This is a genomic window from Marinobacter salicampi (genome assembly GCF_011074795.1).
Lineage (GTDB): Bacteria > Pseudomonadota > Gammaproteobacteria > Pseudomonadales > Oleiphilaceae > Marinobacter > Marinobacter salicampi.
Genome location: NZ_JAAMPF010000018.1, coordinates 399,717 through 456,296, shown reverse-complemented (window position 1 = coordinate 456,296; position 56,580 = coordinate 399,717). Strand labels below are relative to the sequence as shown.

General features: G+C 59.1%; 53 protein-coding genes and 1 other RNA gene (2 of these 54 running past the window's edge). 30 read left to right on the top strand and 24 right to left on the bottom strand.

Going from position 1 to position 56,580, the window contains the following annotated elements:
* The 3 genes in view from tatB to G7W63_RS11130 are tightly spaced (each overlapping or abutting the next) and all read left to right on the top strand, a layout consistent with a single transcriptional unit that may run on beyond the window.
* A protein-coding gene (tatB, locus tag G7W63_RS11140; RefSeq protein WP_166257509.1) for a Sec-independent protein translocase protein TatB crosses the window boundary here: on the top strand, positions 1-154 show its 3' end. The gene continues 305 nt to the left of window position 1, outside the view; 154 of the gene's 459 nt are visible here — the last part of the coding sequence; the start codon falls outside the window, past its left edge; it ends in the stop codon at positions 152-154.
* Complete coding sequence (gene tatC, locus G7W63_RS11135) at positions 151-954, top strand: twin-arginine translocase subunit TatC (protein ID WP_166257507.1); 804 nt, start codon at positions 151-153, stop codon at positions 952-954. Before tatB ends, tatC begins: the two co-directional genes overlap by 4 nt.
* Positions 951-1,673 (top strand): 16S rRNA (uracil(1498)-N(3))-methyltransferase, encoded by a 723-nt coding sequence (locus G7W63_RS11130; RefSeq protein ID WP_166257505.1) that lies wholly within the window; start codon positions 951-953, stop codon positions 1,671-1,673. The genes tatC and G7W63_RS11130 overlap by 4 nt, the downstream gene beginning before the upstream one ends.
* Before the next feature lie 33 nt (positions 1,674-1,706).
* Here the strand turns inward: G7W63_RS11130 and G7W63_RS11125 are convergent, their stop codons facing one another.
* From G7W63_RS11125 to G7W63_RS11110, 4 genes are all read right to left on the bottom strand, one after another.
* Positions 1,707-2,933: a UbiH/UbiF/VisC/COQ6 family ubiquinone biosynthesis hydroxylase gene (locus G7W63_RS11125; RefSeq protein WP_166257503.1), complete on the bottom strand. Its 1,227-nt coding sequence runs from the start codon at positions 2,931-2,933 to the stop codon at positions 1,707-1,709.
* Complete coding sequence (gene ubiH / locus G7W63_RS11120; RefSeq protein ID WP_166257501.1) at positions 2,930-4,207, bottom strand: 2-octaprenyl-6-methoxyphenyl hydroxylase; 1,278 nt, start codon at positions 4,205-4,207, stop codon at positions 2,930-2,932. Before ubiH ends, G7W63_RS11125 begins: the two co-directional genes overlap by 4 nt.
* Before the next feature lie 2 nt (positions 4,208-4,209).
* Positions 4,210-5,529 carry a Xaa-Pro aminopeptidase gene (gene pepP, locus G7W63_RS11115; protein WP_166257499.1) on the bottom strand — a complete coding sequence of 440 codons (1,320 nt, stop codon included), beginning with the start codon at positions 5,527-5,529 and terminating at the stop codon, positions 4,210-4,212.
* Positions 5,530-5,602: 73 nt separating this feature from the next.
* Positions 5,603-6,211, bottom strand: a complete 609-nt coding sequence (locus tag G7W63_RS11110; protein WP_166257497.1) for a UPF0149 family protein — start codon at positions 6,209-6,211, stop codon at positions 5,603-5,605.
* Positions 6,212-6,375: 164 nt separating this feature from the next.
* Between G7W63_RS11110 and G7W63_RS11105 the strand changes: the two genes are divergently transcribed.
* The gene (locus G7W63_RS11105; protein ID WP_166257494.1) at positions 6,376-7,086 is read left to right on the top strand and encodes a ZrgA family zinc uptake protein; all 711 of its coding nucleotides are present in this window, start codon (positions 6,376-6,378) and stop codon (positions 7,084-7,086) included.
* A 30-nt stretch (positions 7,087-7,116) separates the two neighbouring features.
* Here G7W63_RS11105 and G7W63_RS11100 read toward each other — a convergent pair whose 3' ends face one another.
* Positions 7,117-7,638, bottom strand: coding sequence for a DUF3299 domain-containing protein (locus tag G7W63_RS11100; RefSeq protein ID WP_166257491.1), 522 nt, complete (start codon positions 7,636-7,638; stop codon positions 7,117-7,119).
* A 56-nt stretch (positions 7,639-7,694) separates the two neighbouring features.
* Between G7W63_RS11100 and G7W63_RS11095 the strand changes: the two genes are divergently transcribed.
* The 6 genes from G7W63_RS11095 (at position 7,695) to G7W63_RS11070 (ending at position 11,156) form a co-directional block, all read left to right on the top strand.
* Positions 7,695-8,390: an ABC transporter ATP-binding protein gene (locus G7W63_RS11095; RefSeq protein WP_242634390.1), complete on the top strand. Its 696-nt coding sequence runs from the start codon at positions 7,695-7,697 to the stop codon at positions 8,388-8,390.
* Complete coding sequence (locus G7W63_RS11090; protein ID WP_166257485.1) at positions 8,387-9,646, top strand: ABC transporter permease; 1,260 nt, start codon at positions 8,387-8,389, stop codon at positions 9,644-9,646. The genes G7W63_RS11095 and G7W63_RS11090 overlap by 4 nt, the downstream gene beginning before the upstream one ends.
* A gap of 127 nt (positions 9,647-9,773) precedes the next feature.
* Positions 9,774-9,980, top strand: coding sequence for a TIGR02449 family protein (locus tag G7W63_RS11085; RefSeq protein WP_166257482.1), 207 nt, complete (start codon positions 9,774-9,776; stop codon positions 9,978-9,980).
* A complete protein-coding gene (locus G7W63_RS11080) occupies positions 9,980-10,273 on the top strand; it encodes a cell division protein ZapA (RefSeq protein ID WP_166257480.1) in 294 nt (97 codons plus the stop codon). The genes G7W63_RS11085 and G7W63_RS11080 overlap by 1 nt, the downstream gene beginning before the upstream one ends.
* Before the next feature lie 61 nt (positions 10,274-10,334).
* Positions 10,335-10,513, top strand: a non-coding RNA gene (gene ssrS / locus G7W63_RS11075) — 6S RNA.
* Positions 10,514-10,523: 10 nt separating this feature from the next.
* On the top strand, positions 10,524-11,156 hold the full coding sequence (locus tag G7W63_RS11070; RefSeq protein ID WP_166257477.1) for a 5-formyltetrahydrofolate cyclo-ligase: 633 nt from the start codon (positions 10,524-10,526) through the stop codon (positions 11,154-11,156).
* Positions 11,157-11,161: 5 nt separating this feature from the next.
* Here G7W63_RS11070 and G7W63_RS11065 read toward each other — a convergent pair whose 3' ends face one another.
* Both G7W63_RS11065 and ilvA read right to left on the bottom strand, forming a co-directional pair.
* Complete coding sequence (locus G7W63_RS11065; protein WP_166257474.1) at positions 11,162-11,317, bottom strand: hypothetical protein; 156 nt, start codon at positions 11,315-11,317, stop codon at positions 11,162-11,164.
* Positions 11,318-11,461: 144 nt separating this feature from the next.
* Positions 11,462-13,003 carry a threonine ammonia-lyase, biosynthetic gene (ilvA, locus tag G7W63_RS11060; protein ID WP_166257471.1) on the bottom strand — a complete coding sequence of 514 codons (1,542 nt, stop codon included), beginning with the start codon at positions 13,001-13,003 and terminating at the stop codon, positions 11,462-11,464.
* A gap of 212 nt (positions 13,004-13,215) precedes the next feature.
* Here ilvA and rpiA point away from each other — a divergent pair, with 212 nt between their 5' ends.
* From rpiA to ppa, 3 genes are all read left to right on the top strand, one after another.
* Complete coding sequence (gene rpiA, locus G7W63_RS11055) at positions 13,216-13,896, top strand: ribose-5-phosphate isomerase RpiA (RefSeq protein WP_166257468.1); 681 nt, start codon at positions 13,216-13,218, stop codon at positions 13,894-13,896.
* A 95-nt stretch (positions 13,897-13,991) separates the two neighbouring features.
* Positions 13,992-15,131, top strand: a complete 1,140-nt coding sequence (locus G7W63_RS11050) for an acyl-CoA dehydrogenase family protein (RefSeq protein ID WP_166257465.1) — start codon at positions 13,992-13,994, stop codon at positions 15,129-15,131.
* A gap of 154 nt (positions 15,132-15,285) precedes the next feature.
* Positions 15,286-15,813 carry an inorganic diphosphatase gene (ppa, locus tag G7W63_RS11045; RefSeq protein WP_166257462.1) on the top strand — a complete coding sequence of 176 codons (528 nt, stop codon included), beginning with the start codon at positions 15,286-15,288 and terminating at the stop codon, positions 15,811-15,813.
* Positions 15,814-15,883: 70 nt separating this feature from the next.
* Here ppa and G7W63_RS11040 read toward each other — a convergent pair whose 3' ends face one another.
* Together G7W63_RS11040 and G7W63_RS11035 are read right to left on the bottom strand one after the other, a co-directional pair.
* Positions 15,884-16,933 carry a DUF2333 family protein gene (locus tag G7W63_RS11040; RefSeq protein ID WP_166257459.1) on the bottom strand — a complete coding sequence of 350 codons (1,050 nt, stop codon included), beginning with the start codon at positions 16,931-16,933 and terminating at the stop codon, positions 15,884-15,886.
* A 149-nt stretch (positions 16,934-17,082) separates the two neighbouring features.
* Entirely contained in the window at positions 17,083-19,071 is a 1,989-nt protein-coding gene (locus G7W63_RS11035) for a bifunctional diguanylate cyclase/phosphodiesterase (RefSeq protein WP_166257456.1), read from the bottom strand.
* Positions 19,072-19,274: 203 nt separating this feature from the next.
* On the opposite strand from G7W63_RS11035, the gene G7W63_RS11030 reads away from it, so the two are divergent.
* The 10 genes from G7W63_RS11030 to purD all read left to right on the top strand — a co-directional run bounded on the left by G7W63_RS11030 (position 19,275) and on the right by purD (position 30,043).
* Positions 19,275-20,888 (top strand): diguanylate cyclase, encoded by a 1,614-nt coding sequence (locus tag G7W63_RS11030; RefSeq protein ID WP_166257453.1) that lies wholly within the window; start codon positions 19,275-19,277, stop codon positions 20,886-20,888.
* Between the two features lie 231 nt (positions 20,889-21,119).
* Positions 21,120-21,560: a type II 3-dehydroquinate dehydratase gene (aroQ, locus tag G7W63_RS11025; protein ID WP_166257450.1), complete on the top strand. Its 441-nt coding sequence runs from the start codon at positions 21,120-21,122 to the stop codon at positions 21,558-21,560.
* A 20-nt stretch (positions 21,561-21,580) separates the two neighbouring features.
* Entirely contained in the window at positions 21,581-22,036 is a 456-nt protein-coding gene (gene accB / locus G7W63_RS11020) for an acetyl-CoA carboxylase biotin carboxyl carrier protein (RefSeq protein WP_166257448.1), read from the top strand.
* A gap of 13 nt (positions 22,037-22,049) precedes the next feature.
* Positions 22,050-23,399: an acetyl-CoA carboxylase biotin carboxylase subunit gene (gene accC / locus G7W63_RS11015; RefSeq protein ID WP_166257446.1), complete on the top strand. Its 1,350-nt coding sequence runs from the start codon at positions 22,050-22,052 to the stop codon at positions 23,397-23,399.
* Entirely contained in the window at positions 23,400-24,296 is an 897-nt protein-coding gene (gene prmA, locus G7W63_RS11010) for a 50S ribosomal protein L11 methyltransferase (protein ID WP_166257443.1), read from the top strand.
* 63 nt (positions 24,297-24,359) lie between these two features.
* Complete coding sequence (locus tag G7W63_RS11005) at positions 24,360-25,577, top strand: DUF3426 domain-containing protein (RefSeq protein WP_166257440.1); 1,218 nt, start codon at positions 24,360-24,362, stop codon at positions 25,575-25,577.
* A 171-nt stretch (positions 25,578-25,748) separates the two neighbouring features.
* Positions 25,749-26,747: a tRNA dihydrouridine synthase DusB gene (gene dusB / locus G7W63_RS11000; RefSeq protein WP_166257437.1), complete on the top strand. Its 999-nt coding sequence runs from the start codon at positions 25,749-25,751 to the stop codon at positions 26,745-26,747.
* 26 nt (positions 26,748-26,773) lie between these two features.
* Positions 26,774-27,061, top strand: a complete 288-nt coding sequence (gene fis / locus G7W63_RS10995) for a DNA-binding transcriptional regulator Fis (RefSeq protein WP_423202289.1) — start codon at positions 26,774-26,776, stop codon at positions 27,059-27,061.
* Between the two features lie 85 nt (positions 27,062-27,146).
* Positions 27,147-28,727: a bifunctional phosphoribosylaminoimidazolecarboxamide formyltransferase/IMP cyclohydrolase gene (gene purH, locus G7W63_RS10990; protein ID WP_166257431.1), complete on the top strand. Its 1,581-nt coding sequence runs from the start codon at positions 27,147-27,149 to the stop codon at positions 28,725-28,727.
* Between the two features lie 20 nt (positions 28,728-28,747).
* Positions 28,748-30,043: a phosphoribosylamine--glycine ligase gene (purD, locus tag G7W63_RS10985; protein WP_166257429.1), complete on the top strand. Its 1,296-nt coding sequence runs from the start codon at positions 28,748-28,750 to the stop codon at positions 30,041-30,043.
* 81 nt (positions 30,044-30,124) lie between these two features.
* Here the strand turns inward: purD and G7W63_RS10980 are convergent, their stop codons facing one another.
* The 11 genes from G7W63_RS10980 to G7W63_RS10930 all read right to left on the bottom strand — a co-directional run bounded on the left by G7W63_RS10980 (position 30,125) and on the right by G7W63_RS10930 (position 42,762).
* Positions 30,125-30,544, bottom strand: a complete 420-nt coding sequence (locus tag G7W63_RS10980; RefSeq protein WP_341273681.1) for an acyl-CoA thioesterase — start codon at positions 30,542-30,544, stop codon at positions 30,125-30,127.
* 59 nt (positions 30,545-30,603) lie between these two features.
* Complete coding sequence (locus tag G7W63_RS10975; protein ID WP_278185422.1) at positions 30,604-32,067, bottom strand: NAD-dependent succinate-semialdehyde dehydrogenase; 1,464 nt, start codon at positions 32,065-32,067, stop codon at positions 30,604-30,606.
* A gap of 53 nt (positions 32,068-32,120) precedes the next feature.
* Entirely contained in the window at positions 32,121-33,251 is a 1,131-nt protein-coding gene (locus tag G7W63_RS10970; RefSeq protein WP_166257423.1) for a zinc-dependent alcohol dehydrogenase family protein, read from the bottom strand.
* 59 nt (positions 33,252-33,310) lie between these two features.
* Positions 33,311-33,985, bottom strand: coding sequence for an ABC transporter ATP-binding protein (locus G7W63_RS10965; protein ID WP_166257420.1), 675 nt, complete (start codon positions 33,983-33,985; stop codon positions 33,311-33,313).
* A complete protein-coding gene (locus G7W63_RS10960) occupies positions 33,975-34,760 on the bottom strand; it encodes an ABC transporter ATP-binding protein (protein WP_166257417.1) in 786 nt (261 codons plus the stop codon). The genes G7W63_RS10965 and G7W63_RS10960 overlap by 11 nt, the downstream gene beginning before the upstream one ends.
* Positions 34,757-35,701: a branched-chain amino acid ABC transporter permease gene (locus tag G7W63_RS10955; protein WP_166257414.1), complete on the bottom strand. Its 945-nt coding sequence runs from the start codon at positions 35,699-35,701 to the stop codon at positions 34,757-34,759. Before G7W63_RS10955 ends, G7W63_RS10960 begins: the two co-directional genes overlap by 4 nt.
* Positions 35,701-36,600, bottom strand: a complete 900-nt coding sequence (locus G7W63_RS10950; RefSeq protein WP_166257411.1) for a branched-chain amino acid ABC transporter permease — start codon at positions 36,598-36,600, stop codon at positions 35,701-35,703. The genes G7W63_RS10955 and G7W63_RS10950 overlap by 1 nt, the downstream gene beginning before the upstream one ends.
* Before the next feature lie 63 nt (positions 36,601-36,663).
* Positions 36,664-37,983 (bottom strand): ABC transporter substrate-binding protein, encoded by a 1,320-nt coding sequence (locus G7W63_RS10945; protein WP_166257408.1) that lies wholly within the window; start codon positions 37,981-37,983, stop codon positions 36,664-36,666.
* Positions 37,984-38,071: 88 nt separating this feature from the next.
* On the bottom strand, positions 38,072-39,337 hold the full coding sequence (locus G7W63_RS10940) for an ABC transporter substrate-binding protein (RefSeq protein WP_207308934.1): 1,266 nt from the start codon (positions 39,335-39,337) through the stop codon (positions 38,072-38,074).
* Positions 39,338-39,679: 342 nt separating this feature from the next.
* Positions 39,680-41,035, bottom strand: coding sequence for a sigma-54-dependent transcriptional regulator (locus tag G7W63_RS10935; protein WP_166257405.1), 1,356 nt, complete (start codon positions 41,033-41,035; stop codon positions 39,680-39,682).
* Positions 41,036-41,058: 23 nt separating this feature from the next.
* Positions 41,059-42,762, bottom strand: a complete 1,704-nt coding sequence (locus G7W63_RS10930) for a sensor histidine kinase (RefSeq protein ID WP_166257402.1) — start codon at positions 42,760-42,762, stop codon at positions 41,059-41,061.
* A gap of 248 nt (positions 42,763-43,010) precedes the next feature.
* On the opposite strand from G7W63_RS10930, the gene G7W63_RS10925 reads away from it, so the two are divergent.
* The 5 genes from G7W63_RS10925 to G7W63_RS10905 all read left to right on the top strand — a co-directional run bounded on the left by G7W63_RS10925 (position 43,011) and on the right by G7W63_RS10905 (position 49,412).
* A complete protein-coding gene (locus G7W63_RS10925) occupies positions 43,011-45,200 on the top strand; it encodes a TonB-dependent receptor family protein (RefSeq protein WP_166257399.1) in 2,190 nt (729 codons plus the stop codon).
* Between the two features lie 142 nt (positions 45,201-45,342).
* Positions 45,343-46,299: an alpha/beta fold hydrolase gene (locus G7W63_RS10920; RefSeq protein ID WP_166257396.1), complete on the top strand. Its 957-nt coding sequence runs from the start codon at positions 45,343-45,345 to the stop codon at positions 46,297-46,299.
* 16 nt (positions 46,300-46,315) lie between these two features.
* Positions 46,316-47,107, top strand: coding sequence for a crotonase/enoyl-CoA hydratase family protein (locus G7W63_RS10915; protein ID WP_166257393.1), 792 nt, complete (start codon positions 46,316-46,318; stop codon positions 47,105-47,107).
* Between the two features lie 35 nt (positions 47,108-47,142).
* Positions 47,143-47,829 carry a methyltransferase domain-containing protein gene (locus tag G7W63_RS10910; RefSeq protein WP_242634389.1) on the top strand — a complete coding sequence of 229 codons (687 nt, stop codon included), beginning with the start codon at positions 47,143-47,145 and terminating at the stop codon, positions 47,827-47,829.
* Between the two features lie 32 nt (positions 47,830-47,861).
* Positions 47,862-49,412, top strand: a complete 1,551-nt coding sequence (locus G7W63_RS10905; protein ID WP_166257390.1) for a cation:proton antiporter family protein — start codon at positions 47,862-47,864, stop codon at positions 49,410-49,412.
* Here G7W63_RS10905 and G7W63_RS10900 read toward each other — a convergent pair.
* The 3 genes from G7W63_RS10900 to G7W63_RS10890 form a co-directional block, all read right to left on the bottom strand.
* The gene (locus G7W63_RS10900; RefSeq protein ID WP_166257387.1) at positions 49,409-50,152 is read right to left on the bottom strand and encodes a putative 4-mercaptohistidine N1-methyltransferase; all 744 of its coding nucleotides are present in this window, start codon (positions 50,150-50,152) and stop codon (positions 49,409-49,411) included. The two genes, G7W63_RS10905 and G7W63_RS10900, sit on opposite strands and share 4 nt — an antisense overlap.
* 12 nt (positions 50,153-50,164) lie before the next feature.
* Positions 50,165-51,526, bottom strand: coding sequence for a selenoneine synthase SenA (senA, locus tag G7W63_RS10895; RefSeq protein WP_166257384.1), 1,362 nt, complete (start codon positions 51,524-51,526; stop codon positions 50,165-50,167).
* 150 nt (positions 51,527-51,676) lie between these two features.
* Positions 51,677-53,548: an SLC13 family permease gene (locus G7W63_RS10890; RefSeq protein WP_166257382.1), complete on the bottom strand. Its 1,872-nt coding sequence runs from the start codon at positions 53,546-53,548 to the stop codon at positions 51,677-51,679.
* Positions 53,549-53,672: 124 nt separating this feature from the next.
* Here G7W63_RS10890 and G7W63_RS10885 point away from each other — a divergent pair, with 124 nt between their 5' ends.
* Together G7W63_RS10885 and G7W63_RS10880 are read left to right on the top strand one after the other, a co-directional pair.
* Complete coding sequence (locus G7W63_RS10885; protein ID WP_166257379.1) at positions 53,673-54,182, top strand: acyl-CoA thioesterase; 510 nt, start codon at positions 53,673-53,675, stop codon at positions 54,180-54,182.
* 8 nt (positions 54,183-54,190) lie between these two features.
* Entirely contained in the window at positions 54,191-55,987 is a 1,797-nt protein-coding gene (locus tag G7W63_RS10880) for an ABCB family ABC transporter ATP-binding protein/permease (protein ID WP_166257376.1), read from the top strand.
* Between the two features lie 97 nt (positions 55,988-56,084).
* Here G7W63_RS10880 and G7W63_RS10875 read toward each other — a convergent pair whose 3' ends face one another.
* A protein-coding gene (locus tag G7W63_RS10875; RefSeq protein WP_166257372.1) for an isocitrate lyase crosses the window boundary here: on the bottom strand, positions 56,085-56,580 show its final stretch. 1,094 nt of this gene lie beyond the right edge of the window; the window shows 496 of its 1,590 coding nt (coding positions 1,095-1,590); its start codon lies beyond the right edge, outside the window; its stop codon occupies positions 56,085-56,087.

Below are 56,580 nucleotides of genomic sequence, written 5' to 3'. Positions count from 1 at the left end.
TGCACCGACTGACCCGAACCTTGAGCAACCGAGGTCACCAGAGCAGTCAAACCCAGATCTGCCAGTGCCTGACTCCGGTAGTCAGCAGTCAGGCACATCGGGCGATTCTGCCTCCAGCGCAACCGCTGATCGCGCCCCGGAAAATCGTTCATGAGCACCAGCCCCAACGAGCCTGATAACACTACTGAAAACCAGTCGGAAATGCCCCTGGTAGAACACCTGCTGGAACTGCGTAACCGCCTGCTCAAGATGGTGCTGGCCACCCTTGTCTGCTTCGCCGCCATCTACCCTTTCGCCAACGAGCTCTACCTGTGGCTTTCGGAGCCCCTTCGGGATTTGCTACCCGAGGGTCAGATGATGATCGCCACCGATATCACCGCGCCCTTCTTTGCGCCCCTGAAACTGGCCCTGGTGGTGGCTGTGTTCGCGGCTATACCGGTGATTCTCTACCAGCTCTGGAGCTTTATTGCGCCGGGGCTGTACAAGCACGAGAAACGACTGGCTTTTCCGCTTCTGGCCACCTCGGTTGTTCTATTTTACTTGGGTGCAGCCTTTGCTTACTTCGTGGTGTTTCCGCTGGTGTTCGGCTTTTTCACCGCCATTGGCCCCGAGGGCATTGTGGAACTGCCTGACATCAGCAGTTACCTCAACTTCGTGCTCAAGATGTTCTTCGCCTTCGGGGTAGCGTTTGAAATTCCTATCGCCACCATTCTTCTGATTCTGTCAGGGGCCACCACGGCCTCTTCCCTGGCTGCAAAAAGGCCCTATGTGGTTGTCGGCTGCTTCCTGATCGGCATGCTGCTGACACCGCCGGACATCATTTCCCAGACCCTGCTGGCGGTGCCCATGTGGATCCTATTCGAACTTGGCGTTCTGTTCGGCCGCATGGTTGAGCGCCGACCGGACGCCGAGGCCGTAGCTGCTGATAGCCCCGGTAGCAGCAACGGCAAATGAATCTGGCACTGCTGTTCCCTGAGGACTTTATAACCCCTGACCGGGTCCGTCTTACTGGGCGTCGGCGCACTCATCTGGCTGAAGTTCGCAAAGCCTGCGCCGGGGACAGGGTACCTGTGGGCATGGCTGATGGTGACCTCGGTTGGGGTAGCATCGTCGCTCAGGACGAGGATACCGTCGAGCTGGCAGTGGACTTCTCGGAGCCGGCACCTGCGCCGCTGCCCCTTACCTTGGTGCTCGCCATGCCCCGGCCCAAGATGTTCCGGCGGGTGCTTCAGACCGCAGCCTCGCTGGGCGTGAAGGACATCTGGCTGATCAACAGCTACAAGGTCGAGAAGAGTTTCTGGCAAACGCCGCTTCTGGCCGGGCCCCAGCTAAGGGAGAACCTGATTCTGGGACTGGAACAGGCACGGGACACCGCCATGCCCCGGGTTCATATCCGCAAACTCTTCAAACCCTTCGTGGAAGACGAATTGCCGTCGCTGACAGAGCAACGTCCGGGGCTGGTGGCCCACCCCGGCTCTGACGAGCCCTGCCCCGTTCATCTGAGCCGCCCGGCCACTCTCTGCATAGGACCTGAAGGCGGGTTTATCCCTTACGAGGTTGAAAAACTGATCGAAGCGGGCTGCCGGGGGGTTCATCTGGGTAAGCGAATTCTTCGGGTTGAGACGGCGGTCCCTGTGTTGGTCAGCCGTTTATTCGACGGTTGCATTCGGTAGCGGTGCCGGCCCAAACCACGCTCAGTTTATAAGCTATTTATGCATCCCCATGGCCTCGGCAGCAATGCGATTGCGCAATGCCGGCATACTATTGAGCCAGCGCATGCCGGTATTTCTCACCCAGCGTACTGCCAGCTCATCACTGCCAAACAGGGACCTGAATCCGTCCATTGCGGCCATCATTGCCAGATTCTCGCCTTTGCGACGGCGCTGGTAACGGGCCAGCACAAGCTCATGGGCTGGCGACAGCCGGTCGTTCCTGGCCCGAGCCAGCTCTTCCAGCAATACCCTTACATCGCTGTAGCCGAGATTTGCCCCCTGGCCTGCCAGAGGGTGGATGCTATGGGCCGCATCACCCACCAGCGCCAGCCCCGGCCGCACGTAATCCTTGGCGTGACGCTGCCGGAGGGGAAAGGAAACCCGTCTGGAAACGGCCACTATCCGGCCGAGCCGGGCTTCAAAGGCCCGCTCCAGCTCTGCCATGAAGTTCTCATCATCAAGGGCGGCCAGTCGTTGGGCCTCACTAGTATCCTGGGACCAGACAATGGAACAGAAGTGTTGGCTGTCGTCGCTGCCTGTACTTAAAGGCAAGAACGCCAAGGGGCCGGTGGCAGAAAACCGTTGCCAGGCTGTGTTCTGATGCCCCTGCTCGGTCTGCACCGTGCAGACCAGGGCCTGCTGCTGATAATCCCATTCGCGGGTGGGCAGACCCACCCATTGTCTCAAGCGGGAATTGGCACCATCAGCGGCCACTGTCAGCCGCGCCTCCACCCGTCGGCCATCGGCCAGGCTGATGCCCCGTCGCGGGCCATCTTCCCACCAGCCATCGACCTGGACACCGGCCATAACCTCGATGTTGCTCGCCAGCGCTGCCTGCAACAGGGACCGGACCACAAGACTGTTTTCAACGATGGCCCCGAGGGCGGGCGCATGCAATTCGCCGGCATTGAACTCAATATGGCCAGTACCTTCCCCGTCCCAGACCACCATGCGTTGGTAAGGGCAGTGACGGCTATCGGCCTGGGCCGGGGGCCAGGCCCCGAGCCCCGACAGTAGGCGCTGGCTGGCAATCGACAGGGCACTGACCCGGGGCTCGAAGGTTTCGACCCCGGTTGCCGGTTGCGGCAACGCCAACAAACTGTCTGCGGGCGCAGCCTCTACCAGAGTGACCTGCCAGCCCTGCTGCTCCAGCCCCAGTGCCAGAGCGGTGCCGATCAGGCCGGCGCCCACCACCAGGATATCGCAACTGCGGGTGGTCATGATTTGGCTCCAGTCGCCGGATGATTCAGCCCCATGGCTTGCCTGGCAAACCAGCGCCGCGCCGGAGGTATCAGGTCCAGCCCGACCAGGCCCGCATCCCTTAAGGCCGCCAGGGCAGGACTCTGGCTGCCAAACACCTGTATCAGCGAATCAGAGAATTGCACGGTACGCTGCCAGTCCTGGCAATGGCGGTCCTGGTAGCCTTTGAGAATGGCAAGTTCTCCCAAAGGCCGCTGATCATTCACTGCAAGGCTGAACTGATCAACCAGCGTCATCAGGCCCCGCAAGGCCAGGTTGAAGCCCTGGCCGGCCACCGGATGAAGCGTATGGGCGGCGTTTCCCACCAGTACAATCCCGGGCCGGACGTTTTCTTTGACCGTATTGAGAACCAGGGGGTAATGATGGCAGGTGCCCACCCGGGTAAAGCGTCCCAATCGCCAGCCAAAGCGGCTCTGCAGGCGACGGCATTTCTCCTCATCACTACAGGCCAGCAATTCGTCCAGTTGGTGCTTGGCCAGGGTCCAGACCAGTGCCGAGGTTGATGCTGACCGGCCCGGCCCTCCGCCAGGCAGCAAGGCCATTGGGCCCGCATCGGTAAAGCGCTCAAAAGCGACAAATTCATGGCAGTTGGCGGTAGACACGTTGGCAATCAAGGCGTGCTGCTGGTAGTCGCTGTGATCAACCTGAAAGCCCAAACGCTCCCGCAAGCCTGAGCGACCACCATCCGCCACCACCAGGCACTGGGCCGTCACACTGCGCTTCTCACCCTCAGCGCTCACCTTGACGCTGACCCCGGAAGCCAGGGGTTCTACGTCCGTGACCTGGGCCGGGGCCTGCCAGGAGAGATTGGGTAGATCCTGCAGCGCCGCCATCAGCGAGAGCCCCAGCCAGCGGTTATCCACCACATAGCCCAGCGCTTCCTGATTGTGCTCATCGGCCGCCAGACGAGTAGCGCCGAAGCGGCCGCGGTCAGAGACATGAATGCGCCTGATGGGCGTCGCCTGCCCGGCAAGCCGGGACCAGAGGCCCAGTTTTTCGTATATGAGACGGGAGCCCCAGGCCAGTGCTGTGGATCGGGCATCGTAGCTGGGCTGGTAATCCTCAGGCAGGGCTTCGGCAGACAGTGGAAAGGCTTCCACAACGGTTATTCGCAGGCCCGGCTGAGCCTGGCCCAGGGCCAGCGCGAGAGTCGCCCCGGCCAGACCTCCACCGGCAATCAAGACATCCGTGTCCAGCGAGGGCGAATCATTGTTGTGGCCGGGCTCTGTGGTCATGATCAGCCCGCCATCAGGGATTCGATGTCGGCGATGGTCTTGGGTGCGGCGTCCGTCAGCACACGGCAGCCCTCACGGGTAACCACCACGTCGTCTTCGATGCGGATGCCAATGCCGCGCCATTTCTCTTCCACGTCCATATTGCCAGGCGCAATATACAGCCCGGGCTCAACGGTCATCACCATCCCCGGCTCAAGCACGCGCCAGGCATCGCCGACTTTGTAGTCGCCCACGTCATGGACGTCCAGACCCAGCCAGTGACCGGTCCGGTGCATGAAGAAGGGCTTGTACGCCTCCTTCTCGATCGCCTCGTCTAAGCCAAGCTTTATAAGTCCCAGATCAATCAGGCCCTGGGTCAGCACATTCAAAGCAGCCTGGTGGGGATGATTCCAGTGGTTGCCGGGTTTGACGGCTTCGATAGCCGCATACTGGGCCGCCAGCACTACCTCGTAAAGCGCCCGCTGGGGTTCAGAAAAGGTCCCGCTCACCGGGAACGTGCGGGTTATGTCCGAGGCATAACATTCAAGCTCGCAACCAGCATCGATCAGCACCAGGTCGCCCTCATTCAACGGCGCACTGTTCTCGATGTAATGCAGGATGCAGCCGTTGGCGCCACTGCCGACAATAGAGGGGTAGGCGGTGGAGCGGGCGCCGTGTTCCATGAACGTATGGATGAGTTCGGCTTCAAGCTGATATTCGTAGCCGCCCTTCCCGGCCCGTTTCATGGCGCGGCAATGGGCTTCTGCACTGATTTCCCCGGCTTTGGCCATGACCTTTATCTCGTTGGCGCTCTTGTAGAGCCGCAGGTCATGGAGCAGATGTTCAAGGGCGACGAATTCCCCCGGCGGATGGGCACCAGAGCGCACTTTCGAACGGATAATCTGAACCCAGTCCATCACCTGGGCATCAAAACTGTGGTCCTTACCGAGGGGGTAGTACACCCGGCTGCGGCCTTCAATCATGCCGGGCAGAATCTCGTCGATGTCGGCTATGGGAAAGCCGTCATCAATACCATAGCGTTCAACGGCCCCTTCGGGTCCGGCCAGAAAGCCGTCCCAGAGCTCTTTTTCGGGATTGCGCTCGCGGCAGAACAGCACGGATTCGCCCGTCTCCCGCCCGGGAATAAGCACCAGAACGGCGTTGGGTTCGCCAAAGCCGGTAAGGTAATGAAAATCGCTGTCCTGGCGGAATGGGTGCAGGACATCGCGATTACGGACCCGTTCCGGTGCTGATGGAATAATTGCGATGCTGTCCGGGGCCATCTGTTCCATCAGCCTGCGACGACGCTGGGAAAATTCCTTGATGGGCATAATCTGGCTCATGCTTACTCCCTTGGCTGAACTGTAAAATGTAGAGGGGTTACCAGCCTGGCCTCTTTATCTGTCCGCCAGGGCATCAGTGCACAGTGCCGGATTTGCCGGCCTGCGTTCCGGCGGTTTCGGGCGGGTTGAATTCGGTAAATACCGCCAGAGCCCCGAGGCGGACGTATTCCACGATTTCGGTCAGCTGATACTCGCCGTCTTCACTGTCTTCCTCGGTTTCGCTGACCTGGCTGATGGCCACGAGGTCTTCTATCAGCTCGCGGATTTCCTCGGGGGCTTCGCCCAATGGGCTGGAAGCGCCCACCGTCATGCCTTCAAGAAAGCCCCTGACCCAGGCCGACAGAGCCTGTACCCGATGATCAAGACTGTAATCGTCCTCCGGCAACAGTGGCTGAAAACTCATATCCGATGTTTTCAGTTCTTCCAGAGCACGGTCATACGCCGCGATCATGAACTCCTTGAGTTCCGGCGACTCCTCTGGCGCACTGGCAGGAATGCCCATTTGTTCGCAGACCGTCTGCAGCCAGCTGTTCTCATCCATACGGGCACCGGCCGCAAGCCGACCACAGAGAGCGCCATGAAGCTCGGAAGGATGACTGAAGGCTTTGTGCATGGTGTAGACGTTGGCCCAGTGCTCGAAAGCACCGATGTCGCTGGCCTCGGAAAGATCAGTCGGGGTCATGGGCCATCCTATTGCTGTCGGTGTTTGGGATTAAGGCAATGCCGCTATCGTAACATTGGCCTGCAGCAAACACACCGGCCGGACCTACCCTGGGCATGTTGACCTGACGGTTTTTCCGTGTAAATTACGTTATAACATATCAATTATTTACCGGGAGTTTTCGAATGTCAGGCAGCGTGCGATCCATTACTCAACTCTTCCGGCTCAGTTCCACTACTGCCGTGCTACTGGCGCTGGGCTCGCCCATGGTGGCCGGATCCGAGCCCGGGGTCCACAGCCACGGCACAGCCCAACTGCAGGTGGCCCGGGAAGGCCAGACCCTTGATATTCTGTTCGAGACCCCTGCCTATAATCTGGTCGGGTTTGAGCATGCTCCCAAAAACGCCAATCAGGAGCAGGCAGTCGCCAAAGCCGAGGCCTGGCTCTCTGAAAGGCCACTCCTTGATACCGGAACGGCAACCTGCGAGGTCACCGCTGCAAGCGTCAGCCATGGCCTTGGGTCCAGTCCGGCATCGGCAAGAGCCGAAGGCCATGAAGATCAACATGACCATGAAGACTCTTCACACAACCACGACCAGAATCAGAGCGACGGCGAGCATCACGACGACCATGGTGCCGCCCACCATGAAACCCACGACGGGCATGATCATGGGCATGAGCAGGCCCATGACGATGAGGCCGGGGCAACACACAGCGAATTCGAAGTCGCCCAGCAACTGACCTGTTCCGGCGCTGAACCCGTTCAGACCCTGATCAGCCCGTTGTTTGGGCGTTTCAATGCTCTGGAACAGCTGCATGTGGAGTGGGTAAGTGGCGGCGGCCAGGGCAGTGTCCGGCTTCAGTCGGCCGACGATCACTTTGAGATTGCACCCTGATCCTAGGCTGCTGGGCAGGTGAAAAAAGGGCTATTCATAGGGCACCACGTCTTCAGCGTTGATGGCATAGGATGCGGTGCCGATATCATGCTCGGTGCGACTGATGGTCAGGTTGCCCTCAACCCAGTAAGGATCGTACAGGACATCAAGCTCTATGCCCTCAGGATAGGTAACGTGGATGATCTGGTTGGGTGGCGGTGGCGGCACATGAATACAGGCGCCATAGTAGGGCACCAGGAAAAATTCCACGATACGCTGGCTTTTACCCACGGTCTTCAAGGGCACGATGAATCCGGGAATGCGGGCGGGGGTGTTGTCCATTTCAGGAACCACCCGGCCGGTCATGATTTCGTCTGGCAGACTCATGGGACCGTCTCCCTCATGCTCTATTTCTGGCATACTTTCCAGCAGCTTGAGGTCTTCTTCGGGCATCAGTTCAAGCCAGTCCAGCTCCTGCCATTGGGTTTCCGCCAGCGCAGACGCGCCTGACAGCAGGAGCCCGAGCACCAGACTGATGCAACCGGCAGAAATTTTCGTTTTGGTCAGCCCCATCAAATTCACCTCAGTTTCAGATAACGCCATGATACATGCACTCAAGGTCCACTGACATGACAGACGCAGCCCAGGTCAGTTCCGCGCCCGCCATTACAACCAGGGATCTCACCTACCGGTGGCCAGGTGCTGACCTGGTCATAACCTACCCGGACATCACCCTGGCCAGGGGGCAGCACCTGTTCCTTCAGGGCCCCAGCGGTAGCGGAAAAAGCACCCTGCTCAGCATGCTGTGCGGTCTGGCCAGCGCCCAGGCAGGCAAACTGGTGGTAATGGGCGAAGATCTACGGGCGCTCTCAGCCGGCAAGCGGGATCAGTTCCGGGCCGACTATCTGGGTGTGATTTTCCAGCAATTCAATCTGGTGCCCTACCTGAACACCACCGCCAACGTCACCCTACCCTGTCGTCTGTCCCGCCGGAGGCGCCAGCGGGTAACGGGATCACCGGAGCAGGAGGCGTCCAGTCTGCTTAAGGCCCTGGGCCTGGAGCCAGGTGACTGGCAGCGGCCCGTCACGGCCCTGAGTGTGGGCCAGCAGCAGCGTGTTGCAGCCGCCCGGGCCCTGATCGGTGGACCTTCGGTGGTTCTTGCGGATGAACCCACTTCAGCACTGGATACGGACAACCGCGACCGCTTCCTTGAACTGCTGCTGGGTCAGGCAAAGGCCCAGGGCACCTCGGTGATTCTGGTCAGTCACGACCCGGGCCTTGCCAACCACTTTGATGCCTCCATCAGCCTGGGAGCCCCCTCATGAACCTGCCGGTGACCCTTTCCCTCGCCCTGGCAAGCCTGTGGCACAGGCGTGGCGTTCTGGCCCTGGTGACGCTGACACTCACCCTGAGCGTCACGCTCCTGCTCGGTGTCCAGTATGTCCGGACCGAAGTCAGGCAGGCCTTCAGCAATACCATTTCCGGCACCGATCTGATCGTCGGTGCCCGCAGCGGCCAGCTCAATCTATTGCTGTACTCGGTCTTCCACATGGGTGATGCCACCAATAACATCAAATGGCAGAGCTACCAGAGCCTCAGGAAGGACCCCCGCATCGAATGGACTGTGCCCATTTCTCTGGGCGACAGTTACCGGGGCTACCGGGTCGTCGGAACCAACGAAAGCTACCTTGACCACTTCCGCTACGGTGACGGTCACGCGCTAAGCTTCACAAAGGGCCACTGGTTTGCCGACACCTTCGAGGTAGTGCTGGGGGCCGATGTCGCGCGCAAGCTGAACCACAAGGTGCCCGAGGAGATCGTCCTGTCCCATGGTACCGGCCGGGTCAGCTTCATGAATCACGACGCCCATCCATTCAGGATCAGTGGCATTCTCAAAGCGACCGGCACGCCGGTTGATCAGGCGGTGTATGTCAGTCTTGAGGGCCTGGAAGCCATTCACATCGGCTGGGAATCAGGCGTTGCTATCCCGGGTCAAACCGTTTCCTCGGAAAAGGCCAGGGCCCTCGAGCTCACGCCCAAATCGATTACCGCAGCTCTGGTTGGCATCGAACGGAAGGTGATGACCTTCCAGGTCCAGCGCCAGATCAACCAGTCGGATCTGGAGCCGCTGACCGCGATTTTGCCGGGTGTAGCGCTTAACGAGCTCTGGCGCATCCTGGGGCAGTTCGAACGCACGTTGCTGGGTATCACAGGCTTTGTGGTGGTAACCAGCCTCATCGGGCTGGTAGCCGTTCTGCTGGCACTGCAGGCGCAGCGACGGCAGGAGATCAATATCTTGCGGGCTGTCGGAGCGTCGCCGCGACTCATCGGCTCGCTCTATGTGTTGGAATGTACGCTTCTCGCTCTGGTATCGTGTCTGCTGGCGCTTGCCCTGGGTGCCCTGCTGATCACAGTTCTGGGGCCCTGGCTAGCGGAAAACTACGGTGTAGTAGTGAGGTTGCGGCTGCTGGACAGTACAGAATGGCTAATACTGGCGGCAGTCCCTGTTGCCGGGCTGCTGGTGGGTTTCCTGCCGGCATGGCGGGCGAACCGCAAGCTTGCACAGACCAGTGGGTTCTGAAGCCAGACGCTGTCAGGAGGCGCCGGAAAATGCGGCACAGCACCCGTCTGACACGGCGGTAAATTGACCGTCTCCTATACCGCACTTATAGTTAGTCACATTCCATAACTACGATGTTGGATACACCATGGATCAGCCCGAACTGCAAGCCTTGGCGAATAAGCTGGATCGCCTGGTCGAGCGATGCCGAAAACTGGAACAGGACAACGCTTCCATGCGGGAACTGCAGGATGACTGGAACCGCGAGCGGGCACAGCTCATGCAGAAGAACGACCTCGCCAAGAACAAAATCGAAGCCATGATTGGCCGCCTCAGAGCTCTGGAGCAACACTGATGTCGCAACAGCCGACAACCGTCGAAGTCAATATCCTCGACAAGGAATACCTGGTCGCCTGCCCACCCGACGCCAGAGATGCCCTGCGGGAATCTGCCCGGCACCTGGATGCGAAAATGCGGGAGATACGTGCCAGTGGCAAAGTATTCGGGACCGAGCGAATTGCCGTCATGGCGGCCCTGAACATCACCCATGAGATGCTTGAGAAGAGCACCATGTCAGACGGGGCAGCCAGCCTGCTGCGGGACATGGACCATAAGCTTGACGAAGCCCTGGGTGAAAACAACAGCTAAACGCTGGCATTCGAGCACAGCGGATTTGCAATTGGCCCCGGTCCTCCCCGTATAATGAACTAACTTCCTGGGCTGTTCGCTGGTCGGATACGTCCTCGAGCCGATGCTTAAACCAAAGGTGGCCACTTCAGGGCATTGTGAGCACGTCCCCCACGGGGGAAAGCCTAATATGTCACAGCGGCCACCACCTTGAACCTTGGGTTCAAGGACCATGTCCGATAACGGCAGCCCGGGAAGCTTTTTTTCAGAGATGCAGATACCCTCCCCAGATTCCTTCGAAGCTGAATCCGATCGCCCTTCACGCCAGGAGTTACGAAAACTTCTTCGCCAGAAGCGCTGCGCGCTGAGCCCCCAGCAACAGCGCCACGCTGCCCGAAGTCTGTCCCGACAGCTGTTGGGCCACCCCATGCTTTATCGGGCGCGACATATTGCCGTATACCTGCCAAACGACGGTGAGATCGATCCCGGGGTTTATGTGGAGCAGGCCCGCAAGCGGGGCATCAGGTTCTACCTGCCGGTGCTGCACCCGATCCACACGGGGCGGCTTGTTTTCAGCCCGTATGGACCGGACACCGCTCTGAGACCCAACCGTTTCGGGATACCCGAGCCCTTGTTCAGCAACGGGCTGGAGCGCCCAGCCTGGGCCATGGATGCGGTGTTGATGCCTCTGGTGGGCTTTGACCGGCACGGCGGTCGTCTGGGCATGGGGGGCGGCTTCTACGACCGCACGTTCGCCTTCGTGAGGCGCCTGCCCGGCCTGTCACCCAGGCTGATCGGCCTGGCGCATTCAATCCAGGGCATGAACCTGCTGCCGGTCCAGCCATGGGATATTCCGCTGCACGGGATAGTCACCGACCAGGACCGCCATCAGGCGCGACCCTGAGCATCTCAGGGCCTGACCAGGCCGTATTCCGTTGGCTCCACCAGGGGCGGTGTTGCCAGAGCTTCATCTTCAGACGCGTGAATGGTCGTGAATCCGCTGATTACGAGCCCAATAGCGAAAACAAGAAGCAGTGCCCGGATCATATCAGGCTTGCGTTCCATAACGATTTTCTCCAACGCGCAGCCCGATAAAGCCGCGCAGAATCAGACAGCTAATGTAAACTTCAAGAATTAGCTGAAAGACTACCACCCATCCCGACTTTTACAATTTTTAACAGATTAAACTATGTTAATTTATTGTAAGCTTTATCCAGATTTTTCAACGCCGTTACCCTTACCCAGGAACAGCCGGTAAGCCTCGTTCTCGGTCACGTCTTCATAGCTGAAACCGATCTTGTCGAGCATGGACTCGAAGGCTCTGCTTTCGCCCTCGCCTACCTGGGCGCCCATGAGCACCCGACTGTAAGCCGAACCATGGTTACGGTAATGGAACATCGAGATGTTCCAGCGCGTTCCCAGGGACATCAGGAATTTCATCAGGGCGCCAGGACGCTCCGGAAACTGGAACTGATACACCTTTTCGCTTCCCACCGTCGGCGCGTGGCCGCCAACCATGTGGCGAATATGCTGCTTGGCCAGATCGCTGTCGGTGAGATCCACCACGCCATAACCGGTCTCACGGAGATCCTGGACCAGTTCGTCGCGACCCAAACCACCGTGCTGGATCTGGATACCGACAAATATGCGGGCTTCGTCCGAATCCGAATAGCGATAGTTGAATTCCGTTATGCTGCGCTTGTGAAGGGCATTGATAAATGCTTTGAAAGCGCCTGGCCGCTCCGGAATGGTAACGGCGAGAATGGCTTCGCGCTTTTCCCCAATCTCAGTGCGCTCGGAAATATAGCGCAGGCGGTCAAAATTCATATTGGCGCCACTGAGTGTGCCGATCAGGTTCTCGCCTTCAATTTCTTCTCGCTCCACATACTTTTTGATGCCGGCGACAGCCAGCGCACCTGCCGGTTCGGCTATGGAGCGGGTGTCTTCAAACACATCCTTTATGGCGGCGCAGATTTCGTCTGTGGACACTGTGATCACTTCATCCACATGATCCTTGCAGATCTCCCACGGAAAGGCGCCAATCTGTTTTACAGCGACGCCATCGGCAAACAGGCCTACTTCATCCAGGATCACGCGCTCGCCGGCAGCGAGCGCCGCCTGCAGGCAGTTGGAATCCTCCGGCTCTACACCGATGACCTTGACCTCAGGCCTGAGGTACTTGATATAGGCGGCCATGCCGGCAATGAGGCCGCCGCCGCCGACACAAATGAAGACGGCATGGATGGGCTTGGTGAACTGCCACATGAGCTCCATGGCCACCGTGCCCTGACCGGCGATCACATCTGGATCGTCATAGGGCGGGATATAGGTATAGCCATGCTTGGCGATCAGCTCCTGGGCATGGGCCGCGGCCTCATCGAAGGCGTCGCCCCTGAGTACCACTTTAGCGCCGTGGTCCCGCACCGATCTGACCTTGATGTCAGGGGTGGTCTGGGGCATAACGATAACCGCCTTGATACCCAGCTTCTTTGAGGCCAGGGCGACCCCCTGGGCATGGTTGCCTGCCGAGGCACAGATAACCCCTTTCGCTTTCTGGACCTCCGACAACTGGGCAATCCGGTTATAGGCACCACGAATCTTGAAAGAAAATACCGGCTGAAGGTCTTCACGTTTCAGGAAGATATTGTTCCTGAAACGTTTGGATAAACTGCGGGCTTCGGTCAGGGGCGTTTCGATGGCCACATCGTAGACCCGGGCATCCAGAATTTTTTTGATGTAGCGTTGGGGCATAAGGTTTCGTTCCAGTTACACGGTAAATCAGGCAGACGGACACTTTCAGGGCGATAAACACAGGCGCGACATGCGCGCAAACGAACAGTGTAGGAAGTTTACGGAGGTTCCGTCTATAACCGGACCATTGTGCACACCATATTAGTGATAAAATCCTCAGTTCGGGATCCCAAGCCCGACCAACAATCCCAAGCCCGACAAATGGAGCAGCCATGAACCAGGATGAACTGAAACAGGCCGTGGCCAAGGCCGCCCTCGACTACATCGCCCCGCGCCTGAACAGCAACAGCATCGTCGGGGTTGGCACCGGCAGCACCGCCAATTTCTTTATTGACCTGCTGGCCGGCATCCGTATGGATTTCGACGGCACCGTGGCAAGCTCCGAAGCCACAGCCGAACGATTGAAAAAACACAATATACCGGTGTATGAACTCACCAGCGTGTCCGATCTGGAGTTCTATATCGACGGTGCCGATGAGGTGAACGAGCACTTGGAAATGATCAAGGGCGGTGGCGGTGCCCTGACCCGGGAAAAAATCGTTGCTGCCGTCGCCAGGACCTTTATCTGTATCGCTGACGAGTCAAAGCGTGTGGCCACGCTCGGCCAATTTCCGCTGCCAGTGGAGGTGATCCCCATGGCCCGGAGCCATGTGGGGCGGGAGATCGTCAAGCTTGGCGGGGACCCTGTCTACCGAGAAGGCGTGGTCACCGACAATGGCAATATCATCATCGACATCCATAACATGGACCTTGGCCGGCCGATCAAGGTGGAAGAGCGCCTGAATCAGATCGTGGGGGTGGTTACCAATGGCCTGTTTGCCCATCGGCCCGCCGACCTGCTGCTGCTGGGCACAGCCAGTGGAGTAGAGAGTAAGCCCCGGCCTCAGATCTAGTCCGGAACGGCCCGACAGCCCAAACCAAGCGCTTGCTTGGCTTGGGCATTTCAGCGACACTGCCTTCTCCGGTTGCCAACAGAGGGCTTTGATCCGTGTCCGACTATTTCAACGAAACCCACCAGCAGGCCCGTCTGAGTGCGCGCCGTTTTATCCAGACCCATGTGCTGCCTTTCATTAACGATTGGGAGGAGGCCGGGGAGTTCCCCCGCGAACTCTACCGTCAGGCCGGCGATGATGGCTTGCTGGGCATCGGCTTCCCCGAAGCCCTCGGCGGCACCGGTGAGAATGACATTTTCCTCAAGGTCGCTGTCAGCGAAGAGCTGATGCGCTCCACGTCCGGCGGACTTGTAGCCAGCCTCGGCTCTCTGGATATCGGCCTGCCGCCGGTAGCCAAATGGGCGCGCCCGGAGGTTCGCGACCAGATCGCTCCCAAAGTCATCAGTGGTGAGCGCATCATCTCGCTGGCGGTGACTGAGCCCGGCGGCGGGTCTGATGTGGCCAACCTGAAAACCCGGGCGGTTCGCGAGGGCGATCACTACCGGGTCAATGGCAGCAAGACGTTTATTACCAGCGGCACGCGCGCCGACCACTACACCGTGGCGGTCCGGACCGGAGGCGAAGGTCATGGCGGCGTCAGCCTCCTGCTGATCGACCGGGACACCCCCGGATTTTCTACTGGCAGGAAACTGCGCAAGATGGGCTGGTGGGCCAGTGATACGGCAGAGCTCTTCTTCGAGGATTGCATGGTGCCGGCTAACCGGCTGATCGGGGTCGAGAACGCAGGCTTCATCGCCATCATGAGCAATTTCCTGCAGGAACGGCTGAGCCTGGCCATTATGGCTTACATGACGGGCGAAATGGCGCTCGAAGCTTCAATGGCTTACGCCAAGGAACGCCAGGCATTCGGCCGGCCGATCAATGGCTTCCAGGTGACCCGCCACAAACTGGTCGACATGGCGACCCAGGTCGATATTGCACGGGAGTACACCTATCGCGCCGCCGCCCTGATGCAGGCCGGCAAGAACCCGGTCAAGCAGGTGGCCATGGCCAAGAACTTCGCCACCGAGGTCTGTGAGTCGGTCACCCGCGAAGCAGTGCAGATCCACGGCGGCATGGGTTACATGCGGGAGTCGGTTGTCGAGCGCCTGTATCGCGACGGCAAGATCCTGTCCATCGGTGGCGGTACCACTGAAATCATGAAAGAGCTGATCGGCAAGCAGATGGGGCTGTAGCTTCAGCGCTTGGGGACACTGGCGGTCCGGACGGTATTCCGGCAATCGAGACTGAACCCTCCACCATGGTTTAGTTTCGATCGCCACCGGATACCCGTATAATTGCGTCCACTTTTTAAACGCAGTTTCATCGGACTCAAGAAAGGATCGCGCAATGAACTTTGATCATATCCCCGCTGGCAAGAACCCACCGGAAGATATTTACGTCGCTATCGAAATCCCCGCCAACAGCTCGCCGGTCAAGTATGAAATCGACAAGGACATGGGCGCCCTTCTCGTGGACCGCTTCATGGCAACCCCCATGTTCTACCCGGCCAACTATGGTTTCATTCCCCACACCCTGGCAGATGACGGCGACCCGCTGGACGTGCTGGTAATCACCCCATACCCGGTCCAGGCTGGCTCCGTGATTCGCTGCCGTCCGGTAGGCGTACTGAACATGGAAGATGAAGCTGGCGGTGACGCCAAGCTCGTTGCCGTGCCCCATGACAAGCTCACTAAGGCCTACCAGGACGTCAAGGACATTGAAGACGTACCCCAGCTACTCCGCGACCAGATCCAGCATTTCTTTGAGAACTACAAAACTCTGGAGCCTGGCAAGTGGGTCAAGGTCCAGGGCTGGGACAACGCCGCCGCTGCTCGCAAGGCCATCGAAGACTCGGTAAAGAACTACGGCCAGTAATTTTCGGCCTGGCAAAAAAAGCCGGACAGGCTGACCTGTCCGGCTTTTTTATTGCTGATACGCGCCTGCTCTAGCCCCGGGAGAGCAGCTCGCGCAGGTCGCTGATGGCAGAGTTGGCCCGGGAAATATAGGCCGCCATGGTCAGGGAATGGTTGGCCACCAGACCGTAGCCACTGCCGTTCAGTACCATTGGGCTCCACATGGCGCCCTGGGTCCCTTCCAGCTCGATGATGACCTGGTGCACACTGGCCAGGGCATTCTTGTCATTCAGAACCTTTCTGAAATCCACCTCTATCGCCCGGAAAAAATGCAGCAAAGCCCAGGCACTGCCCCGGGCCTCGTAGAAGACATCGTCAATCTTGGTCCAGGGCGTCTGCACGTCTTCGCTGCCGTAGGCTTCCGTTAGCGGTTCATCCATGTTGGCCTCGGCAATGGCATCGCTGACCGCGCCTTTACCGACACTTTCACCCAACGCCCTGGAAATGCTGCCCAGACGAGTTTCAAGATCTCCCAGCCAGCTGTTCAGATTGTCTGCCCGGGCGAAGAACTGGGCACTGGGTTGATCAGGGTTCGACAAACGGGCACGGTAACGCTTGAGCGCACTGATGGCCCGCCGGTATTCAGCTTCGGTGGAGGGCAAGGCCCAGCTGTCACTGTCAAAATGAAACTGGGGTTCGGCAATCACCAGATCCTGATCTTCCGATGACTGGCTCTGGGACCGGCTCATGTCCTTGCGTAGGGCACGGGACATGTCCCGCAGCTGAACCAGTACGCCAAATTCCCAGGCCGGGATATTGTCCATCCAGACCCCCGGAGGAAAAATATCGTTGGAGAGGTAACCACCGGGCTTGTCCAGCAGTGTCTCGGCAACTTTTATCACAGTGGTGGTAGTGGTAAAGCCGACGACAGGTTCTCGCTGCATCTCACGGGCGACTTCATTGGCGTGTTCACGGACTGCAAATGTGTCCGGTTCGCTGCTCCAGTAAATGCCCAGAATCACTGTCACCAGAAGATAGATAAGAAGCAGTACGCCAATGATTTTTAGGATGCGGCCACTGCCCGAGTGATCGTCCATGCCGTCTTTACGACCACGAAAATAACTTGTGACTCGGCTAAACATACTTATATACCTTATTTGTGCATGGCCACCCAGGGAGCGCCCATTGGCATGGCAATCGGATGCAATGAATAATTCGGGCCTGCCCGCGTCATGCGCTACGAATAGCGTTTAACGATGCCGTAATCATACGGCAACTGCAAGGTACTGGTTCAGGCCAGATCGGGGCCCGCTTCAATCGGGACCGGCCGCCCCAGATGGAAGCCTGCCGCTCTATCGATGTTCAGGGCCTGCAGAACCCCCCAGTCGGTCGCTGTTTCAACTCCGGTAACGTAGACCTTGATCCCCCGACTGTGGGCAATCAGCACGACCGACTCCAAGTAAAAGCGGTTATCTTCCTGATAGGCTATGTCCCTGACGAAACTCTGATCGATCCTCAGCGCCTGTAAAGGCAGCTGTCGCAGATAGCTAAAGGGCACTCCGCCTGCACCAAAGCCGTCGACAATAACCCCAACGGACAGATCCCTGAGGCGCCTGACCAGTGTCGAGACCTGGTTCCAGTGGTGATGGACAGCATGCTCCTGGATCCCTACTTGCAGCCGGAGCCTGGCCTGGGCCGCATCCTCCAGCCGGGCCAGCAGCGCTGACTGGAAGTCCGCGTCTGCGACCGAGGTGTTGCCCAGGCTGATCATCAGCACCTCGTTCTGATCTTCAGCCAACCGCGCCAGGGTACGTTCGACCACCATCAGGTCAAGCCGGGCCATAAGTCCGAACCGCTCGGCCATAGGTGCAAACACGGCGCCTCGGACCCACTCATTTTCCAGTCGCAACCGGCAGAATATCTGACCGGCCCTGGGGGTCGCCCCGTCAGGACCATAGACCGGCTGTCGCATCAGCTGTAGGCCATCCTGATCCAGCGCTTCGCTGATCAGCAGGCGCCAGGATTCGCCGGGATAACCGGTCATGGTCTGATCTGCCTGCTGACAGTTGCTGTGGTCCGATGTCTGGGCCTGTCTCAGGGCCTGATCAACTACAGCCAGGCCATCCCGAGCCGACATCTCCAGGTCGATACGCGCTACGCCGCAGTGGACAGCCACTTCAACCGGCGCTGCAAAGTCAGCATAGATACCATCGAGCTCCGTCATCAGTTGCCGGCACCAGTAGAGTCCGTCTGTCAGTGCCGCGCCTGGCATGAATACCGCAAACTCGGCCCCTGTGCGGCGTGCGGCAAACGCCCGGTTATGTTCCAGTACAAAGTTTTTCAGTTCCGCCCCGAGCCTAAGCAGAAGCTGGTCTGACTGGGCCCGTCCGTGTGTACGGTTGACCTGCCCGAAGTTGGCCAGTTGCAACAGGGCAATAACGCCGGCCCCGGCGGTTTCCTCTGCTTCCACCTCCACCTTGAGGCGCTGGTCAAATGCCTGACGGCCCATCAGGCCGGTGACCGGATCTTCACTGTTGATCTTACGCAAGTGCTGGACCAGCCGGGACTGGCCTTCAAACAGCTCCTCCAGGTCATCTGCCATCTGATTCATGGCGAGGGTGACCCGGTCCAGGTCCCTGGAAGGCGCCGACTCCAGCCGCCGGCTGAAGTCCCGGTGGCCGATGGCTTCGGCCTGCACCTCAATGGCCCTGAGGGGTCGCAGCATGCGCATCAGCACCCAGTAAAGAATCGCCAGGGCAAGACCGCCTACGACGGCTGAGGTGACAAGAAAAAGCCAGGCAACGCGCCACAGATCCCGATAGGCACGGCCGGGGTGGCTTACGACGGTTACCGCTCCCAGGCGCTGCCAGCCGCGAACAACTTCGGCCCCCCCCACCGGAGTGGGCAGCTGGACAACGGAGATGAACCAGTCTGGCACGGCAAAGTCGTCCAGTCCTGCGGTGCGCTCGACTACCAGTTCGCCGTCTATATTGTGGTACTGAATGCTGAGGTAGCGGCCGCTGTCGAATGTGGCATCGATCAGAGTCGCCGAGGCGATGGGATCGCGCCCGTCGATGGCGTTGGAAAGTGATAACCCGACCGCAGTTGCTGCATCCTGGGCATGACCCTGGAGCTGGTCGGCGATATAGTCCCGGAACCGATCGAAGCTGATGGTGACACTCACCAGCAGGAGCAGCAGGATCAACCCGCCGGTGTACGACAGTAACAGTGTCTGCAGTGTCAGTTTTTTTCCGGGCTTCTGGTTATGGCTGAATCGCATCCCTGCCTTGCCTCATCCTGTAGGTAGTGTCTATGGCTAATGTAACGAAACGTCCGTCGCGCTTCTTGGGAATCTTGCCTGCGCCGAAACCCAGGCAGAGTTGACAAACATTTACACGGCGTCACCTACGTCGACAACTTTAAACACTATAGACTCTGTAAACGAACTAGTGTGATAACGAGAAGAAAACACGGCGGAGCCCAATGAACGACGAAAACCAGAAAGAGAAACTGAGGCTGCATTTCGCCCGTCGCGTCACTACCCAGGCCAGGGTCGTACTGGACACATGGCAGAAAATGCGGGCCCATCCTGACGGCGCACCTGCATTCCGCAATGACCTCAGCGCAGCGGCCGAAAAGCTGGTGCGGTATGCCCAACGCTTTGAAATGGAAAAGCACGCCATTGCCGGGCAGCGCCTGGTCGAACTTCTGGTGAGATGGTCTGCAGACACCTCGCTTGAGCCTACGCTCATGGACGAACTCCAGGCCGCCATGGACGCTCTCAACCAGAGCACCCAACGCCGGGCTGACCAGGACGAGACCGGCTCGCCCCGCACGTTCCGCCGTACACCCGTCTATGTTGCCATTAGCAATATGGAAATGGCGTCCCGGCTGATCAAGCAACTGGAATTTTTCGGGTTCAGAGCATCTGCCTTTGACACCCAGGAAAGCCTGGTGGAAGCCTGTGCTCTGCACAAGCCGGAAACCATCCTCATGGATGTTAATTTCGGCGGCACGGCCAACGCCGGCATTGCCACGGTGGAAAAGCTTCAGGGACGCCATGACACCCCCATTCCCATAGTCTTCATGAGTGATGAGGACGGCACCATCCAGACCAGGCTGCGGGCCTCCCGCTGCGGCGGCGAGGAGTTCTTCTACCCGGCGGTGGACCCGGGCCAGCTGATCGAGAAAATCGAAACCTACACCCATGGCAATACGGTCGAGCCCTACCGGGTCCTGGTGCTGGACGATTCGCGGGCCCAGGCCAAGTTCATGGAAACGGTGCTGAAAAAGGCCGGCATGACTGCCCATATCATCACTGACCCGATGCAGATCATCACTGCGCTGGAATCGTTTGCCCCGGAAATCATTATTCTTGATATGTACATGCCAGGCTGCACAGGCATGGAAATCGCCCGGGTGATCCGACAACAGGACCGGTTCCATAGTGTACCGATCATCTATCTGTCCGCAGAAGATGATGTCAGCAAGCAGCTACACGCCATGAGCCTGGGCGGCGACGACTTCCTGACCAAGCCCATTGATCCGAAACATCTGATTGCCACCATCCACAACCGGGGCCGCCGCGCCCGTTCGCTGCTGGCGCTGATGATCCGGGACAGCCTGACAGGCCTGTACAACCACACCCATACGCTTTACCTGCTCGACCAGGAAATCGTCAAGGCACGGCAGAAGGGGCACTCCCTGTGCTTCGCGATGCTGGACATCGATTATTTCAAGAAAGTCAACGATACCTTCGGGCACCCTATTGGCGACCGGGTTCTTCGCAGCCTGTCCATGTTCCTCAAGCAGCGTCTGCGCAAGACGGACCACATAGGTCGTTATGGTGGCGAGGAATTCGCCATTATTCTGCCCGACACCCGGGAGAGCGACGCCCGCAGTGTGCTGAACGAAATCCGCGAGCGCTTTTCAGAATTGCTGCAGCCTGCAGGTGACCGCGAATTCAACGTGACCTTCAGCAGCGGTGTCGCCTGCTGGCAGGACGACAGCTCCCAGGCCCTGTGCGAACGGGCAGACCGTGCGCTATACAACGCCAAGGCCCAGGGCCGGAACTGTGTGATTGCCGCCGAAGACTAGAGTCCCGCTTCATCCCCCGATTTCCCCCACCCGGGCCGAACCACGAGATGTTATGAAACCAACGTCTTATGGACTCGGCCGGCCTCCATCCCGACAATGGTTGCCGGTGCGGTGTGTGCTCGCTCTTGTGTCAAAAAGTGTTGAACCGAAACGCATAAGCACGCACCATGACTGGAAAATGTCGTTAATTTCGGCGATCCTGTTTAAATCACACCAAGGCAGAAAGTTAGCATGGCCACGATTCTGGTTCTGCATGGCCCCAACCTGAACATGCTCGGCGTCCGGGAGCCCGAGGTGTACGGTCATGAAACTCTGGCAGACATCAATGACCGGTTGCAGAAGCAAGCCGCCGACCAGGGCCACCACCTGCTGTTTTTGCAGTCCAATGCCGAATATGAACTGATCGACCGGCTCCACGATGCGCGAGCCGAAGGTGTCGACTACATTGTAATAAACCCGGCGGCTTTCACGCATACCAGTGTAGCGCTCAGGGATGCCCTTCTGGCTTCGGGCATCGGGTTTATAGAGGTGCATCTGTCGAACGTGCATGCACGTGAAGCCTTCAGGCGCCACTCCTATTTTTCTGATATCGCCGATGGCGTTATCTGCGGCCTCGGCAGCTTCGGCTACGACCTGGCCCTGCAGGCTGCGCTAAAACGCATACAACGATAAGAGACCAACGGGACTGAATTATGGACATTCGTAAAATAAAGAAGCTGATCGAATTGATCGAGGAATCCGATGTAGAGGAACTCGAAATTCGGGAGGGGGACGACTCGGTACGTATTTCACGCCGTCGCGAGCAGCCTTCCGGGGGCATGATGATGTCCCACTACGCGCCCCAGCAGCAACCCCAGCCAGCCCAGGCTCCGTCAGCGCCGCCGGCAGAGCCCGCAGCGCCGGAAGGACCCAAGGGCCACGTGGTCAAGTCGCCCATGGTCGGGACCTTTTACGAGGCGCCCTCGCCAACCGCCAAGGCCTTTGTGGAAGTAGGCCAGAGCATCAAGGCCGGCGACGTTATCTGTATCATCGAAGCCATGAAGATGATGAATCAGATTGAGGCCGACAAGAGCGGCACCGTCACTGAAATTCTGGTGGAAAACGGCCAGCCGGTCGAATTTGACCAGCCCCTGTTCACCATCTCCTGAGTGTAACTGACCCATGGCCATGATCGAGAAAGTGCTGATAGCCAACCGGGGTGAGATAGCACTCCGGATACTCCGAGCCTGCAAGGAACTGGGCATTCGTACCGTTGCGGTCCATTCCCAGGTCGACCGGGAGCTGATGCATGTACGGCTTGCGGATGAATCCGTCTGTATAGGACCCAACAGCGCCACCGACAGCTACCTGAACGTGCCTGCCATTATCAGTGCGGCTGAAGTGACCGACTCAGTCGGCATCCACCCGGGCTACGGTTTCCTTGCCGAGAACGCCGATTTTGCCGAGCAGGTGGAAAAATCCGGCTTCCGGTTCATCGGCCCCCCTGCCGATGTGATTCGCCTGATGGGCAACAAGGTCTCGGCCATCAATTCCATGATCAAGGCCGGGGTTCCAACCGTGCCAGGATCAGATGGTCCTGTCACCAATGACGACGAGCGCACCCTCAAGGTTGCCCGACGCATCGGCTACCCGGTTATCATCAAGGCTGCGTCCGGTGGCGGCGGTCGTGGTATGCAGGTTGTTCACACCGAGGCTGCACTGCTCAAGAGCATCCAGATTACCCAGACCGAAGCCCGTACCGCCTTTGGTGATGAAACCGTGTATCTTGAAAAGTACCTGGAGCGGCCGCGTCATGTGGAAGTCCAGGTGCTTGCGGACACTCACGGCAACTGCATTCACCTGGGCGACCGCGACTGCTCCATGCAGCGTCGCCACCAGAAAGTCCTGGAAGAAGCGCCAGCGCCCAACATTGATCCGGACGCCCGGGCGAAAACCCTCAAGGCCTGTGTCGATGCCTGCAAGGAGATCGGCTATGTGGGCGCAGGTACTTTCGAGTTTCTGTACCAGGACGGCAACTTCTATTTTATCGAGATGAACACCCGCGTTCAGGTAGAGCACCCGGTATCGGAAATGGTGACGGGCGTCGACATTGTTCGTGAGCAACTGAGAATTGCCAGTGGGCTGCCGCTTCAGTACAGCCAGGAGGATATCAAGATTTCCGGCCACGCCATGGAGTGCCGGATCAACGCCGAAGACCCCAAGACCTTCGCTCCGAGCCCCGGCACCGTGAAGCACTATCACGCCCCGGGCGGCAATGGGGTTCGCGTTGATTCCCATCTCTACAGCGGCTATACCGTGCCCCCGTTCTACGATTCCCTGATCGGCAAGCTGATCACCTGGGGGGACGACCGGGAGATCGCCCGCCGGCGCATGAAAAACGCCCTTGATGAGCTTCTTGTTGAAGGCATCAAGACCAACCAGCCACTGCACCGCAACCTGATTCGGGACGGTGGCTTCAAGCAGGTAGACTTCACCATTCACTACCTGGAAAAGCTCTTACGGGGTCAATGAATGCCGTGGATTCAACTACAGATCCCGGCTGATCCGGACAACGCCGATCAGCTCGAGGATCTTCTGATGGAGATGGGCGCCAACGCAGTCTCCATGGAAGACGGCGCTGACCAACCCCTTTACGAACCGGATCCAGGCACAACGCCCCTGTGGCATGAGACCCGGGTGACGGGCCTGTTCGAGTCCGACCGCGACATTGCACAGTTGTGCAGCGAAATCCGCGATGCCTGGCACCGCCAGACCCAGCAGTCGCTGCCTGACATCGACGTTACCCTGGTTGAAGACAAGGACTGGGAGCGGGCCTGGATGGAAGACTTCAAGCCCCTGCAATTCGGGGAGCGGCTCTGGATCGTCCCCAGCTGGAGTGACGCACCCGATCCGGATGCCGCCAATTTACTTCTCGATCCGGGCCTGGCTTTCGGCACCGGCACCCACCCGACCACAGCCCTTTGCCTTGAGTGGCTGGATGGCCACCCGATCGCCGGCCGGCAGGTAATCGACTACGGTTGTGGCTCAGGCATATTGGGCCTCGCGGCCTTGTTGCTCAACGCCCGCCATGTCATAGGGGTGGACACCGACCCGCAGGCCCTGGAGGCCAGCCGTGAAAACGCTCGCCGTAATAACGTGCCCGAGCACCAGCTCGAACTTTATCTGCCCGGCGACGAACCGGAGGTACAGGCTGATATCATGCTGGCCAATATTCTGGCCCAACCATTGATTTCTCTGGCCCCCAAACTGGCGTCACGGGTCTTCCCGGGCGGTGACCTTGTACTGTCAGGGATTCTGTCGAATCAGGCCCGGGAAGTCATGGCCGCCTACGAGCCCTGGTTTGTCATGGATGAGCCGGAACAGCGCGAAGAATGGGTCCGCCTCACAGGGCGACGCAGAGACAGATGACGAACAGAGCCTGAGCGACTAAACTCCCTGACTCATGGCATTGCCCTTCCACAGGATTTACGGATGACCGAAAGCACCCTGTTAACCCGCTGCCCTCATTGCGCCACCCGTTTCCGGGTAACCAATGAGCAGCTAGGCATTGCCAAAGGCAAGGTGCGATGCGGCAATTGCATGGAAGTGTTCAATGCCATCGAGCACCAGGAAAAGGATGGCGGCAAGCCGGCAGCGGCTCCGGCATCTCCTATTGGAACCGATTCAGCGGACGCAACGGAGGAGGACTTTGTCTTCCAGGACAACCCTGACGAGGATGCCACCGAGGGCAGTTATGCAGGTAATCAGTCCACCTTTTCCGACGACGAGCTGAGCGACAGTTTTCGCTCTTTCGAAGAGAAAACGACCAGTGGCTTCGACGCGCCCGACGACGATGATCACAGCGAAAATATAGACGAGAGCTGGGCGGAAGCCATTCTCTCCGAAGAGTCACCACCGAGCAGATCGTTTCCGCCACATAAACCGCAAGAGCCTGAATCACCAGCTGACGAGCCTGACCTGGAGCCGCAGGCCGACAAGCCTGGGCAAATTGGTTACCAGGCTGAGGAGTTCCCGGGTTCAGGCACCCAGGAGCCCCAAAAGCCCGCATTTGAACTGGCACCTGATCCGGACCAGCCCGTGCCAGAGGAACCTGGATCCGATCTGGATGCGGCCAGCGAACCCAGCCTGGCAGCAGAGCCCCGTGCGACGGCAGAGACCTACCGGAACCTGAGCTACGAGCCCATTGCCGTCGGCAAGTCACCGTCGAGGGGATGGCTCCGCAAAACAGTCTGGAGTCTGGTGATTCTTGCGTTGCTGGCGACCCTGATCGCACAGGTGAGCTATTTCCAGTTCGATCGCCTGTCAGCACAGCCCGAGCTCCGGCCCATCTACGAAAAAGCCTGTGACCTGGTGGGATGCGAGCTGGAACCCCTGTCAGCGATTGACCAGATCCAGAGCCGTAAGCTGGTGGTCAGGACCGACCCGGAAGACCGCAACGCACTGATTGTCGACGCCGTGATAGTCAACGAAGCGGCCTTTGAACAGCCTTTCCCTGCGATTGGCCTGACCTTTTCCAATCTTAACGGGGATGTGGTTGCGCAAAGCGTCTTTTCGCCCGAGGACTATCTGGCCGGTGATGCCCAGGATATGGAGGCCATGCCTCCGGATACGCCGGTACGCATTGCCATCAACATCCGAGACCCCGGCCGCGACGCGGTCAACTACAATATCAGCTTCCGGCCCAGGTAAGAGAGGTTGCCGCGCGGCCTCCGTTCGCGCAAAAGTCAACCAACAAGCACGAAAAATAATCAATTTTTTCATCCTCTTTGCTCTTCATTACCGGGGTCCCCGGCGGTATCATTATCGCCCCTTGTCATCTGGTGATCATTTATCGACCAGCTGTAACACGGAACGGAATCAATGGTACCTACGGCACACATCGGGCCTTACACGCTCCCCAATCCGTTAATCGTCGCGCCCATGGCCGGGGTTACGGACCGCCCTTTTCGCTTGCTGTGTCGGCGCCTGGGGGCAGGCCTTGCGGTGTCGGAAATGGTGACCGCGGACAGCAGCCTCTGGCATACCCGCAAATCAAAGCTCAGGCTGGACCATACAGGCGAGCCGGAACCCCGCTCAGTGCAGATTGCCGGCGGTGATGCAGACATGCTGGCCCATGCGGCCCGTGCCAACGCCCGGCATGGGGCCCAGATCATTGACATCAACATGGGCTGCCCTGCCAAAAAAGTCTGCAACAAGGCCGCCGGCTCGGCCCTGATGAAGGATGAGCCCCTGGTCAAAAGCATACTCGAGGCCGTGGTGCGTGCAGTGGATGTGCCGGTGACCCTGAAAATGCGCACCGGCTGGGATCACGATAATCGTAATGCCGTTACCATTGCACGGATGGCTGAAGACGCTGGCATCCAGGCCCTGGCCATTCATGGCCGCACCCGGGCCGATGCCTATCAAGGCAAGGCAGAGTACGACACCATTGCCGAGGTGAAATCGCGGGTGAGTATTCCTGTTTTCGCCAACGGCGATATTGACTCGCCCCAAATGGCCCGCCATGTGCTGGACCATACCGGGGCTGACGGTCTGCTCATTGGTCGTGCCGCCCAGGGCAGTCCCTGGATCTTCCGGGAGATCCTGCACTTTCTGGAAACCGGCAGAACGCTTGAGCCACCGTCGCTGGACGAAGTGGAAAAGATTCTTGACGAGCACCTGGAGGCTCTCCACGGCTTCTATGGAGAGCACATGGGTGCCCGTATCGCGAGAAAACACGTGGGCTGGTATCTCCAGTGCCACGATCAGGACAGAGAGTTCAGAAAACGCTTCAACGCCATCGAACACGCGCTGGAGCAAAAGAAGAGCATTCAACAGTACTTTGCAGGCTTACGAAATGGAGAGGTATTCGCAGCATGACGGCTGAGACACTGGCAAACGAAAACATGGCCCAACCGGCAAACGATGACGTTCACCAACTGCAGACGGTGAACAGCAGCGGCAGCACTGTCACTTTGCGGGACAGCGTCGAAGTTGCCCTGAAGAACTACCTGACCCAGCTTGATGGCGCCCCGGTAACGGAAGTCTATCAACTGGTGCTCTCAGAGGTGGAAGCCCCCCTGCTTGAGCAGGTGATGAAATACACCCGCAACAACCAGACCAAGGCATCCACCATGCTGGGCCTTAACCGGGGCACTTTGCGCAAGAAACTCAAACAGTACGGTTTGCTATAATCTGGTAACCCGAAGCTTCAGGAGGGCCTCCCGGACATTATCTGGCGAGGCCTTCATTCGTTTCCTATGCAGCGAAAAGTGACTCATGGCAAATCAGGCAAACACTCCCGTTCGTCGGGCTCTTATCAGTGTTTCGGACAAGACCGGCATCGTCGACTTCGCCCGTGCGCTCAGTCAGCTTGGCATTGAACTTCTTTCCACCGGGGGCACCTTCCGCCTGCTGAAGGAAAGCGACATAGCCGTGACCGAGGTCAGCGACCACACCGGGTTTCCCGAGATGATGGATGGCCGGGTCAAAACCCTGCATCCCAAGATCCACGGGGGCATTCTGGGGCGCCGGGGCAAGGACGATGCGATCATGGCCGAACACCAGATTGCGCCCATCGACATGGTCGTGGTGAACCTCTACCCGTTCGAAGCCGCTGTCGCCGACCCGGCCTGTGACCTGGCGACCGCCATTGAAAACATCGACATTGGTGGTCCCACCATGGTCCGGGCTGCGGCCAAGAACCACAACGACGTCGCTATCGTGGTCAATGCTTCGGACTATGGCGGGGTCCTGATAGAACTCGCCGCCAATAAAACCGGAATCAGCTACCAGACCCGCTTCGATCTGGCTGTCAAAGCCTTTGAACACACCGCCGGCTATGACGGTGCCATCGCCAATTACCTTGGCGGACGTACGCAGGACAATGCCAATCCTGATTTCCCGCGCACCTTCAACAGCCAGTTCGTGAAAGTGCAGGACATGCGCTACGGCGAGAACCCCCACCAGCGGGCCGCCTTCTACGCCGAACGCTCTCCGCGTGAAGCCTGCGTGGCCACCGCCCGGCAACTGCAGGGCAAAGCCCTGTCCTACAATAACGTGGCGGATACCGACGCGGCCCTGGAATGCGTAAAGCCGTTTGCCGACCCCGCCTGTGTGATCGTCAAACACGCCAACCCCTGCGGTGTTGCCATCGGTGCTGATATCCACCAGGCCTATGATCTGGCGTTTGCCACTGACCCTACCTCGGCTTTCGGAGGCATCATTGCCTTCAACCGGGAACTGGACGCAAGGACCGCCAAGGCCATTGTTGACCGCCAGTTTGTGGAAGTCATCATTGCGCCTTCTGTTGCTCCTGAAGCTGCAGAGCTGGTGGCGGCCAAGAAAAACGTACGCCTCCTGGCCTGTGGCCAATTCGATGGTGAGCGAGCCCCCACCATGGACTTCAAGCGGGTGACCGGAGGGCTCCTGGTCCAGGATCGGGACCTGGGCATGGTCGCCATGGCAGACGTCAAGGTCGTGACCGACCGCCACCCAACCGAAGCGGAACTCAATGACCTGCTGTTTGCCTGGGAAGTGGCCAAATACGTCAAGTCCAACGCCATCGTCTATGCCCGGGCCGGCCGCACCATCGGCATAGGTGCCGGCCAGATGAGCCGAGTCTACAGCGCGCGGATCGCCGGCATCAAGGCTGCTGACGAAGGCCTGGAGGTCAAAGGCTCGGTGATGTCGTCGGATGCCTTCTTCCCGTTCCGTGATGGTATTGACGCCGCGGCCGCCGCTGGTATCACGGCGGTTATCCAGCCCGGCGGTTCCATGCGTGACCAGGAAGTCATCGACGCTGCCAATGAACACGGCATAGCGATGGTCTTCACCGGCATGCGCCATTTCCGCCATTGAGCCTAACCAGGAAAGCCATCATGAACATTCTTGTAATTGGTAATGGCGGTCGCGAGCATGCACTGGCCTGGAAAGCGGCCCGGTCACCTCTTGCCGACCGGGTTTTCGTGGCGCCGGGTAATGCTGGCACAGCCCTGGAACCGGGGCTTGAGAACGTCGCCATTGATGTGATGAATCTGGAGGGCCTTGCTGACTTCGCCTCCTCCCACGATGTGGGGCTGACCATCGTTGGTCCCGAGGCTCCCCTGGTAGCAGGCATTGTTGACCTGTTCCGGGCGCGCGGACTGGCTGTGTTTGGCCCCTCGAAAGGTGCTGCTCAGCTGGAAGGCTCGAAAGCCTTCACCAAGGACTTCCTGGCCCGTCAGAATATTCCGACCGCCGGCTACGGCAACTTTACTGATGTGGATCAGGCCCTGACTTACGTGCGTCAGCAAGGGGCCCCGATTGTGGTCAAAGCCGACGGCCTGGCTGCGGGCAAGGGCGTGATTGTCGCCATGACTCTCGCGGAAGCAGAAGACGCCATCCGGGACATGCTGTCTGGAAACAGCTTTGGCGATGCCGGCAGCCGTGTTGTGATTGAGGAATTCCTGGAGGGCGAAGAGGCCAGCTTCATCGTCATGGTGGACGGCAAACACGTTTTGCCCATGGCCACATCCCAGGACCACAAGCGCGTCGGCGACGGTGACACGGGTCCGAACACGGGCGGCATGGGTGCCTACTCCCCCGCTCCGGTGGTGACCGATGCCGTTCATCGGCGCATCATGGATGAGGTGATCTACCCCACGGTCACAGGCATGGCGGAGGAAGGCCATGACTACACCGGTTTCCTGTACGCAGGGCTCATGATCGACCCGGACGGTGCGCCCAAGGTGATCGAGTTCAATTGTCGCTTTGGTGACCCGGAAACCCAGCCGATCATGCTACGGATGCAGTCGGACCTGGTGGAGCTCTGCCTGGCCGCCATTGACGGCAAGCTCGACCAGTGCGAATCCCGCTGGGACCCCCGCGCTGCCGTGGGGGTGGTGATTGCGGCTGGTGGCTACCCTGGCGACTACAGTAAAGGGGCGGTTATCTCAGGGCTACCGGAACAGGAAACCGAAGGTGAGAAAGTATTCCATGCCGGCACCCGGCTTCAGGGCGAGCAGGCACTCACTAACGGTGGTCGGGTACTCTGTGCCACCGCCCTCGGCCGGACCGTAACCGAAGCCCAGCAGCGTGCCTATGGCGTTGCCGGGGGTATCCATTGGGAAGGTTCTTTCTATCGAAAGGACATTGCCTACCGGGCAATTTCCAGGGAACAGGCAGGCGATCTCTGACGCTTGAGCCAGTTCTGCTGCAAACCAGCCCGGCTAAGCCGGGCTTTTTTCTGTCTGATGCTCAGGCGCGACTGAGGTGGTTTATGGAACCCGGATACGTTCCAGCGCCGCCCGGATGGTTTCCGGGATCGGAGCAGAACGATTCTGCTCACGCTCGACAAAGACATGGACAACCTGACCAATCGCCACCGGGTCCACGTTACCTTCGCTGAACAGGCCGAGCTCATAGGTCACGGAACTGTTGCCGATCTTGATGACTCTTAGCCCGGCTTCCAGTGCCTCCGGATAGGCCACAGGTTTGCGGAACTGGCAGTTGGAGCTGACCACGAATCCGACCACCGGGGCATTATTGATATCCAGGCCGCCAACCTCGATCAGGTAGCGGTTGATGGTCGTATCGAAGTAGGAATAGTAGGTCACGTTATTCACATGACCGTAGATATCATTATCCATCCACCGGGTGGTGATCGGGTAATGAATGGCAAAATCATCTCGCTGCACACTTCTCTCCGCTTGCTACGATTATCAAAATCGGGTGTTCCAGACAGTACCGCCTGTGGCTATTGCATGCCACCAAGGCAAAGGTATTTCAACTCCATGAACTCGTCCAGCCCGTAGCGAGAGCCTTCGCGACCCAGGCCGCTCTCCTTCACGCCGCCGAACGGTGCGGTTTCAGTGGAAATAATGCCCTCGTTAATGCCCACCATCCCGGACTCAAGGGCCTCCGCCACGTACCAGATACGCCTGATATCGTTGCTGTAGAAATAGGCCGCGAGCCCGAACTCGGAATCATTGGCCATTGCAATGACCTCGTCGTCGGTCTCAAATCGGAACAGCGGCGCCACGGGACCAAAGGTTTCTTCCCTGGCGACAAGCATGTCCTGGGTCGCATCGGTCAGGATGGTCGGCTCGAAGAAGGTTCCGCCCAGGGCATGGGGCTTGCCACCGAGGGCAAGGCGGGCACCCTTGGAGGTCGCGTCTTCAATGTGCCTCTGAACCTTCTCCAGCGCTGCTCCATTGATCAGCGGGCCTTGCTGGGCTTCGCCTTCCAGACCGGCGCCTACAACCAGCCTGCTGACCGCGGTTTTCAGTTTCCCGACAAAGGCGTCGTACACGCCGGACTGGACGTACACACGATTGGCACAGACGCAGGTCTGGCCGGTGTTGCGATACTTTGATGCCATCAGGCCGGTAACCGCAGCATCCAGGTCGGCATCATCAAAGACGATGAACGGGGCGTTGCCACCCAGCTCCAGACTGACCTTTTTTACGGTATCACTGGCCTGGCGCATCAGCAGTTTACCGACCGGGGTCGAGCCGGTGAAGGAAACCTTGCGCACCACCGGGTTAGCGGTAAGCTCACCGCCCACCGCTGCTGCCTGACGTTTGCTGGCTGTAATAATATTGATTAGGCCAGCGGGAACCCCTGCCTGCTCCGCCAGATAGGTGATCGCAAGCGCCGACAAGGGCGTGTCCTCAGCTGGTTTGACCACTACCGGGCAGCCTGCTGCGAGGGCCGGGGCCACTTTGCGGGTGATCATCGCGATCGGGAAATTCCACGGCGTAATGGCTGCCACCACACCGATGGGTTGCTTGATCACGATTATGCGCTTGTCCCTGCCATGGCCGGGAATGACATCACCGTAGGCCCGCTTGGCTTCTTCGGCGAACCATTCGATAAAACTGCCACCGTAGGCAACTTCGCCCCTGGATTCGGCCAGGGGTTTACCCTGCTCTGCGGTCATCAACCGGGCGAGATCCTCCTGGTGCGCCATTACCAGATCAAACCACCTGCGAAGAATATTGGCGCGCTCTTTCGCCACGGTTGAACGCCAGGCCGGCCAGGCGGCTGCCGCATCTGCGATCGCCTGCCGGGTTTCGTCCGCCCCCATGTCAGGAACATTGGCAAGGCGCTCGCCATTGGCCGGATTGACCACAGCAAAGGTCTCGCCGGAACGGGCCTGCACCCACTGGCCGTTGATGAAGGCGGATTCCCGAAGAAGCTCCGGTTCTGTCAGTTTCAGGGACATGCTATGCCTCGGCTTCAGGGGTAAGTTGTATTTGAGTCCGGCGTGACCTAGTCAAACAGCACCACCTGACGAACCGCCTTGCCGGAAGCCAGCTTCTCAAAACCCTCGTTGATTTCATCCAGGGTCAGGGTGTCGCTGAGCAGTTTGTCCACCGGCAGTTTGCCCTGGCGGAACAGGGTGACGTAACGGGCCAGGTCGCGAACCGGAACGCAGCTGCCCACATAACTGCCCTTGAGGGTGCGTTCCTCCGCCACCAGGCTCACCTGCTGTATCGATACCTTCTTTTCCGGATGGGCAAGGCCACCGGTGACCGTAGTCCCGCCACGGCGCGTGATCTGGTAGGCGAATTCCAGGGCTTTTTCAGAGCCGGCCATTTCGATGGCACAGTCGACGCCGCCATTGGTCAGGGCCTTGATCCTGTCCACACATCCCTCTTCGCCGGAATTGAAGGCGTGGGTTGCGCCGAGTTCCTTGGCCAGCGCCAGTTTGCTGTCATCCAGATCAATGGCAACGACCGCGCCTGCGCCTGCTACCAGGGCGCCCAGCACACTGTTCAGGCCCACGCCGCCAAGGCCAACCACAGCCACGGTCTGGCCCGCCTTGATGTCAGCCGAATTGATTGCAGCACCGACCCCCGTCAGCACGGCACAACCGAACAGGGCGGCATGGTGCAGGGGCAGGTCGGCGTCCACCTTGACCAGTGAGTCCCGTGAAACCACCGCATGATCCGCAAAGGCGGACACCCCCAGGTGATGGTTAACCGGCGTGCCATCGGCCCGGTGCAGCCGGTGTTCTCCGCTAACCAGGGTACCGGCATTGTTGGTTTTGGCCGCCGGCTCGCACAGGGCCGGACGGCCCTCCGCACAGGGGGCGCAGTGGCCACAGCTGGGCACGAATACAGCAACCACGTGATCCCCGACCTTGAGGTCGCGGACGCCATTGCCCACTTCCTTCACGACGCCCGCGGCTTCGTGTCCCAGCGCCATCGGTACCGGGCGGGGCCGGTTGCCATCGATAACAGACAGGTCGGAATGGCACAGGCCCGCGGCCTTGATCTGAACCAGCACTTCGTTGTCGCCCGGGGGAGAAAGCTCCAGTTCTTCGATAACCAGGGGTCTGGTGTCCTGGTACGGGCGTTGCGCCCCGATCGCTTGCAATACGGCTGCACGGATTTTCATGACTGTTCCCTCATTCAGTTGCTGTTCGCTGTTCGCTTTCGCTGCTCGCTGTTCTGAGGTCAGGCCGGGGATTCTGGCATCACCCGGCGGCCAGCAGTAACGGAACCCCGCTCGATGCGCCAGGTGGTATCCACCAGATCAGCCGAGTGACTATCGTCAGACTCAGCGATAAGCACCGTGAGGCCTTCGGCGCGCAGGTCCGCAATCACCTCGGACAGACGCCGGGCCAACACCGGTGCCACTCCCTCGAACGGCTCGTCCAGCAGAATCATTTCCCGCCCCGGGACCAGAGCCCGACCCAGGGCTACCAGTTTCTGCTGGCCGCCGGACAGCTGCAGGGCCTTGCGCTCGCCGAAGTCCGCTATTTCAGGCATCAGCGAATACACCCATTTCAGACGCTCCTCACCATCTTTAATGTTATTGGCCCAGGCCGGCATGAGCATGTTTTCCGACACGGTCAGGTCCGGTATCAGCCTGCGGTCTTCCGGCATATAACTGATGCGAAGATTGGCCCGCCGGTGGGACGGCAGTTTGCTGATGTCCTGACCCTTGAAGGTAATGGAGCCCCTGCTCGCAGGTAACAGGCCCATGATTGCCCGAATCAGCGTAGTCTTGCCGGCACCGTTGTGGCCAATCAGCCCTGCCATCTGGCCTTCGGGAATACTCAGATTAACGTCCCGGAGAATGTTGATGCCCTCAATGGAGACGTCGAGGTTGGTAATTTCAAGACTCATGGGGGGCGTCTCCTTCGATTTTTGGCGCCTGCGGTTTGCCGGTCACAAGTTCCTGAACCTTCTCGTCCGCCAGCACTTTCTCCACCGGGCCATCCTTGATCACAATACCGCTGGCAAAGGCCAGCACCCGGGTTACGTAACGCTGGACAATTTCCATATCGTGCTCGACAAACAGCACGGTCAGGCCCCTCTGGCGAACGGCTTCCATGACGGTGTCCATCAGGGCGTATTTCTCCTCCATACTGACGCCGCTGGTGGGTTCGTCCAGTAGCAGCATGCGCGGGCTGCCCAGCATGGCAATGGCAATATCGAGCAGTTTGCGTGCCCCCTGCGGCATGGCCGTGACCATCTCGTTACGGTACTGGGAAATGTTCATCTGAGCCAGAATCTCCTCTGCCGCCTCCAGACGCTTCGGTGTCCTCACCGGCCGGATCATCTGGAACTGCTTGTTTTCAGCGGCAGCCAGGGCGATGGCCAGGTTGTCGATCACCGGCATTTCCAGGAACAGCTGGGGAATCTGAAATGACCGGGTCAGCCCTTTTCTCATCAGCTTGCGGGGCCCCAGTCCCTTGATCGCGTTGCCGCCGAAATCTATGGTGCCGCTGGACGGCGGCAGGTAACCGGTCACCATGTTGATGAAGGTGGTCTTGCCGGCGCCGTTGGCCCCGATAACGCCGACAATCTCCCCTTCGGTGATGGTTACATTGATGTCTTCGGCAGCGGTCACTGCGCCGAAGTAGCGGGACAGCCCGGTGGTTTTCAGGATCACGGTCATGAGGCCACCCCTTTCTTGCGGGTAAACAGGCTCCAGATTCCCTTGGGCAGGAAGAGGATGATCAGCAGCAGTACGATGCCCAGGATCATCTGCCAGGCATTGGGGGCCAGCTCGACGGCATAGGTTCGTACCAGGGTGAAAATGATCGCGGCCAGAAAGGGTGCCGCTATGTGCCCGGTCCCGCCGAGGATGGCAATGAACACGAATTCACCTGATATGGTCCAGTAGGCCATGGTCGGGTCTACGTGGCCGGCCGCCAGCGCAGTCATTGAGCCACCCACGGAACCGACGGCCGCTGCAATCACATAGTTGATATAGAGCACCTGCTTGCGGGATACGCCCATGTACTCCACCCGTACTTCATTTTCCCGGATCGCTTCACAGGCCAGGCCAAGGCTGGACTTGAAATAACGGTTCAGAAACAGCGCGAACCCCAGTGCCAGAACAAGTGCCAGCAGTAGCGCAATACGGGTACTGCTTTCACCCGAACCCGGGGTGAAACCGAGAATGGTCCAGTCCACCACACCAAAGCCATCGGTACTGCCCAGGTTGTGACTTTTCACCAGGACGCCATAAAGGATCATGGAAAACGCCAGTGACAGCATGGCAAAGAATATTTCACGATAGCGCGTGACGAGAAGACCCAGGACCATCGCCAGGCCAACGGTCACGACGACCCCAAGACCAACCAGAAGCAGTGCATCGGTTATGCCCAGGTACCGTCCACCCAGGCCCACCGCGTATCCGCCGAGGCAATAGAAGAGTCCCTGCCCGAATGACACCAGACCCGCACGCATCAGCATGACCACGCCCATCACCACAAGGGCGGTGGAAATGGCCAGGGTTGTGGTGAATACAAGCCAGCTCGGAACCACCAGCGACGCAAGGGCAATGGCCACTGCGGCACCGATCAGGGGGATTTCGCTTTTTTCCAGGATCATCAGATTTTCCTCGCAATCACCTGGCCAAAGAGGCCATGGGGTCGGAAGATCAACACTCCAGCCATGACGGCATAGATGATGAAGAGCTCCAGCTCGGGCATGGTGTGGATGGATGCCGCCCGAGCCAGGCCGACGATAATCGCACCCACAGCGGCACCGGTAATACTGCCAAGGCCACCGGTCACCACCACTGCAAAGGCCATGACGATGACCTCGATGCCGAGCCCCGGTACTACGGAAATGATGGGGGCCGTAATACCACCGGCGATGGCGCCCAGTGTTGCCCCGATCATGAAGGTAATGGTGAACATCCGGCGCACGTTGACACCCATGGCTTCGGATACTTCACGGTCATGGATGATGGAGCGCAGGATCTTGCCCACCTTCGTGCGCTCAAGCCAGAACCACAGCCCAAAGCCAATCACTATCGATACCCCGAGCACCATCAGGTCATAGCCCGATACCGTCAGTACATCGATGTTGATGCGGCCCATGGCCACATAAGGCTGATAGGCAGAGTAAGGGGTGGTGCCCCAGATCAGTTTTACAGCGTCCTGCAGAATCAACAGAACGGCAAACGTGACGATCAGCATCAGGACTTCATCGCGACCGTACATGAGCCTCAGCAGGCCACGTTCTATGATCAGCCCGGTCAGCGCGCCAATCAGCACTGCTGAGGCCGCGATGATGGCAAAGGCGACGAGCAGCTGGTCGCCGCCCCCGGCGTAGTACCAGCCCAAGGCCGACGCCGAGGCATAGGCGCCGAGCGCATAGAGGCTGCCGTGGGCCATGTTCAGAATTCTCATAACGCCGTAGATGACGGTCAAACCGGCCGCCACCAGAAACAACCATGAGGCGTAGATGAAACCGTCGATCAGAATTGCCCAGACCGTTAGCATCAGTGTGTACTCCTGTTATCGAACCACTGGCAGCACGTGGTCTGCCAGTGGTTGATCAATGGATCAGTTGCAGTCGACTCCAGGGAAGCCTTCCTTGATCCATTGCTGGGCGTCATAGCCATCCGGCGCTGACACACACTCGCCCGGGTAGGATTTCACGTTGCGCAGTTCCGCTTCGCCATCCTCGAAATGGTATTCGCCGTACAGCATGGGCTGCATGGCCTGATGGCCATCGGCCAGAGCCATTTTCACGGTGCCACTGACAGACTCGAATTCGGCGCCTTTCAGTGCTTTGGCCAGTTGCTCTGAGCTGGGGATGCCCTCGGCGTCTGAGTTGTCGGCAGCGTACTTGAGAGCCAGAATAGCCTGGGCCGCCTTGGATGCCGGGTAGCTTGGGGGTGTGCCGTGCTCCTCTTCATAGGCTTTGGTAAACCACTCGCTCAGATCGTTCTCCGGCATGAAACCACCGAAGGGACCGCGACCACCCAGAATGGTGCCGTTGGGCGCCTGACCATCGAAGCGGTGCAGACCGGACTCGCCGGTGGTCAGCAGCGCTGTCGCCTGTTCCAGCAGACCACGGGCATTCGCCTGTGAAGTGAAGGATTCCATGTCCCCGCCCCACATCGAGGAGTGAACAATGTCCGGACGCTGGGTCTGGAGTGCGGAAATCTCTGTGCTGTAGCTGCCCTGGAACAGCTGCGGCATCTGGTTGTTGACGATCTCTGCCTCAGGCATCAGCTGCTCCAGGGCAAGGGTAAAGTCCTGCCAGGAATCCTGACCCCAGGCGTAGTTCTGCTGGATACCGGCGATCCGTTCAGCGTCCGGATGGGTCTCGGCGAGATACCTTGCGGCGCCGACGTTATCCGCCACCGCATCAAGACCGGTGCGGAACATGTACTGGGGATTGTCTATCTCCTGGAACAGCCGGGATGTGCCGCAGTCGAAGGCGATGGTGAACATCTTCATCTCTTCCGCCACCGGCCCAATCGCCAAGCAGTCGCCGGACGAGATATAGCCAATCACGGCATTGACGTCCTGACGCTGGACCAGATTCCGGTACTCTTCAACCTGCTTGGTGGGGCCACCCGCTTCGTCGACAACCACGGATTCCAGCGTGAGACCATTAACACCCTTGGTGTCGTATGGGGCCGGCAGACTGCCTTCGTTGATGGCCTTGATGACAATATCCGCGCCCTGGGCCGCCGGTACGCCGAACGGGCCCGAGGCACCACCGGACAGGAAGGTCACAAACCCCACCTTGAAGGATTCCTCTGCATGGGCGCTGGCCGCCATCCCCATGACGCCGACCGATGCAACGGCCACGGAGGTTGCGGTGTTCAGAAGCGTCTTCTGCCAGAGGGAACGTTGGTTGGAATTTTTCATTTTGGCACTCCTTGATTGTTGTTTTGTGTCGTACTTCAGGTTGCGCTCTTGTCTTGCCTTCTTGGGTTTGGGCGACTGCCTGTCAGGGTCAGCCACCGGATTCACCGCGTCGCTTGTTCACCAAAGCGGGGGACGGTTTCAGGGATTCAGCGTCGTAGACGACCCAGTTGCCCAACAGGACACGGGCGGGTGGGTAGTGATCGTTGGCCACCGGCGTCCCTATCGCCTGGGCCTGCACGATCTGGTGGGTCTCCGGATCGATATAGGAAACATAGCCTTCAGGGTCCTTGGGCAATGGAATCTTGAGCCCTTTGAGGGCCGCGATCATGGCATCGGTATCGGTCACATCACCGGCCATGCGGATTGCACGGGCGATTGTCATCATGCCTGCGTAGGCGCCCTGGGCGGAGTAACTCGGATAACGGCCGGAGAGCTCGTGAAAGCGGGTGACAAACTGCCGGTTCCGCTCGGTGTCGGGCCAGTTGACGTGATGACGGGCAGAGAGAATAAGCCCTTGCGGCGGGTCGTCCTTCAGGCTCACCAGGGTTTCGTAGTCCCCACCCGCATCAAAGTTGGCCACTCGCATGCGACTGAACAGTTGCGTGGTGCGGGCCTGTTCCATAAAGGCAATGAAATCGCCGCCCCAGAGCGATACCACCAGCACATCGGGCGGCGACTCCAGCAGCGACTGGATATAAAGCGAGTAGTCCGGCTCATACAGTTTGGGCCAGTAGGTGCCGGTCACCTGGTAACGGGTATCGCTCTGATTCAGTGCCTGCCTGAGATCACGCCAGGCGACCCGGCCGTATTCATAATCAGGCCCGAGGAAGGCCAGCTTCCGCCAGCCGTTTTTGTCCTGCAGCTCCTTCAGGTAGCGGGCGCCGGCGGCGTGGGAATACCAGGTATCACTGGAGACACGGAAATAGTAGCGGTGGCCTTCCTCAAGTGAGGCCCGTGACGAGGCGTGATCGGTTCCGACCATGATGATTCGACGCTGCTTAGCCAGGCGGCTGACCGCCATGCCGACGCCAGAGCTGACCATGCCACAGAGAACGTTGGCGTTGTCCAGCCGAATAAAATCTTCCGCCATTCGCACAGCGAAGGAAGCTTTGGAGCGGGAATCGTCCACGATCACCCGCAGGCGAGGAGCGTCAGGGTCCGAGGCCAGTTCCTCAAGTGCAAGCCTGATGGCGACGATGCTGTCCCGACCATAGCTGGCCGAGCGGCCGGTCATCGGGTACATGCAGGCGATGGTGGCGTCGGCAAGGGTGGCCTCGGTGCCCAGTTCAACCCTGCCCACCGGCGGGGACACTTGCCGGTTTGAGACGTCGGCAAAGATAGGGCAGCTCATCATTAAAGCCATCGCAGCAACGGCGATGCGCCATAACCGCTGGCCTGGCCACACCCTGGACCTAGTGAGCGGTACTGTCTGATACAGGCGGGTGTTGGCTCCCGGCAAATCAGTCTCCCGAGCCGGTTAACGTCCGGCGAATGGTTCTAGATTATTGTTGTAAACCCATTGACCGGATACTGAGCAAAACTGGGGCCAATGCAGCGACATTGGTCTGCTGTGCGGTCTGGGGAGCTATTGATGAGGACGAGATGGGAGATAAGAGCGAGGATTGAGCGCAAAGCGCTCATAAGCACACACCAGAATGAGCGCTTTGCGCTCAACAATTCAACCAATGGTCCTGTCCTATCGCATCCCCAATCGCTGCAAACGGCGTTTGAAGGCGTGCCGTGACAGACCCAACTGCTCGGCAGCCTTGCCCTTGTGACCACCGGTTTTCTCGAGGGCGTTCAGTAAAAGCTGGCGCTCGGTCTGCTGCATGTGATGATCAAGGGACTCATCAACGCAGGCCTGGTCGGGTGAGGTTACCGGGCGGGAAACAAGAAACTCGCCGGGCAACTGCTGGGGACGAATCAGTTGACCCGGGTAAAGAATAGTAAGGCGTTCTACCAGGTTACGAAGTTCCCGTACATTACCGGGCCAGGTATAGGCACTCAGGCAGGCCAGCGTTTCCGGCAGCATGGTGATCGGCCGGCAGCCCTCTTCCCTGGCCTGGGATTCAATGAACATATCCAGCAGTTTGTGCACATCGTTGTCCCGCTCCCGCAGGGGTGGCAGGGTCAGTTCGATGACGTTCAGGCGGAAGTAAAGGTCCTCCCGAAAGTGACCGTTGCGAACCTCGGCCTCCAGCGATCGGTTGGTCGCCGCAATCACCCGCACATCCGCGGTGGCACTGGCGCCTCCCCCAACAGGACGGTAATCACCGTTCTCAAGAAAGTGCAGGAACTTGGCCTGCAACGCCAAAGGCAGCTCCCCAATTTCATCCAGAAACAGGGTGCCATTGTGCGCCAGAGCAACAAGACCAAGGCGTTTATGGTCGGCTCCGGTGTAGGCGCCTTTCTCCGCGCCGAACAGTTCAGCCTCTATCAGCTGCTCCGGCAGGGCCGCGCAATTGATTTCCACAAAGGCGCCGGCAGACCGGTTACTCTGCTGGTGAATGGCCCGGGCGACCAGGGCCTTGCCGGTTCCGGACTCACCCAGCAAGAGAATCCTGCCCGCGCTGCTCACGGAAATTCGCTGCACTTTCTGCCAGAGCTGCTGCATGGCCTCACTGTCGCCCATCAATCCGGATGACGAAGCCGCCCGGCTGCGATGGTAAGTCAGCTCGTCGCGCATCCGGGTCCGCTCAGTCACCGAATCGATAAGGTGGAGTAGCTCATCCAGGGCAAAGGGTTTGGTCAGGTAATCCGTGGCACCGGCCTTTACAGCCTGCACAGCCGCACGGGTATCACCATGGGCCGAGATCATCACCACCGGTAAATCCGGATAAAGGCGGGCGACCTCGTGCAGGGTATCCATGCCACTCATGCCCGGCAGCCGCAGGTCCAGTAACATCAGGTCAGGCAGATTCTGTTCAACCACAGCCAGGGCATCTTCGCCCGTGTGAGCTGAGTCGGCGCTGTAACCAGCTTCCTGCAGCGCAAAGGTCAACGACCGCACAAAACTCTTTTCATCATCAACGATCAGAATATTCAGGCGCATAGGGCTTTGTAGGAGCTCTCTTTTTATTGGTCTGTATTCAGACTACCACTCTTGCCGGCGGGCAAGGTGACAAATACGGTGGTTCCCTTGCCTGGCAGGCTGCGGATGTCCAGCTTTCCGCCATTAAGTTCCACCAGCTGGCGGGTAATACTCAAGCCAAGCCCGGTGCCATCAGACCGGGTTGTAAAGAAGGGTTCTGTCACCCGACTGAGTGTCTGCTCTGACATACCGCAGCCGTTATCGGTAATCTCAACCGTCAGGAAGTCACCGTTGCGGTAGGCTCTCAGGTGCACCATGCCACCCGGCTGACAGGCGTGGACCGCATTGGCGACGAGATTGACAAGACACTGGATGACCTGGTCGGGATTGGCGTGCACCGTCAGACTGGATTCCCCTGTGGCGCTGACGGTTACCTGGTGGCTATCGGCGAGCCCGGAGGTCAGCACAGACGCGTGACGGAGTATCCTGCGGATATCGACCTGCTGGGGCTCGCCCGGAACCGGACGGCCATAGTCAAGAAGATCCCCGACCACACGGTTGAGACGGTCGATTTCGTCGCCCACTGACACCAGCAGCTCTCTGCGCTCAGTGTCCGGCTCCCGTTTTTCCAATGCCTGAACCGTCAGTTTTATGGTCGCCAGCGGGTTACGTACCTCGTGGGCCACACCCGTCGCAAATTCCCCCAGCACGGCCATTTTCTCTGCCTGGACAGTACGTTCGATCATTTCCTGGAGACGGTCTGCCATGGCGTTGAAGGCATGGGCCAGAACGTCAATTTCATCCTTGTCGTTTCTGGGTGTCTGCAGGCGAACATGCAGATCCCCGGAAGCAAAGGCCTCCGCTCCCCGGGTCAACCGGGCCACCCGCCGGCGCAGGCTTCGGGCGAGCGCCCAGAACAGGGTAACCGTGCCGAGAGTCAGAACGCCGGCCAGGGCGTAGAGCCCCAGCTGGGCATTGCGCAACGGGCTAAGGATCTCACCGGTAGAAACCACATAGTCGATACGCCACCCGGGCAATACCTCGGGGCCGGCGCGCAGCCCCTCCGGCTCTCGCGCCTGGAGATTACCCGTTGCATCCAGAAGCTCGCCGGCGGGGGTCCGCAAGAACGAACGTAGCACTCCGGCCAGGTTCTCTGTCCGCATCAGCTCAGTCACCGACGCCAGCCTTACATGCAAAGCTATGCCACCCTGCACTGCCCGGTCTGTCCCGGCCTGCAACGGTTGGCGTATCAGCAGCCACGCAGGCCCGCCAGTTTCAGGTAGGCGCGGTCCGATGATCTCGCTGCCGCCAAAGTGAGCGACCGGCAACCCCTCCAGAGACCAATCGTTGCGATCCCAGTACGGGCTTCCGGAGGCTGCCTGCCCCGGGATCACCTCGGTCAGTTCATTCGCGCCGTTGAAAAACAGGATGCCGTAGAGATCCGGAGAGTCCGCCTCAACCCGCACCAGCTCCTTTACGCCCTCGGGAACCGCCTCCGGATACTGGAGATACAGAGGCATCGAGGGATGGGTGGACAGGGTTTCCAGCTGGTAGATGCGGTTTTCGATGAAATTGGTCAGCCGGTTGGCATTACCGGCAACCTGCGCCTCAAGACGCTCCCCTGCAAGACGCTCGTTGACCGAATCCGACACTGCAGTATAGAGCGCGCTGAGCACCGCAATGGAGCCAATCATCAGGGTCAGGGAGATGAATGAATACCGACCGACCAGACTTAATCTGGGCTTCATGACGACCTCATGATTGTTTTTATTGTTGCACCATCAACAGAGTAAGCGTTTTAAGCGTTTTCACAAACAACGGCCTATCCGTGGTCCCCATCCATGCCCTCCCGAATCCAACCCATCGCGCCCTGTGGCTGCCCAGGAATCAGTTACGATCAAAAACTTAATCTATACGATAATCTTTACTTGTTAGTAATGATTATCATTTGTATAGTTGCCAGCCTCATTCAAACCCGCTTTAACAGGAGAGCATTATGCCCAGGCGATTTTCCAGAAACCTGCTGACCCTTGCGATTATGGCCGCCCCGGCTGCAGTCGCCGCTCAGGCCCAAAACCTGAACGAACTGGTCATCATAGGTGATGACGCATCCGCTTCCGCCCTGCCCGGTTCCGCCCATGTGGTTACCAGTGAAGACCTGGAAACCATGAAGTATACCGACATCCACAAGGCCGTCCGGGAGGTTCCTGGCGTCTACCTGAAGGAAGAGGATGGCTATGGTCTGCGGCCGAACATTGGCATTCGCGGTTCCGGTTCCGGCCGCTCGTCCAAAATCACCCTGATGGAGGATAGTGTTCTGGTCGCGCCTGCGCCCTATTCTGCGCCTGCAGCCTACTACTCGCCCACCTTCGGTCGAATGAGCGGCATTGAAGTGCTGAAAGGACCGGATCTGCTGCGCTATGGCCCGTTTACGGTGGGCGGAGCAATCAACTTGCGGTCGACCCCGATCCCCAGCTCTGAAGCCGGTCATGTCAACGCCGAGATTTCCGAAAACGCCGGCAAACGTATTCACAGCTGGTATGGCAACAGCACCGATACCGCCGCGTTCGTGATCGAAACCTTCCAGGAGGAGACCAACGGCTTCAAGGATCTGCAGCACTCCAATCGTGAAACCGGGTTTGAGAAAGAGGACTACGTCGCCAAGGCCCGCTTTAACACTGCTGCCTCGGCAGACATCTACCACCAGCTTGACCTGAAGCTGCAGTACAGCGAAGAGTTGAGCAATGAAACCTACCTTGGCCTTACCGACCGTGACTTCCGGCGCGACCCGAACCAGCGTTATTTCCTATCCCAGCTCGACAACATGGACAACCGCCACAAGGGCTACTCAGCCCGGCATCTTGTGGACCTGACCGACGATCTGACACTGACCACCACGCTCTATCGCAATGAATTCAAGCGCAACTGGTTCAAGGGCAACTTCAACAGCCTGATCAACGCGGCCAACAATGGCGACCAGACGGCCTACGACCAGCTGCAGGGAACTGAGCCGGTAGGTCCGTTTACACTGACCAACGGGGCCCGGGAATATCTCTCACAGGGCATTGAAGTCAAGGCCGACTACAGCCTCACCCTGGCTGGCATGCGTCACGACCTCACCCTGGGCGCCCGACTGCATGAAGATGAAGCGGACCGTTTCCAGCCCAAGGACCGCTACCAGCAGGTGGTCAACAATGGCCGGCCGTCCTTCACCTTTGTTGAGCAGATCGCACCTACCGGCGGTGACAACCGCATTGACGAGGCCGAGGCTCTTAACCTCTTTATTGCAGACCGGATTGCTATTAACCAGAACCTGACCGTCACAGCCCTGCTGCGTTACGAGGACATTGAAACCAGCCAGACCCGCTGGAGCACGACAGAACGCACCTCCGCCAGTGAAACCGAGACCGCCAGCAACGACACCAGCGAACTGCTACCGGGTCTTGGCGCCACCTACCGCCTGAGCCCAACCCTTACCCTGATTGGTGGCGTACACAGGGGCATGGCGCCGGCCGGTAGCGGCGGCACGAACGTCGAGCCGGAACTGAGCACCAACTTCGAGGCTGGCGCCCGTTACCAGAGTGGTGACCTGCGTGCCGAAGCCATCGCGTTCTACAGCGACTACGAAAACACCGTGCGCAACTGCTCCATCGCCAATCCCTGCAGCGTCGGCGACCAGACCTTTGACTCCGGCACGGTCAGTGAAGGTGAGTCGGAGATCCAGGGCCTTGAGCTACTGGCTTCCTACGAATTCACGCTTGCCAATGGCCTGACCGCGCCAGTGCAGGCCACCTGGACCTACACTGACGCCGAGGTCACCGAAGACAGCGACGATGGAAGCGCACTAAAGGGCGACAATCTGTCGGACCTGCCGGAAAATGTCGCGTCTGTGCGAGCCGGCTTGCGTGACGGCGACCTCTGGGATGCCTACGTGAATGTTTCCTACGTTGACGAAACCTGCATCGACACCACCTGTGATCGCGAAGGCACTGACAACACGTTCCGCAAAACCGACGACTACACGGTGGTTGATCTGTCCGGCAGCTACGCCCTCAACACATCCACCCGGGTTTATGCCAAGGTGGACAATGTTCTCGATGACCAGGAAATTGTTTCCCGAAGCCCCCATGGCGCCCGCCCGAACCTCCCACGGACGGCCTACCTGGGCATCAGCGTCGACTTCTGAAGCCCGCAGTTGACACCGGTCACCATCCGGTGAGTTAACTCAGGAAACCCTCGACCCGGTCCTTGACCGGGTCTTTTTTTGGGGTAGGGTAACGGCTTCCCAAAAAGGACCTTTGATTCCCTTTCGCAAAGAGTGGCTCAAAATGATATCGAAACCCGTCCTGCCAGTGATCGTGCTGCTGGTCGTCACGACACTGCTTGGTGCCTGCTCCCGCCAGACTCTCTATGACAAGGCCATCAGTTGGGAACGCTCGGGTGCGGGGCTTGAAGAGTCCAGGCTTGAACTGGACGGTATAACGATTGCCTACCTGAAGAATGTGGAGCCGGTGGACGGTGAGACCATCGTGCTTATCCACGGCTTCGGAGCCAACAAGGACAACTGGCTGCGCATGGCCGGGCATCTTTCCGATGAATTCAATATTTACGCCCTTGATCTGCCGGGCCACGGTGACAGCACCAAGGACCTGGATCTCGGCTATTCCATCAGCGACCAGGTCACTTACGCAAAAACCATCATGACCGAACTGGAGCTTGGTCCGGTCCACATGATGGGTAACTCCATGGGCGGCGCAATAACCGCTCAGTACGCCTACACCTACCCTGAGGACATCCTCACTGCAGTGCTGTTTGATCCGGCCGGCGTGTTCGAGTTTGACAGTGAACTGGTGGCGCTCGTCAAGCAGGGCGAAAACCCGCTGATCGTCGAGAAGCCGGGGGACTTTGAGCGTCTGGTGGACTTCGCCCTTGAGAAGAAGCCGTTTGTGCCCTGGCCCATCTACAGCGTCATGGAGGAACGGGCCATCGCCAATCGTCAGGTCAACGAACGGATTTTTGCCGCTATCCGTGATTCCGGCTACCAGCCGGGTTTCCGCGATGCCCTGGAGCGTATCGAAGCGCCGGTGCTGGTGGTATGGGGTGAAAAGGACCGGATCACCGATGCCCGCAACGGGGCGATATTTGTTGAACGCATCCCCGACGCCAGGCTGGAACTGCTGGAAGATGTTGGCCATGCTCCGATGATCGAGGTGCCTGAGCGCTCTGCCAACCTGGTCCGTGAATTTATTGCCGAACAACGAAATCAGACCCAGGCTGCGCACTGACCAGGCCAGGCTGTACATGACCGAGGAAGATCCTGTGACAGACGCCGTGCTTACCGAGATCAACGGGGCCGTATGTACCATCATCCTGAACCGGCCCGAAAAGCGCAATGCGGTGGACCGGCCCACCGCCATAGCCCTGCGCCAGGCATTTGAGGCTTTTGAAGCCGACACCAGCCTCCTGGTTGCCGTTCTGTATGGTGCCGGCGGCAACTTCTGTGGCGGTGCCGATCTGTCAGCACTCGGGGACCCGGACCGGCGCAATGAGCTGGACCCCGAAGGCACCGGGGCCGGCCCCATGGGACCCTCCCGTATGAGCTTCAGCAAGCCGGTGATTGCCGCAGTGTCCGGCTACGCCGTTGCCGGCGGGCTAGAATTGGCGATCATGTGCGACCTGCGGGTCGTTGAATCATCTGCTGTGTTCGGGATTTTCTGTCGCCGCTGGGGCGTGCCCCTCATTGATGGCGGCACCATCCGTCTGCCCCGACTTATTGGTCACAGCCACGCCATGGACATGATCCTGACGGGCCGGCCGGTAGCTGCCGAGGAGGCCAGGCAGATGGGTCTGGCCAATCGTGTGGTGGCCGATGGCGAGGCCCGTGGCGCAGCCGAGCAGCTGGCGGCCGAAATTGCCGAGTTTCCCCAACGTTGCCTCAGGGCGGACCGGGCCTCAGCCATAAGCCAGTGGTCGCTCGACCTGAATGAGGCCTTGAAAGCGGAGGGTAAAGGCGGCTATCCCGTTGTGTTTGAGGACGCCATCGAAGGCGCCAGCCGGTTTGTTTCCGGTGCCGGTCGACATGGTAAATTCTGACGGGGCCGGCCCGTCACTGCTATGCTGCAGCCTATATGTCTCTATTAACCAGTGAGCGCACCATGCCTTCCCTGATGACGCAAATGACCTCGCTGCACGAAGAACGCCTGGACCGGGTCTGCGCCCTGCTCAAGGCCACCGGTGCCCACCGGGTCCTCGATCTTGGCTGCGGCTCAGGTTCCCTGCTCTACCGCCTGCTCAGGGAACCCCAGTTTGCTTCGGTGGTGGGCGTTGAAACCTCGGGAGAATCCCTTGCCCAGGCCAGAAATATGCTGGCCGAATACCTCAGTGGGGATAGCCCAAGACTTAAACTGATGCGGGGCTCCTATGCCGACAGGCACAGTCATCTCACCGGGTTTGATGCCGCTGCGATGGTCGAAACCATAGAACATGTCTACCCGAACCAGCTTTCCAGTGTAGAGCTTGCCGTATTCGGTGAACTCAGGCCTGCCGTCCTGCTGATGACCACGCCCAATCAGGAATATAACCCCCTGTTTGATCTTGAGCCCGGTGAGTTCCGGGAAGAGGACCACAAGTTTGAGTGGACCCGGGAGAAATTCCAGCGCTGGGCGCGGGGGGTAGCCCAGCGCAATGGTTACAGCGTCATGTTCGGCGGCATCGGACCGCTCCATCCGGATGTGGGCCAGCCTACCCAGACCGCCACCTTTACCCGAACCGGCCAGGAGCCCCCAGAGCCCATGGGCCGGAACCGGGGGTTTTGACCATGGCCTGTCGAACCGGAGCCGACCTCTAGATGTATGAAGCTATCTGGATCATTTTCGCTTTCTCCCTCGGACTTGGGGTCAAGCTGGTCGGATTGCCGCCCCTTGTTGGCTATCTGGCCGCCGGTTTCATTCTGAGTGGCCTGGGAGCCTATACCGCGCTACCGGTAGAGAACGGCGAAGCGCTCAACCATCTCGCCCACGTCGGTGTCCTGTTACTGCTTTTTACCGTAGGGCTCAAGCTCAAGCTGAAGTCAATCCTGCGACCCGAAGTCATCGGTGGAAGCCTTCTGCACTTCGGCATTACCTGCCTGGTTTTCACACCCGGCATCTACCTGCTTGCCGACGTGGGCTGGTCGACGGCGCTGATGCTGGCCATTGCCCTGTCGTTTTCCAGCACGGTGCTGGCTGCGAAGGTGCTGGAGAGCAAGCGCGAACTAAGAGCCTTTCACGGTCGGGTTGCCATCGGCATCCTGGTTATGCAGGATCTGATTGCACTGCTGGTCATGAGCATAGCCTCAGGCAAGAACCCGTCCGCCTACGCCCTGATTATCTTCGGACTGCCCCTGCTCAGGCCCATGCTGTATCGTCTGCTGGACGCCACCGGCCACGACGAATTGCTGGTACTGCTTGGCCTTCTGCTGGCTCTCGTGCTTGGTGGCTTCGGTTTTGAGTCGGTAGGGCTGAGTTCCGAACTCGGTGCGCTGGTGTTTGGTGCCATGCTGGCCAATCATCCCCGGGCGGAGGAACTGTCAAAATCCCTCTGGGCCATCAAGGAAGTCTTCCTGGTGGGTTTTTTCCTGCAGATTGGCATGGGTGGGCTACCGGATGGCAATGCATTGTTGTTCGCGCTGGTCGCCTCGGTGGCGTTGCCTCTCAAAGGCGTGCTGTTTTTCTTCCTGCTGTTGCTGTTCAGACTAAGGGCACGGAGCAGCTTCCTGAGCAGCCTGTCTCTGACCAACTACAGCGAATTTGGCCTGATCGTAGCCAGCGTAGCCCTGCCTGAATGGCTCATTCCCCTGGCGATCACTGTCGCCCTGTCTTTCGTGTTTTCCGCCCCTATCAATCGCATCGCTCATCCTCTGTATGAAAGTTTGTCCAGGGCTCTGGTTCCCTTTGAAAGCCAGCGACGACACCCGGATGAACAACCTGTCTCCCTGGGGCAGACCCGGGTTCTGGTGATGGGCATGGGCCGCACAGGCACTGCCGCCTATGATCAGCTCAACAAGACCGAGTCCGAGCTGATCGGCCTGGACTCGGACCCGGCGAAAATAGACAAGCACCGGCAAGCAGGCCGCAACGTTCTGTTTGCGGATGCTGAGGACACCACCTTCTGGCAGGGCTTGTACATGCCGGAACTGAAGGCGGTGATCCTTGCCATGAACGACATCGAAGGCAAACTTATCGCCGCCCGGAAGCTCAGGGACAAAGGGTTCACCGGCTACGTCGTGGCACACACCATGTACGCTGACGAAGCGGCCAGGATCAAGGCGGCAGGGGCCGACGAGGCTTACCTGACGATGAACGAGACAGGGGTCGCCCTGGCCAGTCACACCTCCGAATTCGGGGATGGAGTCCGCTAGCGTATCCGGCGCCAGGCGCTGGCTTCCGCCAGGGTATGCTGATATTTGCGACGGGTTTCCCGGATCACGAAGGGAAGCTCAACCGGGTCCTGCATCATTTCAAAATGCTGGCCGAGTATGTCCCGCATGCCGTCGAGTACCGTTATCGGCACTCCGTTTTGCTCGAAACCACCGATCCAGTTGGGCCTGGGGGTATACTCTTCCATAAGGGTGTAGGGAGAACTGATCACTACCACTCCGCCTGGTACCAGGCGCTTGTGGAGCGATGCGAGAAAAGCCCGCGGATCCTCCAGCCGGTCAATAAGATTGCCGGCAAAAATCAGATCATAGTCACAGTAGTCTGTGGGCAGATTGCAGGCATCGGCCACGGCGAACTCCACCTTTCCTGCGACGCTCTGCAGGTCGACCTCCACCAATGTCGCAGTAACATGACGCCCCAGATCCCCCTGCTCCCGCAGGAAGTAGCGCTTCTGGCCATCGCGCTTCATCTCGTTCGCGCTGTCGATAAACCGGTTGGAGAGATCAAGCCCGGTCACATGATCGAATACCCGTGCCAGCTCAAACGTACTGCGACCCACGGCGCAACCAAGATCCAGTGCCCGGCCCTTGCTGATTCCGGCCATCAGGTCCTGGCACAGGCGGGCACAGCGGGCGGGGTAATTACCCACCCCGAAATGGCTCTCGCCAAAATGGAAGTCCATGTACTGGCCCAGCAATTCATCAGTTTCATAAAGATTCATAACAGCATGTCCTTAGCGTGCACAGGTCCGGAAACCGGTATAGGTGTCGTTACGTTCCGGCAGATAGGCCTGGCGATAGGTGCCGCGAATAAGCATCGACGACGTCGCACAGCTGCCGCCCTTGGTGACCTTGTGGTCACCGAACTGCAGCGTCGACATGAAAGGGTACACATCGACCTTGAAGCCGTCGTAAGGCAGGAACTGGTCTGTGGTCCACTCCCAGACGGAGCCGATCATCTGCCGGCAGCCATGGCGGCCGACGCCGTTGGCGTAGTGCCCGACCGGCTGCCGGGCCATCCAGCGCCCGTCCATGTCCGCCTGATCAGGCCGGGGTTGCCCATTGCCCCAGGGGAAACGGTTGAACGGCTGGCCCGGACGGTTGTCCAGGGCTGCGGCCTCCCATTCGGCTTCCGACGGTAGCCGCCGCCCGGCCCACTGGCAGAAAGCTTCAGCCTCCCAGTAGGTTACGTGGGTAACCGGTGCAGAGGGGTCGAGCGGATGCCAGCGATCGAAGTGCTTCTCCTGCCATTCTGCGTCGCGGTATTGCCAGTAGATCGGGTGCGTCGGCAGAGTCATGGCATCCTCGGTAGCGCCAGTCACCAGAGTACGGTTGTAGGGCTTTTCCAGCCATTTTCGGCCGCCGAACGACCAGAACTCCGGTGCCTGATAGCCTCCAGCATCCACAAACTCCCGGAACTCGCCGTTGGAAACCAGGGTACGGGAGATGGCAAACGCCGGAAGTTCCACCTCGAACCGCGGCTTTTCATTATCAAAGCCAAAATCCATTGTGGCGAAATCTGGACTGGAGCCCGGCATGCCCATTACATACCGCCCGGCCGGAATGAGGGCATCGGCTTTAAGTTCATTTGTTTCAGCACGGAATATGGCATCAGGAGCCCCTGCTTCATAGGAGGGGGGCGGCGGGAAGCCCACCGTCTGGCGACACCAGATCAGGGACTCTATATGCATATTCTGATGATAGATGGCGTAGCGGTAGAGGTAGTGGTCCTCGCCTGAGAGGGGCTTGCTGCGGATCCGCTTTGCTACCCGATCATAGATGGTATTGAAATAGCTCAGGGTGGCGGCCCGGCCGGGAAACAGGTCGCGACGCCAGCGATCCCGGTGCTCAATATGGAAAGAGTCCCAGAGATCATCCATTGAAGGGTCGTAGTTGGGCCCACCATCCTGGCTCAGAACAAACACTTCATAGAAAAACGCCGAATGCCCGGTCTCCCATAGAGGCGGGTTGACGCCCGGATGATAGGGTACGTCTAGCTGCTGATCATCCAGGGTTTCAACCAATGCCAGCGTGCGCCTCCGGGTCTGCTCCAGGGCCTCGACCAGACCCTCCCTGGACTTCTCTTCCGTTATCATGTCGCTCAACCTCACATCGAACTTCCGGGCCATCAGGCTTGGGTGAATCTTTGCTGTCCGTGGACAGGTCTGAACAGTAGTACGCTCCGGAGCCCCCGGGTAGATGATCTGCGTGCCCACAATTGGGCGCAGACTGCTAACAACCCCTCATCAGCCCCACACCAGCAATATCATCGGCACTGATGTTGCGACCACCAGAACGGACAGTGGCAGGCCCAGGCGCCAGTAGTCACCGAACTGATAGCCACCCGGTTCCATCACCAGGGCGTTTGACTGATGCCCGATTGGGGTCAGGAAGGCACAGGAGGCGCCCACAGCCACCGCCATCAGCATGGCATCAACGGTAATGGGCAACTGGCCGGCAAGGCTGATGGCAATGGGCGCGACTATAATGGCGGCAGCCGCGTTATTGACCACATTGGACAGCAACATGGTCGCCACCATGACCATGACCAGAAGCGCCGCCGGTGAGAGCGTATCGCCCATGAGCAGCATCTGATCCGCAATGAGGCGGGCTCCGCCTGAGGTTTCCAGGGCTTCGCCCACCGGTATCATGGCCGCGAGCAGTACAATGACTGACCAGTCAATGCTCCGGTAAGCCTCGGTGGCATTCAATAGCCCCACCAAAACCATGACAACCGCAGCCGCCACCAGTGCCGTTGCCGCCTGGGCAACACCGGCCATCAAAACAACGATGGCGACGGCAAAAATACCGGTGGCAAGCAGTGTCCGGCGCGGGTTACCAATCCTCAGGCCCCGCTCCGCCAGCGGCAGACAACCCAGGTTTGACAGGGTTTCCTCGAGATTGTCCTCACGGCCCTGCACCAGCAGAATATCCCCGGCGGTAAAACGGATATTGCCGACACGTTTGTTGAGACGTTTGCCCTGGCGGGCCACGGCAATAATATTGAGGCCGTAGCGTTCCCTGAGACTGAGGCGGTTGGCGCTTTTCCCGATCAGGTCTGAATCGGTACTGATGATCACTTCCATCAGGTTTATTTCGCCCCTGCTCGAGGCCTTGTCTTTCTTACTGTCTGCTTTTTCTTTTTTTCCGTCCTGTTCGCTCTCCTTGTCGACTGATGAGCGGGCATCCGTTTTTGCCATGGCCTCTGATTCAGCCTCTTCCTGGCTGCCTACGAGGTCAAGCTTGCCCACATCCAGTAGATACTGGAGGCTTTCGGTGTCGGCCTGGACAAGCAGGATGTCACCACTTCTCAACACTTCGAAGGTAGAAGGCGCAAGCTCCCGATCTTCGTCGCGGATAAGCCCCATCACCGCGACGTCAGCATCTTCCTCGACCTTTGCCATAAGGTTATGAAGCGTTTTCCCTACCGCCTCGGACTCTTCCGTCACCCGTACCTCGGTGATGTAGTCACCGATCTGGAAAAGCTCCTTGTCATCGTTTGCCTCTTTGCGTCGGGGGGTCAGACGCCAACCGATCAGGGCGATAAACACAATACCCACCACCGCAAGGACAGCGCCTACCGGCATGAAGTCCAGCAGGCCAAAGGCGTCTGCGCCGGTGTCCTTCCGGTAAGCGGAGATAATGATGTTGGGCGGGGTACCGATCAGGGTCATGGTACCGCCCAGCAACGAACCGAATGCAAGCGGCATCATCAGCAGTGACGGCGAATGGCCGCCCTTGCGTGACATCCAGACCGCCACGGGCATCAGTAACGCGAGGGCGCCGACATTGTTCATGAACCCTGAGCAGAGCGCCACGATGGCTGACAGCGTCACCACCTGGACCACCGGATGGGTTCCCACCTTGCCGAGAAACCGCGCTATTGTGTCCACCACGCCGGCATTGACGAGCCCCTGGCTGACCACCAGCACGGCGGCCACGGTGATGACTGCCGGATGGCCAAAACCGGCGAACACCTGCTCCGACGGTACCAGCCCCGTCAAAGCCACCACCAGTAGTGCCAGCATGGCTACCACATCAAAGCGCAGGCGATTCCATACGAACATGGCAAGAGTGGCAATCAGTATCGCGAAGACAAGACCCTGTTCAAAAGTCAAACCCGTTCCTCCGAGTCATTACCCCATGCAGTTGGCGGGGACGATGTAGTAGGCTTGAACTGCGGTTCCACCAAAGGACTACCCGCTCTGATACGTGAACATCCAGCAAGGCGACCCAAGGCTCATGACCCGGAAAAAGGCAAAACCCGTTTCAGCATCCGCCATAGAGAACCACGTTTACAAAGTTTTTCCAAACGACATGAACGCCCACAACACGGTTTTCGGTGGCATGATCATGGCAAAGTGCGACCGGCTGGCCCTGGTGGTTGCCGAGCGCCATTCCGGCCATGTGTGCGTGACCGCGGCAGTGGACTCGATCCACTTCCGGGCCCCGGCCAAAGGCAACGATACCCTGCTTTTCAGCCTGTCGCTAAACCGAAGCTGGGGCTCATCCATGGAAATCGGCTGCAAGGTGATTGCTGAAAACAGCTACACCGGGGAGGTTCGCCACATTCTCTCGGCTTTTTTTACCTTTGTCGCCCTGGATAGCGACGACAAACCGGTGGACGTGCCCGCGGTAGAGCCCGAGTCTGCGGAGCAGAAGCGTCGCTTCAACGATGCCCGCATACGCCGGGAATCCCGCCTGGCCATGCGCAAACAGCTTTCGGCCGCCCGTGGACGTAGCCCCAACTGATGCGCGGCATGTCCATGCCACCGGAAGGGGCTCAGGGACAGCTCAGCCTGAAGACGCTGAAGAGCCTCTGGCCCTACCTGATGGAATACCGCAGCCGTATCGCCCTGGCCATGCTTTGTCTGGTGGGTGCCAAGATAGCCACAGTGGGTGTGCCGTTCATCCTCAAGTACATTGTCGACGGTCTCGACACCAAAACTGCCCAGGATATGACCCTGGCGCTCCCGCTAGGGCTACTGCTGGCCTACGGCGCCGCCCGCTTAGCCACGACGCTGTTCGGTGAATTGCGGGATACCGTGTTTGGCCGCGTTACCGAGCGGGCCATGCGACGGATCGGCCTTCAGGTCTTCCAGCACCTCCACGCCCTGGAATTGGACTTTCACCTGAACCGGCGCACCGGCGGACTATCCCGGGATATCGAGAGGGGCGTGACCGGCGTCGGCTTTCTGTTGCGCATCATGGTGTTCAACATCGTCCCCACCCTGGTGGAACTGGCGATGGTGACCGGCATTCTGCTGTTCAACTACACCATCGGGTTTGTTTTCATCACCCTGGGAGCTGTGGCCAGTTACATCCTGTTCTCGGTGCTTGTGACCAACTGGCGGCTGGCATTCGTGCGCGAAGCCAATCTGGCCGATTCCACCAGCAACACCCGGGCAGTGGACAGCCTGCTCAACTACGAAACCGTCAAATACTTCGGTAACGAATCATTTGAAGCAAACCGGTATGACGAGGACCTGGCCCGCTGGGAGCAAGCCCGGCGCAAGAACCGGCTTTCTCTCTTCATGTTGAATGCCGGCCAGGCCCTGATCATTGCAGTAGCGGTAACAGCCATGATGGTGCTGGCGGCGGACCAGGTTATCAAGGATAAGATCACCATCGGCGACTTTGTCCTGATCAACGCCTTCACCATGCAGCTGTTCATACCCCTGGGTTTCCTGGGCTTCGTGTACCGGGAGCTCAAGAGCGCCACCGCCAATATCGAGCGCATGTTTGAGCTGCTGGACCAGGCGCCCGGGGTAACCGACTCACCCGGGGCGCCGGACCTGATGATATCGGATGGTGCCATTGAGTTCGAACAGGTGCGATTTGGCTATTCCGAACGCCGCCCCATTCTGCAGGATGTCAGTTTCCGCGTCCTTCCCCGGCAAAAAGTCGCTATTGTCGGGAGCAGTGGCGCGGGCAAGTCCACGGTGGTCAAACTGCTGTTTCGGTTCTATGACGTTACCGGCGGCGCTATTCGTATCGATGGCCAGGATATACGTAACGTGTCCCAGGCATCCCTGCGCCGGGCCATCGGCATCGTGCCCCAGGACACCGTGCTGTTTAACTCCACTCTCTATGAGAATGTTCGCTACGGAAGGATTGACGCCAGTCGCGAGGAGGTCATGGAAGCCATTAGAATGGCGCATCTGGATGAGTTCATCACCGATCTGCCCGATGGTGTGGAAACCCTGGTCGGCGAGCGTGGGCTCAAACTCAGCGGCGGTGAAAAACAGCGTGTGGCCATCGCCCGGACCATCCTGAAACGGCCTCCGATCCTGGTATTTGATGAGGCCACCTCGTCTCTGGACAGCGAATCTGAGCAAGGCATTTTGCAGGCGATACGGGAAGTGTCCCGGGGCCAGACCAGCCTGGTGATCGCGCACCGGCTTTCGACCGTCGTGGATGCGGACGTGATTCTGGTGATGAGCCATGGCAGGATCGTTGAGAAAGGCAGCCACGAAGAGCTGCTCGCCCGCAATGGCACCTATGCCAACCTCTGGCAGATCCAGCAGCGTGAAGAAGGGCCCTCTGAAAACGGCTGATACACGCACATAAAACGAAAAAGGCCACCAGGAAAACCTGGTGGCCTTTTTCTGCTTACTCCCGCGCTAACCCGGGAGCTGACAACCAAACCGGTCTTTAGAACTGGTTCATGGTGTTGTCTTTACCACCGGCCTTCAGGGCCGCGTCACCTGCGAAGAACTCTTTGTGGTCATCGCCAATGTTGGAACCGGCCATGTCCTGGTGCCTGACCGTGGCGATACCCTGACGGATCTCTTCACGCTGAACACCCTTAACGTAAGCCAGCATGCCTTCTTCACCGAAGTAGCCTTTGGCCAGGTTGTCGGTAGACAGAGCCGCGGTGTGGTAAGTCGGCAGAGTGATCAGGTGGTGGAAGATACCTGCTTCACGGGCCCCGTCACGCTGGAAGTTGGCAGTCCACTCGTCGGCGAGCTTGCCAAGTTCGGTGTCGTCGTACTTGACGTTCATCAGGTCAGCACGCTCGTAGCCAGACACGTCCTTGCCTTCTTCTTTCCAGGCATCGAATACCTGCTGACGGAAGTTCAGGGTCCAGTTGAACGACGGGCTGTTGTTGTAAACCAGCTTGGCGTCGGGCACAACTTCCTTGATCCGG

What these genes read in the sequence shown, in the direction of transcription:
- G7W63_RS10900 (WP_166257387.1), bottom strand. Translation starts at nt 50,152, where the DNA reads ATGAATCTTTATGAAACTGATGAATTGCTGGGCCAGTACATGGACTTC.
- rpiA (WP_166257468.1), top strand. Translation starts at nt 13,216, where the DNA reads ATGAACCAGGATGAACTGAAACAGGCCGTGGCCAAGGCCGCCCTCGAC.
- G7W63_RS11105 (WP_166257494.1), top strand. Translation starts at nt 6,376, where the DNA reads ATGTCAGGCAGCGTGCGATCCATTACTCAACTCTTCCGGCTCAGTTCC.
- pepP (WP_166257499.1), bottom strand. Translation starts at nt 5,529, where the DNA reads ATGAGCCAGATTATGCCCATCAAGGAATTTTCCCAGCGTCGTCGCAGG.
- G7W63_RS10970 (WP_166257423.1), bottom strand. Translation starts at nt 33,251, where the DNA reads ATGAAAATCCGTGCAGCCGTATTGCAAGCGATCGGGGCGCAACGCCCG.
- G7W63_RS10955 (WP_166257414.1), bottom strand. Translation starts at nt 35,701, where the DNA reads ATGATCCTGGAAAAAAGCGAAATCCCCCTGATCGGTGCCGCAGTGGCC.
- G7W63_RS11035 (WP_166257456.1), bottom strand. Translation starts at nt 19,071, where the DNA reads ATGCGATTCAGCCATAACCAGAAGCCCGGAAAAAAACTGACACTGCAG.
- G7W63_RS10885 (WP_166257379.1), top strand. Translation starts at nt 53,673, where the DNA reads ATGACCCGGAAAAAGGCAAAACCCGTTTCAGCATCCGCCATAGAGAAC.
- fis (WP_423202289.1), top strand. Translation starts at nt 26,774, where the DNA reads ATGGCCCAACCGGCAAACGATGACGTTCACCAACTGCAGACGGTGAAC.
- G7W63_RS10940 (WP_207308934.1), bottom strand. Translation starts at nt 39,337, where the DNA reads ATGATGAGCTGCCCTATCTTTGCCGACGTCTCAAACCGGCAAGTGTCC.
- purD (WP_166257429.1), top strand. Translation starts at nt 28,748, where the DNA reads ATGAACATTCTTGTAATTGGTAATGGCGGTCGCGAGCATGCACTGGCC.
- G7W63_RS11070 (WP_166257477.1), top strand. Translation starts at nt 10,524, where the DNA reads ATGCAGATACCCTCCCCAGATTCCTTCGAAGCTGAATCCGATCGCCCT.
- tatC (WP_166257507.1), top strand. Translation starts at nt 151, where the DNA reads ATGAGCACCAGCCCCAACGAGCCTGATAACACTACTGAAAACCAGTCG.
- G7W63_RS10935 (WP_166257405.1), bottom strand. Translation starts at nt 41,035, where the DNA reads ATGCGCCTGAATATTCTGATCGTTGATGATGAAAAGAGTTTTGTGCGG.
- G7W63_RS11080 (WP_166257480.1), top strand. Translation starts at nt 9,980, where the DNA reads ATGTCGCAACAGCCGACAACCGTCGAAGTCAATATCCTCGACAAGGAA.
- G7W63_RS11005 (WP_166257440.1), top strand. Translation starts at nt 24,360, where the DNA reads ATGACCGAAAGCACCCTGTTAACCCGCTGCCCTCATTGCGCCACCCGT.
- G7W63_RS10930 (WP_166257402.1), bottom strand. Translation starts at nt 42,762, where the DNA reads ATGAAGCCCAGATTAAGTCTGGTCGGTCGGTATTCATTCATCTCCCTG.
- accB (WP_166257448.1), top strand. Translation starts at nt 21,581, where the DNA reads ATGGACATTCGTAAAATAAAGAAGCTGATCGAATTGATCGAGGAATCC.
- G7W63_RS11095 (WP_242634390.1), top strand. Translation starts at nt 7,695, where the DNA reads ATGACAGACGCAGCCCAGGTCAGTTCCGCGCCCGCCATTACAACCAGG.
- G7W63_RS11110 (WP_166257497.1), bottom strand. Translation starts at nt 6,211, where the DNA reads ATGACCCCGACTGATCTTTCCGAGGCCAGCGACATCGGTGCTTTCGAG.
- G7W63_RS11065 (WP_166257474.1), bottom strand. Translation starts at nt 11,317, where the DNA reads ATGGAACGCAAGCCTGATATGATCCGGGCACTGCTTCTTGTTTTCGCT.
- accC (WP_166257446.1), top strand. Translation starts at nt 22,050, where the DNA reads ATGGCCATGATCGAGAAAGTGCTGATAGCCAACCGGGGTGAGATAGCA.
- dusB (WP_166257437.1), top strand. Translation starts at nt 25,749, where the DNA reads ATGGTACCTACGGCACACATCGGGCCTTACACGCTCCCCAATCCGTTA.
- G7W63_RS10910 (WP_242634389.1), top strand. Translation starts at nt 47,143, where the DNA reads ATGTCTCTATTAACCAGTGAGCGCACCATGCCTTCCCTGATGACGCAA.
- G7W63_RS11030 (WP_166257453.1), top strand. Translation starts at nt 19,275, where the DNA reads ATGAACGACGAAAACCAGAAAGAGAAACTGAGGCTGCATTTCGCCCGT.
- G7W63_RS10915 (WP_166257393.1), top strand. Translation starts at nt 46,316, where the DNA reads ATGACCGAGGAAGATCCTGTGACAGACGCCGTGCTTACCGAGATCAAC.
- G7W63_RS11125 (WP_166257503.1), bottom strand. Translation starts at nt 2,933, where the DNA reads ATGACCACCCGCAGTTGCGATATCCTGGTGGTGGGCGCCGGCCTGATC.
- ilvA (WP_166257471.1), bottom strand. Translation starts at nt 13,003, where the DNA reads ATGCCCCAACGCTACATCAAAAAAATTCTGGATGCCCGGGTCTACGAT.
- G7W63_RS10965 (WP_166257420.1), bottom strand. Translation starts at nt 33,985, where the DNA reads ATGAGTCTTGAAATTACCAACCTCGACGTCTCCATTGAGGGCATCAAC.
- G7W63_RS11130 (WP_166257505.1), top strand. Translation starts at nt 951, where the DNA reads ATGAATCTGGCACTGCTGTTCCCTGAGGACTTTATAACCCCTGACCGG.
- purH (WP_166257431.1), top strand. Translation starts at nt 27,147, where the DNA reads ATGGCAAATCAGGCAAACACTCCCGTTCGTCGGGCTCTTATCAGTGTT.
- G7W63_RS10945 (WP_166257408.1), bottom strand. Translation starts at nt 37,983, where the DNA reads ATGAAAAATTCCAACCAACGTTCCCTCTGGCAGAAGACGCTTCTGAAC.
- G7W63_RS11100 (WP_166257491.1), bottom strand. Translation starts at nt 7,638, where the DNA reads ATGGGGCTGACCAAAACGAAAATTTCTGCCGGTTGCATCAGTCTGGTG.
- G7W63_RS10960 (WP_166257417.1), bottom strand. Translation starts at nt 34,760, where the DNA reads ATGACCGTGATCCTGAAAACCACCGGGCTGTCCCGCTACTTCGGCGCA.
- G7W63_RS10905 (WP_166257390.1), top strand. Translation starts at nt 47,862, where the DNA reads ATGTATGAAGCTATCTGGATCATTTTCGCTTTCTCCCTCGGACTTGGG.
- G7W63_RS11085 (WP_166257482.1), top strand. Translation starts at nt 9,774, where the DNA reads ATGGATCAGCCCGAACTGCAAGCCTTGGCGAATAAGCTGGATCGCCTG.
- G7W63_RS10950 (WP_166257411.1), bottom strand. Translation starts at nt 36,600, where the DNA reads ATGCTAACGGTCTGGGCAATTCTGATCGACGGTTTCATCTACGCCTCA.
- G7W63_RS10880 (WP_166257376.1), top strand. Translation starts at nt 54,191, where the DNA reads ATGTCCATGCCACCGGAAGGGGCTCAGGGACAGCTCAGCCTGAAGACG.
- G7W63_RS11040 (WP_166257459.1), bottom strand. Translation starts at nt 16,933, where the DNA reads ATGTTTAGCCGAGTCACAAGTTATTTTCGTGGTCGTAAAGACGGCATG.
- G7W63_RS10920 (WP_166257396.1), top strand. Translation starts at nt 45,343, where the DNA reads ATGATATCGAAACCCGTCCTGCCAGTGATCGTGCTGCTGGTCGTCACG.
- aroQ (WP_166257450.1), top strand. Translation starts at nt 21,120, where the DNA reads ATGGCCACGATTCTGGTTCTGCATGGCCCCAACCTGAACATGCTCGGC.
- ubiH (WP_166257501.1), bottom strand. Translation starts at nt 4,207, where the DNA reads ATGACCACAGAGCCCGGCCACAACAATGATTCGCCCTCGCTGGACACG.
- senA (WP_166257384.1), bottom strand. Translation starts at nt 51,526, where the DNA reads ATGATAACGGAAGAGAAGTCCAGGGAGGGTCTGGTCGAGGCCCTGGAG.
- G7W63_RS10925 (WP_166257399.1), top strand. Translation starts at nt 43,011, where the DNA reads ATGCCCAGGCGATTTTCCAGAAACCTGCTGACCCTTGCGATTATGGCC.
- prmA (WP_166257443.1), top strand. Translation starts at nt 23,400, where the DNA reads ATGCCGTGGATTCAACTACAGATCCCGGCTGATCCGGACAACGCCGAT.
- ppa (WP_166257462.1), top strand. Translation starts at nt 15,286, where the DNA reads ATGAACTTTGATCATATCCCCGCTGGCAAGAACCCACCGGAAGATATT.
- G7W63_RS11090 (WP_166257485.1), top strand. Translation starts at nt 8,387, where the DNA reads ATGAACCTGCCGGTGACCCTTTCCCTCGCCCTGGCAAGCCTGTGGCAC.